This window comes from Microbacterium sp. 5K110 (genome assembly GCF_005774735.1).
Lineage (GTDB): Bacteria > Actinomycetota > Actinomycetes > Actinomycetales > Microbacteriaceae > Microbacterium.
Genome location: NZ_VBUM01000015.1, coordinates 1 through 48,642, shown reverse-complemented (window position 1 = coordinate 48,642; position 48,642 = coordinate 1). Strand labels below are relative to the sequence as shown.

General features: G+C 70.5%; 48 protein-coding genes, 2 tRNA genes and 1 pseudogene. 21 read left to right on the top strand and 30 right to left on the bottom strand.

What is annotated here, in order from left to right; translation table 11 throughout:
- The coding region (locus tag FE256_RS18110) for a hypothetical protein (protein ID WP_171024228.1) at positions 1-565 on the top strand (565 nt) is incomplete at its 5' end.
- A 15-nt stretch (positions 566-580) separates the two neighbouring features.
- Here the strand turns inward: FE256_RS18110 and coaBC are convergent.
- Positions 581-1,783 carry a bifunctional phosphopantothenoylcysteine decarboxylase/phosphopantothenate--cysteine ligase CoaBC gene (gene coaBC, locus FE256_RS05915; protein ID WP_138173715.1) on the bottom strand — a complete coding sequence of 401 codons (1,203 nt, stop codon included), beginning with the start codon at positions 1,781-1,783 and terminating at the stop codon, positions 581-583.
- A 160-nt stretch (positions 1,784-1,943) separates the two neighbouring features.
- On the opposite strand from coaBC, the gene FE256_RS05910 reads away from it, so the two are divergent.
- The 3 genes from FE256_RS05910 to FE256_RS05900 all read left to right on the top strand — a co-directional run bounded on the left by FE256_RS05910 (position 1,944) and on the right by FE256_RS05900 (position 3,672).
- Positions 1,944-2,678, top strand: coding sequence for an NRDE family protein (locus tag FE256_RS05910; RefSeq protein WP_138173713.1), 735 nt, complete (start codon positions 1,944-1,946; stop codon positions 2,676-2,678).
- Positions 2,679-2,694: 16 nt separating this feature from the next.
- Positions 2,695-2,770, top strand: a tRNA-Arg gene (locus FE256_RS05905).
- Positions 2,771-2,805: 35 nt separating this feature from the next.
- The gene (locus FE256_RS05900; RefSeq protein ID WP_171024227.1) at positions 2,806-3,672 is read left to right on the top strand and encodes a DUF8686 domain-containing protein; all 867 of its coding nucleotides are present in this window, start codon (positions 2,806-2,808) and stop codon (positions 3,670-3,672) included.
- 65 nt (positions 3,673-3,737) lie between these two features.
- On the opposite strand, the gene FE256_RS05895 is transcribed toward FE256_RS05900, so the two are convergent.
- Positions 3,738-4,022 (bottom strand): Fe-S cluster assembly protein HesB, encoded by a 285-nt coding sequence (locus FE256_RS05895; protein WP_138173711.1) that lies wholly within the window; start codon positions 4,020-4,022, stop codon positions 3,738-3,740.
- Between the two features lie 123 nt (positions 4,023-4,145).
- Positions 4,146-4,997: a helix-turn-helix transcriptional regulator gene (locus tag FE256_RS05890; RefSeq protein WP_138173709.1), complete on the bottom strand. Its 852-nt coding sequence runs from the start codon at positions 4,995-4,997 to the stop codon at positions 4,146-4,148.
- A 138-nt stretch (positions 4,998-5,135) separates the two neighbouring features.
- On the opposite strand from FE256_RS05890, the gene FE256_RS05885 reads away from it, so the two are divergent.
- Both FE256_RS05885 and FE256_RS05880 read left to right on the top strand, forming a co-directional pair.
- Entirely contained in the window at positions 5,136-5,486 is a 351-nt protein-coding gene (locus FE256_RS05885) for a DUF485 domain-containing protein (protein ID WP_171024226.1), read from the top strand.
- The gene (locus tag FE256_RS05880; protein WP_171024225.1) at positions 5,483-7,099 is read left to right on the top strand and encodes a monocarboxylic acid transporter; all 1,617 of its coding nucleotides are present in this window, start codon (positions 5,483-5,485) and stop codon (positions 7,097-7,099) included. The genes FE256_RS05885 and FE256_RS05880 overlap by 4 nt, the downstream gene beginning before the upstream one ends.
- A gap of 90 nt (positions 7,100-7,189) precedes the next feature.
- On the opposite strand, the gene FE256_RS05875 is transcribed toward FE256_RS05880, so the two are convergent.
- Complete coding sequence (locus FE256_RS05875) at positions 7,190-7,723, bottom strand: methylated-DNA--[protein]-cysteine S-methyltransferase (protein ID WP_138173707.1); 534 nt, start codon at positions 7,721-7,723, stop codon at positions 7,190-7,192.
- Positions 7,724-7,863: 140 nt separating this feature from the next.
- On the opposite strand from FE256_RS05875, the gene FE256_RS05870 reads away from it, so the two are divergent.
- Together FE256_RS05870 and FE256_RS05865 are read left to right on the top strand one after the other, a co-directional pair.
- Positions 7,864-11,631 carry an AAA family ATPase gene (locus FE256_RS05870; RefSeq protein WP_502704856.1) on the top strand — a complete coding sequence of 1,256 codons (3,768 nt, stop codon included), beginning with the start codon at positions 7,864-7,866 and terminating at the stop codon, positions 11,629-11,631.
- Positions 11,628-11,852, top strand: coding sequence for a hypothetical protein (locus FE256_RS05865; protein WP_138173705.1), 225 nt, complete (start codon positions 11,628-11,630; stop codon positions 11,850-11,852). The genes FE256_RS05870 and FE256_RS05865 overlap by 4 nt, the downstream gene beginning before the upstream one ends.
- Before the next feature lie 141 nt (positions 11,853-11,993).
- Here the strand turns inward: FE256_RS05865 and mscL are convergent, their stop codons facing one another.
- Genes mscL through FE256_RS05850 form a run of 3 tightly spaced genes read right to left on the bottom strand, consistent with a single transcriptional unit; the run spans position 11,994 to position 13,338 of the window.
- The gene (gene mscL / locus FE256_RS05860) at positions 11,994-12,410 is read right to left on the bottom strand and encodes a large conductance mechanosensitive channel protein MscL (protein ID WP_138173703.1); all 417 of its coding nucleotides are present in this window, start codon (positions 12,408-12,410) and stop codon (positions 11,994-11,996) included.
- A 34-nt stretch (positions 12,411-12,444) separates the two neighbouring features.
- The gene (locus FE256_RS05855; RefSeq protein WP_138173701.1) at positions 12,445-12,723 is read right to left on the bottom strand and encodes an FmdB family zinc ribbon protein; all 279 of its coding nucleotides are present in this window, start codon (positions 12,721-12,723) and stop codon (positions 12,445-12,447) included.
- An 18-nt stretch (positions 12,724-12,741) separates the two neighbouring features.
- Positions 12,742-13,338: a 5-formyltetrahydrofolate cyclo-ligase gene (locus tag FE256_RS05850; protein ID WP_138173699.1), complete on the bottom strand. Its 597-nt coding sequence runs from the start codon at positions 13,336-13,338 to the stop codon at positions 12,742-12,744.
- Positions 13,339-13,419: 81 nt separating this feature from the next.
- Here FE256_RS05850 and galU point away from each other — a divergent pair, with 81 nt between their 5' ends.
- The 4 genes from galU to FE256_RS05830 all read left to right on the top strand — a co-directional run bounded on the left by galU (position 13,420) and on the right by FE256_RS05830 (position 16,353).
- Positions 13,420-14,310, top strand: coding sequence for a UTP--glucose-1-phosphate uridylyltransferase GalU (galU, locus tag FE256_RS05845; RefSeq protein ID WP_138173697.1), 891 nt, complete (start codon positions 13,420-13,422; stop codon positions 14,308-14,310).
- Between the two features lie 14 nt (positions 14,311-14,324).
- Positions 14,325-14,948, top strand: a complete 624-nt coding sequence (locus tag FE256_RS05840; protein WP_138173694.1) for a GNAT family N-acetyltransferase — start codon at positions 14,325-14,327, stop codon at positions 14,946-14,948.
- Between the two features lie 190 nt (positions 14,949-15,138).
- Positions 15,139-16,197 carry a large exoprotein gene (locus tag FE256_RS05835; RefSeq protein ID WP_138173692.1) on the top strand — a complete coding sequence of 353 codons (1,059 nt, stop codon included), beginning with the start codon at positions 15,139-15,141 and terminating at the stop codon, positions 16,195-16,197.
- 80 nt (positions 16,198-16,277) lie between these two features.
- Positions 16,278-16,353: transfer RNA gene (locus tag FE256_RS05830), tRNA-Ala, on the top strand.
- 67 nt (positions 16,354-16,420) lie between these two features.
- On the opposite strand, the gene FE256_RS05825 is transcribed toward FE256_RS05830, so the two are convergent.
- The 3 genes from FE256_RS05825 to FE256_RS05815 all read right to left on the bottom strand — a co-directional run bounded on the left by FE256_RS05825 (position 16,421) and on the right by FE256_RS05815 (position 19,322).
- Positions 16,421-18,007, bottom strand: coding sequence for a hypothetical protein (locus FE256_RS05825; RefSeq protein ID WP_138173690.1), 1,587 nt, complete (start codon positions 18,005-18,007; stop codon positions 16,421-16,423).
- Positions 17,989-18,732, bottom strand: coding sequence for an ABC transporter ATP-binding protein (locus FE256_RS05820; RefSeq protein WP_138173721.1), 744 nt, complete (start codon positions 18,730-18,732; stop codon positions 17,989-17,991). The genes FE256_RS05825 and FE256_RS05820 overlap by 19 nt, the downstream gene beginning before the upstream one ends.
- Positions 18,733-18,968: 236 nt before the next feature.
- Positions 18,969-19,322 carry a winged helix-turn-helix transcriptional regulator gene (locus tag FE256_RS05815; protein WP_138173688.1) on the bottom strand — a complete coding sequence of 118 codons (354 nt, stop codon included), beginning with the start codon at positions 19,320-19,322 and terminating at the stop codon, positions 18,969-18,971.
- Between the two features lie 78 nt (positions 19,323-19,400).
- Between FE256_RS05815 and FE256_RS05810 the strand changes: the two genes are divergently transcribed.
- Positions 19,401-20,057 (top strand): FMN-dependent NADH-azoreductase, encoded by a 657-nt coding sequence (locus tag FE256_RS05810; protein ID WP_138173686.1) that lies wholly within the window; start codon positions 19,401-19,403, stop codon positions 20,055-20,057.
- A 78-nt stretch (positions 20,058-20,135) separates the two neighbouring features.
- On the opposite strand, the gene FE256_RS05805 is transcribed toward FE256_RS05810, so the two are convergent.
- Genes FE256_RS05805 through FE256_RS05790 form a run of 5 tightly spaced genes read right to left on the bottom strand, consistent with a single transcriptional unit; the run spans position 20,136 to position 25,350 of the window.
- Complete coding sequence (locus tag FE256_RS05805; RefSeq protein ID WP_138173684.1) at positions 20,136-21,356, bottom strand: FAD-dependent oxidoreductase; 1,221 nt, start codon at positions 21,354-21,356, stop codon at positions 20,136-20,138.
- A gap of 44 nt (positions 21,357-21,400) precedes the next feature.
- Positions 21,401-22,504 (bottom strand): Gfo/Idh/MocA family protein, encoded by a 1,104-nt coding sequence (locus FE256_RS05800; RefSeq protein ID WP_252370914.1) that lies wholly within the window; start codon positions 22,502-22,504, stop codon positions 21,401-21,403.
- Complete coding sequence (locus FE256_RS05795; RefSeq protein ID WP_252370913.1) at positions 22,497-23,384, bottom strand: sugar phosphate isomerase/epimerase family protein; 888 nt, start codon at positions 23,382-23,384, stop codon at positions 22,497-22,499. The genes FE256_RS05800 and FE256_RS05795 overlap by 8 nt, the downstream gene beginning before the upstream one ends.
- The gene (locus FE256_RS18425) at positions 23,381-23,782 is read right to left on the bottom strand and encodes a C-glycoside deglycosidase beta subunit domain-containing protein (protein ID WP_252370912.1); all 402 of its coding nucleotides are present in this window, start codon (positions 23,780-23,782) and stop codon (positions 23,381-23,383) included. The genes FE256_RS05795 and FE256_RS18425 overlap by 4 nt, the downstream gene beginning before the upstream one ends.
- 11 nt (positions 23,783-23,793) lie before the next feature.
- Positions 23,794-25,350, bottom strand: a complete 1,557-nt coding sequence (locus FE256_RS05790; RefSeq protein ID WP_138173682.1) for a GMC oxidoreductase — start codon at positions 25,348-25,350, stop codon at positions 23,794-23,796.
- 253 nt (positions 25,351-25,603) lie between these two features.
- Here FE256_RS05790 and FE256_RS05785 point away from each other — a divergent pair, with 253 nt between their 5' ends.
- Together FE256_RS05785 and FE256_RS05780 are read left to right on the top strand one after the other, a co-directional pair.
- A complete protein-coding gene (locus FE256_RS05785; protein WP_171024223.1) occupies positions 25,604-26,983 on the top strand; it encodes an MFS transporter in 1,380 nt (459 codons plus the stop codon).
- 46 nt (positions 26,984-27,029) lie between these two features.
- A complete protein-coding gene (locus tag FE256_RS05780; RefSeq protein WP_138173677.1) occupies positions 27,030-28,355 on the top strand; it encodes an ROK family protein in 1,326 nt (441 codons plus the stop codon).
- A gap of 109 nt (positions 28,356-28,464) precedes the next feature.
- Here the strand turns inward: FE256_RS05780 and FE256_RS05775 are convergent, their stop codons facing one another.
- The 4 genes and pseudogenes from FE256_RS05775 to FE256_RS05760 all read right to left on the bottom strand — a co-directional run.
- Entirely contained in the window at positions 28,465-29,751 is a 1,287-nt protein-coding gene (locus tag FE256_RS05775; protein WP_138173676.1) for an ABC transporter permease, read from the bottom strand.
- On the bottom strand, positions 29,751-30,548 hold the full coding sequence (locus FE256_RS05770) for an ABC transporter ATP-binding protein (RefSeq protein WP_138173674.1): 798 nt from the start codon (positions 30,546-30,548) through the stop codon (positions 29,751-29,753). Before FE256_RS05770 ends, FE256_RS05775 begins: the two co-directional genes overlap by 1 nt.
- Positions 30,545-31,591, bottom strand: a complete 1,047-nt coding sequence (locus FE256_RS05765) for an efflux RND transporter periplasmic adaptor subunit (RefSeq protein WP_138173672.1) — start codon at positions 31,589-31,591, stop codon at positions 30,545-30,547. Before FE256_RS05765 ends, FE256_RS05770 begins: the two co-directional genes overlap by 4 nt.
- Before the next feature lie 125 nt (positions 31,592-31,716).
- Positions 31,717-32,025, bottom strand: a pseudogene (locus tag FE256_RS05760) (amino acid permease C-terminal domain-containing protein); the annotation flags it as partial.
- A 121-nt stretch (positions 32,026-32,146) separates the two neighbouring features.
- On the opposite strand from FE256_RS05760, the gene FE256_RS05755 reads away from it, so the two are divergent.
- Genes FE256_RS05755 through FE256_RS05745 form a run of 3 tightly spaced genes read left to right on the top strand, consistent with a single transcriptional unit; the run spans position 32,147 to position 33,792 of the window.
- Positions 32,147-32,599 (top strand): histone-like nucleoid-structuring protein Lsr2, encoded by a 453-nt coding sequence (locus tag FE256_RS05755; RefSeq protein ID WP_354645977.1) that lies wholly within the window; start codon positions 32,147-32,149, stop codon positions 32,597-32,599.
- A 4-nt stretch (positions 32,600-32,603) separates the two neighbouring features.
- Positions 32,604-33,368: an acetolactate decarboxylase gene (locus FE256_RS05750; protein WP_138173668.1), complete on the top strand. Its 765-nt coding sequence runs from the start codon at positions 32,604-32,606 to the stop codon at positions 33,366-33,368.
- 37 nt (positions 33,369-33,405) lie between these two features.
- Positions 33,406-33,792, top strand: coding sequence for a histone-like nucleoid-structuring protein Lsr2 (locus FE256_RS05745; protein ID WP_252370911.1), 387 nt, complete (start codon positions 33,406-33,408; stop codon positions 33,790-33,792).
- Positions 33,793-33,846: 54 nt separating this feature from the next.
- Here the strand turns inward: FE256_RS05745 and FE256_RS05740 are convergent, their stop codons facing one another.
- Positions 33,847-34,920 (bottom strand): Glu/Leu/Phe/Val dehydrogenase family protein, encoded by a 1,074-nt coding sequence (locus tag FE256_RS05740; RefSeq protein ID WP_138173666.1) that lies wholly within the window; start codon positions 34,918-34,920, stop codon positions 33,847-33,849.
- Positions 34,921-35,039: 119 nt separating this feature from the next.
- Here FE256_RS05740 and FE256_RS05735 point away from each other — a divergent pair, with 119 nt between their 5' ends.
- Positions 35,040-35,516 carry a YbaK/EbsC family protein gene (locus FE256_RS05735; protein WP_138173664.1) on the top strand — a complete coding sequence of 159 codons (477 nt, stop codon included), beginning with the start codon at positions 35,040-35,042 and terminating at the stop codon, positions 35,514-35,516.
- 39 nt (positions 35,517-35,555) lie between these two features.
- On the opposite strand, the gene FE256_RS05730 is transcribed toward FE256_RS05735, so the two are convergent.
- The 4 genes from FE256_RS05730 to FE256_RS05715 form a co-directional block, all read right to left on the bottom strand.
- Positions 35,556-37,505: a glycogen debranching N-terminal domain-containing protein gene (locus FE256_RS05730; RefSeq protein ID WP_138173662.1), complete on the bottom strand. Its 1,950-nt coding sequence runs from the start codon at positions 37,503-37,505 to the stop codon at positions 35,556-35,558.
- Positions 37,502-38,335 carry a carbohydrate ABC transporter permease gene (locus FE256_RS05725; RefSeq protein ID WP_240663765.1) on the bottom strand — a complete coding sequence of 278 codons (834 nt, stop codon included), beginning with the start codon at positions 38,333-38,335 and terminating at the stop codon, positions 37,502-37,504. Before FE256_RS05725 ends, FE256_RS05730 begins: the two co-directional genes overlap by 4 nt.
- A gap of 80 nt (positions 38,336-38,415) precedes the next feature.
- Complete coding sequence (locus FE256_RS05720; protein ID WP_138173659.1) at positions 38,416-39,525, bottom strand: carbohydrate ABC transporter permease; 1,110 nt, start codon at positions 39,523-39,525, stop codon at positions 38,416-38,418.
- A gap of 10 nt (positions 39,526-39,535) precedes the next feature.
- On the bottom strand, positions 39,536-40,771 hold the full coding sequence (locus FE256_RS05715) for a sugar ABC transporter substrate-binding protein (RefSeq protein ID WP_138173657.1): 1,236 nt from the start codon (positions 40,769-40,771) through the stop codon (positions 39,536-39,538).
- Positions 40,772-40,935: 164 nt separating this feature from the next.
- On the opposite strand from FE256_RS05715, the gene FE256_RS05710 reads away from it, so the two are divergent.
- Positions 40,936-41,940, top strand: coding sequence for a LacI family DNA-binding transcriptional regulator (locus FE256_RS05710; RefSeq protein ID WP_138173655.1), 1,005 nt, complete (start codon positions 40,936-40,938; stop codon positions 41,938-41,940).
- A gap of 16 nt (positions 41,941-41,956) precedes the next feature.
- Here FE256_RS05710 and FE256_RS05705 read toward each other — a convergent pair whose 3' ends face one another.
- The gene (locus FE256_RS05705; protein ID WP_394529726.1) at positions 41,957-42,736 is read right to left on the bottom strand and encodes an IclR family transcriptional regulator; all 780 of its coding nucleotides are present in this window, start codon (positions 42,734-42,736) and stop codon (positions 41,957-41,959) included.
- A gap of 52 nt (positions 42,737-42,788) precedes the next feature.
- Here FE256_RS05705 and hutH point away from each other — a divergent pair, with 52 nt between their 5' ends.
- On the top strand, positions 42,789-44,330 hold the full coding sequence (hutH, locus tag FE256_RS05700; RefSeq protein WP_138173651.1) for a histidine ammonia-lyase: 1,542 nt from the start codon (positions 42,789-42,791) through the stop codon (positions 44,328-44,330).
- Between the two features lie 31 nt (positions 44,331-44,361).
- On the opposite strand, the gene FE256_RS05695 is transcribed toward hutH, so the two are convergent.
- From FE256_RS05695 to FE256_RS05675, 5 genes are all read right to left on the bottom strand, one after another.
- Positions 44,362-44,826 carry a SixA phosphatase family protein gene (locus FE256_RS05695; protein WP_138173649.1) on the bottom strand — a complete coding sequence of 155 codons (465 nt, stop codon included), beginning with the start codon at positions 44,824-44,826 and terminating at the stop codon, positions 44,362-44,364.
- 129 nt (positions 44,827-44,955) lie between these two features.
- Positions 44,956-45,306, bottom strand: coding sequence for a gamma-glutamylcyclotransferase family protein (locus FE256_RS05690; protein WP_138173647.1), 351 nt, complete (start codon positions 45,304-45,306; stop codon positions 44,956-44,958).
- Positions 45,307-45,366: 60 nt separating this feature from the next.
- On the bottom strand, positions 45,367-46,641 hold the full coding sequence (locus FE256_RS05685; protein WP_138173644.1) for a DUF445 domain-containing protein: 1,275 nt from the start codon (positions 46,639-46,641) through the stop codon (positions 45,367-45,369).
- The gene (locus FE256_RS05680; RefSeq protein ID WP_138173642.1) at positions 46,641-47,804 is read right to left on the bottom strand and encodes an acyl-CoA dehydrogenase family protein; all 1,164 of its coding nucleotides are present in this window, start codon (positions 47,802-47,804) and stop codon (positions 46,641-46,643) included. Before FE256_RS05680 ends, FE256_RS05685 begins: the two co-directional genes overlap by 1 nt.
- Before the next feature lie 56 nt (positions 47,805-47,860).
- On the bottom strand, positions 47,861-48,613 hold the full coding sequence (locus FE256_RS05675; protein WP_138173640.1) for an alpha/beta fold hydrolase: 753 nt from the start codon (positions 48,611-48,613) through the stop codon (positions 47,861-47,863).
- Between the last annotated feature and the right edge of the window lie 29 nt (positions 48,614-48,642).

Here is a 48,642-nt window from a genome sequence, read left to right as displayed (position 1 = left end):
CGCGTACTCCGGTGCCCCCGCCTACCCGGGCGCCCCGCAGGCTGCGCCCGCCGCCGCGGCCCCCGCGCGTCGGGACATCCCGACGAACACCGTGTGGATCTGGCTCGTCGTCGCGTTGCCGCTCGTGTCGCTGCTGACGCTGTTCCTGTTCGACTGGTCGACGTTCATCCAGGAGTCGATCTACGCCTCGGCCTTCCCGGAGCAGGCTCCCTACGCTGCGTCGTCGTCGTTGCTGGTGACGGCCGGAACCTCGGTGTTCGGCTTCGTCCTGGCCGGCCTCACGGTGCTGTTCTCGTTCCTCGACTGGCGCCAGCTGCGCGCCCGCGGCATCCAGAAGCCGTTCCACTGGGCGTGGAGCCTCTTCGTCCTGGCGATCTCCAGCGGCGGCGTCTACATCATCGGACGTGCGGTGATCCTGCGTCGCCAGACCGGCAAGGGTCTCGCGCCGGTGTGGGGCTGGATCGCGGTGACGGTGATCTCGATCGTCGCCGTCTCGATCTGGTTCTTCGTGATCTTCAGCCAGGTGTTCGCGATCATCGAGCAGCTGCAGTACTACGGCTACTGAGCTGACGGCGACACGTCAGCTCGAGCGGGCCACCAGGACCGCGTCGAGCAGGGCGTGCGCGGTCTCGTCCTTCGAACCGGATGCCGTGGCCACGACGTCCCCGTCGCGCCCGACGATCGTGAGGGCGTTGTCGGCCGTCTCGAATCCGCGGGTCCACCCCACGGCGTTCGCGGCGAGGAGGTCGACGCCCTTACGCGCGACTTTGGCCCGTGCCCGCTCGACGAGCTCCTCCTTACCGTCGACGGTCTCGGCGGCGAACGCCACGATCGTCTGGTGCGGGCGACGTGCGGCGACGAGCCCCGCGACGACATCGCGGTTCTCCACCAGCTCCAGCGTCAGCGCGCCGGGGGCGTCCTGCTTGCGCAGCTTGTGCTCCGACACCGCGGCGACGGAGTAGTCGGCGACCGCAGCGGCCATGACGATGACGTCGGCGTCGGGGGCGGTGGCATCCATCGCCCGCCCCAGCTCATCGGCCGTGCCCACCGCGATCACCTCGACGCGCGGGTCGGGCCGCACGTCGGCGTCGAGGTGCGCGGCGACGAGCGTGACCTGCGCACCGCGGTCGGCGGCGGCGCGGGCGATCGCGACGCCCTGGCGGCCGCTCGAGCGATTGCCCAGGAAGCGGACCGGATCGATCGGCTCGCGGGTGCCGCCGGCGCTGACGAGCACCCGCAGACCCACGAGGTCTTTCGGGCGTGCGACGAGGGCGAGCGCGGCGGAGACGATCTCCTCGGGCTCCGACATGCGACCGGGGCCGCTGTCGCCGCCGGTGAGCGCCCCGTCGTCCGGCCCGACGACGTGCACGCCGCGCGCGCGGAGCACCTCGATGTTGTGGACGGTGGCGGGATGCCGCCACATCTCGGTGTGCATCGCGGGCGCCACGACCACGGGCGCGGTCGTGGCCAACAGCGTGGTGCCGAGCAGATCGGAGGCCAGACCCGCCGTCATCGATGCCAGCGTGTTGGCCGTGGCCGGTGCGACGATCACGAGATCGGCGGACTGGCCGAGCGACACGTGCCGCACTCGCGCGACGTCGTCGTGCACCGAGGTGGTGACGGGATTACGGCTGATGGCCTCCCACGTGGGCAGGCCCACGAAGCGCAGCGCGTCCTCGGTGGGGACGACGTGGACGTCGTGGCCCTCCTTCACGAGGAGCCGCACCAGGCCGACGGTCTTGTAGGCGGCAATGCCCCCGGTCACTCCCACGACGACGAACATGGCCCCAGTCTCCCAGGTAGATGCCGCCGGGGGCCGAAGCGATGACGAAAGACGGGGATGCCGCGGGCCCCGAGCCGCGATGAGAACAGGGGATGACGCCGGTCGCGCGTGCGATGCGGCTCGCCCCGCCATACCCGCGCGCGCGAGTACCGTGGGAGCAATGTGCACCGTCGTCGTCGAGGTCCCGCGCGAGAGCGGTCAGCCGGTCCGCGTGCTCGCCGTCCGCGACGAAGACCGGAATCGTCCGTGGCGGGGACTCGGGCGATGGTGGCCCGATCAGCCCGGGGTCGACGGCGTGCGCGATGACCGCGCCGGCGGTGCCTGGCTCGCCGTCGACACCGGCGCACGACGTCTTGCGGTGCTGCTCAACCGCGAGGACCTGTCGCAGCGTTCGGACGACGACGTCGTCAGCCGGGGCGGCATCCCTCTGCAGTCCGTCGCGGGGGTGCTTCCGCCGGAGCCGGCGACCCGCGGGTTCAACCTCGTCGAGGTGGATGCCGACGGCGCCACCGTCGTGCAATGGGATGGACTCGCGGCGGAGCGCACCCGCCTCGCGCCCGGAACGCACATGATCGCCCACCACAGCCCGGACGACCCGGCCACGCCGCGGATCGGACGGTGGCTCGAGGATTTCCGTCGTGCGGGGGTCGCAGAGGGCGAGGCCTGGTGGGAGCCGTGGCTTGCCGTCGTTGCGGCATCGACGGCCGACCCCGCCACGTCGGTGCTGCGTCGTGACGCGCACGACGGTCTCGTGCTCGAATCGCTGCTCGTGTGCGCGGCGTCGGTGGGCGCGGACGGTGTCGATATCCGCGAGGCCGCCCTGGCCGAGCCGGGGGAGTGGGACGACTCTCTCGTCGAGCGCCTGCGCACCGGCATCCCGGTTCGGCCGCAGTAGGCTGGAATGCAGCCCCGCCTCCGTAGCTCAGGGGATAGAGCGCCGCACTCCTAACGCGGGCGTCGCAGGTTCGAATCCTGTCGGGGGCACCACGATCCCGTCGTTCCCGCTCTGCCACACTGGCATCGTGAGCAGCAGACCCGCGCCGTCCCGTCGCCGCAGCGTCCTGTGGTCCGTCGTCTCCGTCGTGATCCTCGCCGCGCTCTACGCCACCGTCGTCGGCCTCTATGCCGGCAGCGGCGACGTCGTCGCCAGCGGCGAAGGCGAGACCACCGGAGATACCGTCGCGCTGGCGCTCACTCCCGAGAAGATGGATGCCACGACCAACCGCTTCTCGATGTCGGTCGTGCCCACGCAGGGAGACGACGGCACCGTGACGAACGGTCTGGTCGCGCTCCGCTCGTTCGGGGTGCTCATCTCGGCGGTCGCGGGCTCGAAAGCCACCCCCTTCGAGGACGGCGGCGTCATCGCGCCGATCGAGACCTCCCTGGTCATGGACGGCGAGATCGAGAACTGGCCGTTCGACCGCTACACGGTGCGGACGGTGATGACGGCGATCGAGGAGGAAGCGGACGGCGAGTCCGTGCCCCTCCCGACCACGGTTCAGCCAGCCAAACGCGGCATCCCGGGCTGGGACATCGCCGTCGCCGAGACTCCTCTCGGGGGCGGCATCCTCGCCGTCGACATCACGGTCACCCGATCGGGCTCGACGATCGCCTTCGGCATCGTCCTGCTCACGCTCATGGTGATCATCCCGATCCTCGTGGTGACGGTGGCGGTGATCGTGCTGCGCGGCAAGCGCAAGGTCGAGGTGACGGCGCTGGGCTGGATGGGCGCGATGCTGTTCGCGACGATTCCGCTACGCAACTTTTTGCCGGGCTCGCCCCCGATCGGGTCCTGGATCGACTACCTCATCGTGCTGTGGGTGCTCGCCGCACTCGTCGCCGGTCTCGTGCTGTTCGTCGTCGCGTGGGTGCGACGCGGCCCCGCCTGAGGTGCGGGACCTGGGCCCGGACACGACGATGCCCCGGCACGCGGCCGGGGCATCGTCGCATGGCGTCACGCCTGGGTGGTGACGGCGAACTGCACCGATCCCTGCCCGTCGACCTGCGCGTCCAGTACGCGGTCGTCGAGCACCTGGGCGGCGTCGGCGTCGAGGAAGACGCGGGCGCCGGAGTCCTCCACGACGGCGTCTTCGGGCTCGGGGCCGTCGACGACCGACAGGCGGAACTGCGACTCGGGGGAACCGGCGCCTTCGATGCGCACACCCCCCTGGGCGGCTTCCGGCAGCTGGGCGGTGATGGTCTTGACGGCGGTGGTGGCCTCGTGAGTGAGCGTCAGCATGTGGCTCTCCTTCTGTGTCGACGTCAGGGGCCAGCCACGATTCCGAGAATCGACGGCGGTCTCAACCTCACGGCGCCATTGCCAGGGGATTCTCACGGAGCGCTCAGCGCGTCCGGGACGTGTTCAGGGCAGCAGTCCCACCCGCCGCGCCCGAGCGACGGCGGCGTGCCGGGTCGAGGCATCCAGCTTGGACATCGCCGACGCCAGGTAGGACTTCACCGTCGTCTCGCGCAGGTTCAGGGATTCCGCGATCTCGCCGTTCGTGGAGCCGACGGCCGCGCACGCGAGCACGTCCAGTTCGCGACGGGACAGATGGATGCCGGCTCCCTCGGGTTCGGTCGGAGCGTCGCCCGAGAGTGCGGCCAGACGTGACTCGAGATCTTCCAAGCGACGACGGACCCCGTCGTCGCCGACGGTTGCGGCGATGCTGCGCAGCTGGGCATAGCTCTGCCGGATCTCTTCGCGCGCTCCGGTGCTGAGGCCGTCGTCGCCCGACGTCGCCGCGGCCAGACGCCGGTCGACCTCGTCGCGCACGCGCAGCTCGGTGCCGAGCTCTCCGGCGATGTCGAACGCGGGGCGCGCCTCACGCTCTCCGAGCGTGGCCTGCCCCCACGAGCCGCAGTAGAGCACGCCCCGGGCGCTGCCGCGGACCAGGACCGGCACGGCGAACAGCGTGGCGATGCCTTCCCCCAGGATCGCGCGATCGTAGTCGTGCGTGATCGAGCGGGCCGTGCGGTAGTCCAGCGCGAGGCGGGGGCGCCGTTCCACGAGAGCGCGCCCGCCGAGGCCGCGCTCGGCGTGCACGACGAGTCCCTCGATACTGCGGGTGCGCGCGCCCACGATCGTGGAGACGTGTACGGCGCCGTCGCGTTCGAGGCCGCCGAAGGCGACGGGGAAGTGCGTGCGGCGGGCGAGTTCGGTCACCGCGTGCGACACGAGCGTCGCGTCGTCACGGAGTGCGGCCGGTGCTCCCACGAACTACCTACTTCCGGGGGTGACGGCCTCGTCGCCGCCTTTCGTAGCGTCGACCCTACCATCGGGATCGCTCGCCGATCCGGTGTTTTTCCCCTTCCGATGCTGCGTGGCATCGGTCTCATGAGGCAAGGAGGCCACATGACGGATAGCAGGATCGACGGCGCCTCGAGCGGCGTCGACTACATCGCGGTCGAGGAGTCCGCCCCGTTCCGGGAACTGAAGAGGCGCCAGCGCAGCTTCGTGTTCCCCATGGCCGTGGCGTTCCTCGTCTGGTACTTCGTCTACGTGTTGCTGTCCTCGTTCGCTCCGGCCTTCATGGCGCAGCCGGTGTTCGGGGCCATCACGGTCGGGCTCGTCTTCGGGCTCGGGCAGTTCGTCACGACGTTCGCCCTCACGATGGGCTACGTCGCGTACGCCAATCGTCGTCTCGACCCGGGTGCGGAACATCTTCGTGTCGAACTCGAACGGGCTGAGCGGGGTGAGGCGTGAACGAGCTCTTCGGTACCGTGCACGCGGCCGTGCAGACGGTGGAGAACAACCCCGTCCTGAACATCTCGATCTTCGGGGCGTTCGTCGCGGTGACGCTGTTCATCGTCATCCGCGCCAGCCGCAACAGCAAGACCGCCGCTGACTACTACGCCGCGGGACGGTCGTTCACCGGGCCGCAGAACGGCTTCGCGATCGCCGGTGACTACCTCTCGGCGGCGTCGTTCCTCGGCATCGTCGGTGCGATCGCCATCAACGGGTACGACGGATTCCTGTATTCCATCGGATTCCTCGTGGCCTGGCTCGTGGCGCTGCTCCTCGTCGCGGAGCTCATGCGCAACACGGGCAAGTTCACGATGGCGGACGTCCTTTCGTTCCGCCTGAAGGAGCGGCCGGTCCGCATGGCCGCGGCGATCACGACGCTCGCGGTGTGCTTCTTCTATCTCTTGGCGCAGATGGCGGGAGCCGGCGGTCTGGTGTCGCTGCTCCTGGGCATCACCGAGCGCGTCGGGCAGTCGATCGTGGTGGCCGTGGTCGGCGTGCTCATGATCGTGTACGTGCTCATCGGTGGCATGAAGGGCACCACGTGGGTGCAGATCGTGAAGGCGTTCCTGCTCATCGGCGGTGCCGTGGTCATGACGATCTGGGTGCTCGCGATCAACGGATTCAGCCTCAACACGCTCCTGGAGAGCGCCGTGGCCGCCTCTCCGAAGGGGGAAGCGATCCTCGGACCGGGACTGCAGTACGGCGCCAACCCGTGGGACTTCATCTCGCTGGCTCTGGCCCTGGTCCTGGGAACCGCGGGGCTGCCGCACGTCCTGATGCGCTTCTACACGGTGCCCACGGCCAAGGAGGCGCGACGGTCGGTGGTGTGGGCGATCTGGCTCATCGGCCTGTTCTACATCCTGACGCTCGTCCTCGGGTACGGGGCCACGGCACTCGTCGGCTCGGAAGCGATCCTGGCCGCCCCGGGTGGCGTCAACGCCGCTGCACCCCTGCTTGCCCTCGCCCTGGGCGGACCGATCCTGCTCGGGTTCATCTCGGCCGTGGCCTTCGCGACGATCCTCGCGGTCGTGGCGGGGCTCACGATCACCGCGGCCGCATCGTTCGCTCACGACATCTACGCCAACGTCGTCAAGAAGGGCAATGTGCCGCCCGACGGCGAGGTCAAGGTCGCGCGGCGCACGGTCGTCGTCATCGGCGTGCTCGCGATCGCGGGCGGCATCGGCGTGCAGGGCCAGAACGTCGCGTTCCTGGTGGCGCTGGCGTTCGCGGTCGCCGCGTCGGCGAACCTGCCGACGATTCTGTACTCGCTCTTCTGGCGTCGCTTCAGCACGCGCGGTGCGGTGTGGAGCATGTACGGCGGACTCGGGTCGGCCCTCGTCCTGATCCTGCTCTCCCCGGTGTTCTGGGGCGGACCCACGAGCGTGTTCGCGAACACGGGCGTGGCGATCTGGCCGTTGAACAACCCCGGCATCGTGTCGATCCCGCTGGGCTTCCTGCTCGGATGGTTGGGGTCGATCACGTCGAGTCGCAAGGAGGACCCGCGCAAGGCCGCCGAGATGGACGTGCGATCCCTCACCGGGTTCGGCGCCGAGAAGGCCTCGAGTCACTGATCCGCGCAGCGTCGCCCGGTCCGGCTTCCGCCCGGGCCGGGCGACGGGCGCGTTGCCGACCCGGAGCCCACGCGCGCGCCGGGTCGTGGCTCACGCGGGGGCGCGCAGCCGATCCGCCCCGGCGACGCTGTTCTCGAGGTCGAGCAGGAAGTGCTTGACCTCGGGATGGCCGCCGTACTCCCCGATCGAGCCGTCGGCGCGCACGACCCGATGCACCGGCACGACGATCGAGAACGGCGTCCGGGCGCACGCCGTCCCCACCGCGCGGGCGGCACCGGGGGAGCCGGCCATGATCGCCACCTCTCCGTACGAGGCGACTTCGCCGTAGGGGATGCGTCTCGTGGCCTCGAGGGCCGCCCGCGGGAAACCGTCCACGAATCGCCAGTCCAACGGGATCTCGAAGGTCCGCCGGTGCCCGGCGAAGTACTCGTCCAATTGTGCGAGCGCTCCGTGGGGCGCGCCGGTGTCGGGCTCGGGCATCACCCCCAGGCGTTGCGCGATCGTCGCGCGTGCGATGTCGAGCCCGTCGTGGGCCACGTCGACGTGCACGAGGGCGTCGTCGACGAAGGTCAGCAGGATCGGGGCGAAGGGGCCGTCGTACACGGTGCTGGTCGCTGTGCTCATCCCGTCATCCTCTTCACGCGCGTTGTGCCCCGCTCGGCTCCAGAGCCGATCTGTGGACGCCCGACGAGATTCGCCCGCTCGGGAGGAAGAGCCGATCGGCGCGGCGTGTCGTGCAATACCGCGAAACTCGGGCTCACTGCATGCCTTCCCAGGGTGCCCCGCTTAGTCTGGCAGGTGTGTGGCGAGCTGAGGACGGCGTCGTGACGGGCGCCGAAGGCGACGTTCCGACGTCGATCGATCCGGGCGAGCTGCGACTGTCGGAGCCCGGCATCGTGGTTCGTCACGTCGCCGACCCCGAACGCGATCGCATCCGTTCCGAGGCGGCGGCGCTCGGCGGGCGCTCGACGCTCCTACGTTTCGACGATGCGCTCGACGCCGGCATCGACATCACCAAGGCCCACCCGGGCTCGCTCCCGCAGTTCATCACCGGCCGGGCGACTCTCCTCTCCAACCTCTTCCGCGACGAGGTGGCGCTGCGCACCGCACGGATCGCGGCCGAGCGCATCACCGCCAAGAACGTCGAACTGCGCACCGCGCGGGGGCTCGAGCCGGTGCACCTGGCGGTCGGGCTGGCGGCGTGGAAGATCGGGGGAGTCGAGTGGTCGGCTCCGGTGCTGCTGCGCCCGCTCGCCATCCGACGCCACAACGGCGACTTCGAACTCAAGCTCCACGGCGCGTTCATCATGAACCCCGAACTGGCCCGCGCGTTTCGAACGCACCTCGGCATCCCGATCGACAGCACCGCTCTCGCGGGCCTGGCGTACGACCAGGGCGTGTTCAAGCCGCAGCCGGTGATCGACCACCTGCGCCGACTCACCACGCACGTGCCCACCTTCGTGGTGCACCCGCGCCTGATCATCTCGTCGTTCGCCGACGTCGGATCGGGCATGGCGCGCGACACGCAGCACCTCGACGATCCGCTGCTGAACGCGCTCGCCGGGCACCCCGACGACCGCGCCCGCATCACCGTCCGCCGCGCCGACCCGGTCGTCTCGAGCCCGGACGAGCGCGCGCCCGCCGCCGACACCCTGCTTCTGGACGCCGACGCCGAGCAGGAGCGCGTCCTGGCCCGCATCTCCGCCGGGCACTCCCTCGCCGTGCACACCCTCCCCGGCACGGGCGGCACGCAGACGGTGATCAACGCGATTGGGCAGAGCGTCCACGCGGGCAAGCGCGTCCTCGTCGTCAGTGCGCGGCGGTCCACCCTCGACGGCATCCGTCATCGCCTGGCCGGCGTCGGTCTGACCGGGCTCGCCGTCTCACCGACTCACGTCCGTCGCGACCTCATCCGCGCGATCGGCCGGAACGAGAAGACCGAACAGCCCAAGGTCTCCGAGATCGACGATGCGCTCGTGCGGCTGCGGACCGTCTTGCGCGATTACCGTTCGGCCGTCACCGAGCCGCATCTCGCGCTGGGGGTCTCGGCTCTCGACGTCCTGCGGGCACTGACGGCGCTGGCATCCGTCTCCCCGGCGCCCTCGACGTCGGCGCGATTCGATCTCGCGACGCTGGAGCGCCTCGCCGGGCGTCGCGACGCGGCGGCCAAGGCACTGGCGACAGCCGCGCGTCTGGGCGAATTCCGTTTCGGTCCCGACGACTCGCCCTGGTACGGCGTGAGCTTCACCCGCACCGAGGACGCCCGTGCGGCGCACGACCTGGCGGGGAAGCTCCACGCCCAGGACGTTCCGCGACTGCTCGAGCGCGGCTACGAGCTCATCGCCCAGACGCGCATGCGCCCGTTCCAGACGGTGTCCGAGCTGGGCGCGTACCTGAAGCTCCTGCAGGGCATCCGCGAGTCGCTCGACCGCTTCAGCCCCACGGTGTTCGAGCGTCCGCTCGGCGAACTCATCGACGCGCATTCACCGCGCCGGGACTCGTCGGCGATGAGCGGTCCGAACCGTCGGCGTCTGCGTCGGCTGTCGAAGGAATACGTACGGCCCGGCGTGCACGTCCCCGACATGTACGAAGCGCTCGTCCGCATCCAGCAGCAGCGCACCGAATGGCAGCGTGTGGTGGAGGCGGGCGTCACCCCCGAGGTTCCGCTCGGGCTCGCCGACGTCCACGTCGCCTGGCAGCGGACCGATGCTCTGCTGGGGGAGCTCGACCACATCCTCGGCCGTCAGGGCTCGGAGCGGTTGGCGACCTTGCCGGTCCAGGTGCTCGTGCGCACTCTCGCGGGGCTGGCCGCCGAGTCGACGTTCTTCGACAACCTCGTCGAGCGCGCGCAGTTGCGCGGCGAGCTCGCGCGCCTCGGGCTCGAACAGCTCCTGGTCGAGCTGTCGGTGCGGCACGTCCCCGAGGACCGCGTGGGCGACGAGCTGGAGTTCGCCTGGTGGCAGTCCGCCCTCGAGCATCTGCTGCGCACCGACCGGGCGCTCCTCGGAGCCAACACCAGCGTCGTGGACCGTCTCGAACGGGACTTCCGCCTCGTCGACGAGGCGCACGCCGCCGCGGCGGGTCCGCTGCTCGCGGCCCAGCTCGCCACGCAGTGGCGCATCGGCATCGTGGACCACCCCGACGAAGCTGCGGCGCTGAAGACCGCGCTGAAGGACGGCCTGCACACCGCGCAAGAGATCTCGGATGCCGCGCCCACGCTGTTGCGCACCCTCGCGCCGGTGTGGCTGGCCTCGCCGTACGAAGTGCCCGACGTCCCGAGCGATCTCGCGTTCGATGTCGTCGTCATCGCCGACGCCGCAGCGCTGTGCCTGGCCGAAGCGGCGCCCGCTCTCCGCCGGGCGCGCCAGGTCGTGCTGTTCGGCGACCCGGTGGTTCAGAAGCCGACGCCGTTCCGGGTGAGCGCGACCCTGACGCCACTCGCCGACGACGAAGCCGATGACGTCCCCTTCGACGAGGTGTCGGTGTTCGAGCGCATCGCCGAACTCCTCCCGGTCGAGACGCTCACCCGCAGCTACCGCGCCGGCGGCGAGGACCTCGCGCAGCTCGTGAACGACGCGTTCTACGGCGGCGAGATCGTGTCGCTGCCCTGGGCCGGGTCGTACCTCGGCCGCGGCAGCCTGAGTGTCGATTACGTCGAGAATGGCGTCGGCGCCCCCGATCCGGTCAGCGGTGCCGTCGAGAGTCCGGATGCCGAGGTGGCGCGCGTGGTCACCCTCGTCGTCGAGCACGCCGTGAACCGCGCCGCCGAGTCGCTCATGGTCGTCACGGCCAGCCGCAAGCACGCCGAGCGCGTGCGGGCCGCCGTCGAGGCCGCACTCGCGGGCCGCTCCGACGTGGCGGCGTTCGTCGCGCGGGATGCCGCGGAGCCCTTCGCCGTCCTCACCCTCGAGGAGTCCGTGGCCGAGAGCCGCGACCGCGTGGTCTTCTCGCTCGGGTTCGGGCTCACGCGCCACGGGCGCGTGCTCAGCGACTTCGGCGATCTCTCGACCCCCGACGGCGAGCGTCTGCTCACGGTCGGCATGACCCGCGCGCGACGCTCCATGGTGATCGTGTCGTCGATCCGCCCGTCGGCCTTCGACGACGGCCGTCTCGAACACGGCGCGGCGACCCTCATGGGCATCCTCGGCAACCTCGCCGGACGGGGGCGCGACTCGCGGCTCGAAGAACTCGCCGACCCGCTGACCCGCGCTCTGGCGCGGGAGCTGCGCCGGTTGGGAGTCGAGGTCGACCTCGACTACCGCGGACTCCTCCCGCTCGTGGCCCGGTCGGGCGGCAAGGCGGTCGTGGCCGAGAGCGACCCCGAGACGATCGGCGAATCGTTGCGCGAGACGCTCCGCCTTCGGCCGCAGATCCTGCGCCGCCTGGGCTGGCACTACGTGCGCGTGCACGCCTTCGATCTCTACAGCGACCCCGCGGGCGTGGCATCCCGGATCGCGGAGCTGCTCGGCGTCGCGCCCGACGACGCGGCGACCCCCGGCACCACCACCGAGCCCCTCGACCTCCCCGGGTGAGCGGCGTGGCGGAGGATGCCGAGGCGTCAGCCCACGCCGACGAGGTCCGGCAACCCATCGTCCGGATGCCGGGAGCCCGGCGTGCACGCTTGCTCGCGGCGCCCGGGACCAGCGCGGAGCCCGCGCCGGCGGACGACCCCTCGCGGGGGGAAACGGCCGGGCCCGTGGCATCCGGGCCGAATGACGCGCAACTGCTGCGCGACGTCCCGCCGCACTACTGAGCCGGGGTCTGGCTTTCGAGCCCGCGGCTCCGTCGCTCCGGGCGCCACGAGAAACGCGATCCGTGTCGAGAAACGCGAAGAGAGAGCGTTTCTGGACACGGATCGCGTTGATGGATGCCGTGCGGCCCGTGCAGGCCGTGGTCAGGCGCGGGGCTGACGCTCCAGCAGATCGCGGATCTGCACGAGCAGCTCCTGCTCGGTGGGGAGCTTCGGCTCCTCGGTCTGCTCGACGACGCCGGCGCGGGCCGCGGCGCGGGCCTTCCACCGGTTCATCGGGAAGACGAAGACGAAGTAGACCACCAGGGCGACCGCGAGGAAGCTGATGACCGCGCTCAGGAGCGTCCCGAGCGGGAACGTGACCGTCTGGCCGTAGATCCCCGTGATGCTCGGACCGAACTCGCCGTTCTCGTTGGCCACATAGAACACTTCGATCAGCGGATTGATGACCGCGCTGACGATGGCGTTGACCACCGCGGTGAACGCCGCTCCGATGACCACCGCGACCGCGAGATCGATGACATTGCCGCGGAGGATGAACTCCTTGAAACCTTGGATCATGACGTGGCTCCCGTTCTGCCGCGTCGCGCGAGAGTCAGGATGCGGGGGCGGACGCGGTCTTCGTCGATTCCGAAGTCGATGATGTCGAAGATCCGCCGGTCGACTCGGATGCCGCGCCGGAGGACGCCCCATTCGATCCGCGAGAGTCGGTGCGGTAGAACCCCGAGCCGTTGAAGGTCACACCGATGGAGCCGTACTGCTTGCGGAGCTCGCCGCCGCACTCGGGGCACTCGGTGAGGGCGGCGTCCGAGAAGGACTGCACCGCGTCGAAACGGTGACCGCACTGCTTGCAGGCGTAGGCGTAGGTGGGCATTCGGGTTCCTTCGGGTGTTCAGGCGGCTGAGCCGTCGATGGCGACGGTGCGCGTGGGGGTCACGATGCCCGAGACGGGCTGGTCGTGCACGTCGCGCGGGACCTCGTCGACGAACTCGGAGTCGAAGATGACGGCGTAGACGGGCGGGCACTTCTCCATCGATCCGATGGTCTTGTCGAAGTAGCCGCGGCCCCAGCCCAGTCGCATCCCGCGGCGGTCGACGGCGGCCGCGGGGATGACGAGCAGGTCCACGTCGTTGACGGCGATCGGGCCGAGCACGTCGCCCACGGGCTCGGGGAGTCCGAAGAGGCCTTCAGCGATCTCGGCATCCGGTGTCGCGACCGTCCAGTCCAGCAGGCCGTCGTCGCGCGTGATGGGAAGGAGGACCCGGATGCCGCGAGCCACCGCGTCTTCGACGAAGGTGTGCGTGCCGGGCTCGGTGGTCGTGGAGAGGAAGCAGGAGATGCTTCGGGCACCGAGGCGATCGACGAGCGCGTCGAGCTGTGCCTTCACACCGGCCTCGGCGACCTCGCGCCCGGGCGCCGAGACGTTCTGGCGTCGTTCGCGCAGGTCGGCGCGTAGCGCGCGTTTGGCCTGCTCGATGCTGTCGGGCATGCAGTCAGTGTACGTGGGCGAACGATCGCGACGTGCGCAATCGGTAACAGCGGGGTTGCATGACACCAGTAGGGTATGCGCATGCCTCATAAGCCCTTCAAGGCCGTCATTCCGGCCGCAGGACTCGGTACTCGCTTCCTTCCGGCCACCAAGGCCATGCCCAAAGAGATGCTGCCGGTCGTCGACAAGCCCGCGATCCAGTACGTCGTCGAGGAGGCGACCGCGGCCGGGATCCAGGACGTCCTGATCATCATCGGCCGCAACAAGAACAACATCGCGAACCATTTCGACTCGATGCCCGAGCTCGAGACGAAGCTGCGTGAGAAGGGCGACCACGACAAGCTCGCCAAGGTCGAGCACTCGTCCGACCTCGCCGACGTGCACATGGTCCGCCAGGGCGAGCCGAAGGGTCTCGGTCACGCAGTGCTCCGCGCGCGCAGCCACGTCGGCGACCACCCCTTCGCCGTGCTCCTCGGCGACGACCTCATCGACGAGCGCGACCCGCTCCTCACCCGGATGATGGACGAGTACGACAAGCGCAGCGCCACGATCATCGCCCTCATGGAGGTCGACCCCGAGCACATCCACCTCTACGGTGTCGCTGCGGTCGAGCCGACCGAAGACGAGGGCGTGGTCAAGGTCACGAAGCTCGTCGAGAAGCCCAAGGCCGAGGACGCGCCCTCGAACCTCGCCATCATCGGCCGCTACGTGCTGGGTCCCGACGTGTTCGGCATCCTGGAGCACACCGAACCCGGCAAGGGCGGCGAGATCCAGCTGACCGACGCGCTCGAGGAGCTCGCGAACGGCGGCGGCGACGGTGGCGGTGTGTACGGCGTCGTGTTCCGCGGACGTCGCTACGACACCGGTGACCGGGTGGACTACATCAAGGCCATCGTGCAGCTCGCGTCCGACCGCGAAGATCTCGGCCCCGCGCTCCGCCCCTGGTTCAAGGAGTTCGCGGCGGGTCTGTGACCCGACGGGATGCCATGGATCTCTCCGTCCCACGACGGCACGGTGAGGTGTCGATCCGACTCATCCGCAATCGTGACGCGCGCGTTCTCCAGCAGCAGCTGATCGACAACCGGTCATGGTTGCGGCCGTGGGAGGCGACGAGCCCCGACGGTCCCGTGTCGTTCGACATGCGCCTGGGGATCCGGCGTCTGCTCCAGCAGTACCGCGACGGCGTCGGCGTCCCCTTCGTCATGGAGTGGGCCGACGAGGTCGCCGGGCAGTTGAACGTCTGGGGTGTCTCGCGCGGGTCGCTGGCGTCCGCGACGATCGGGTACTGGGTCGCCGAGGGCTTCGCCGGTCGGAACATCACGACGATCAGCGTCGCGATGGCCACCGACGTCTGCTTCACCGCGCTGAACCTGCACCGCGTCGAGATCTGCATCAGGCCCGAGAACCATGCCAGCCTGCGAGTGGTCGAGAAGCTGGGCTTCCGCTACGAGGGTCTGCGTCGCCGCTACATCCACATCGACGGCGACTGGCGTGACCACTACGCGTTCGCGCTCGTGCGCGAAGATGTGCCGTACGGCGTCCTCGACCGCTGGGAGCGGGGTCAGGTCCCTCCGGATGCCGCGCGCGTGCCGCCGGCCGACCGGTTGTAGCGCGGGGGTGCCTCGGCGTTGCGGGGTGTTCTGCGGGCGAGGGTTACGCCGAGACTGCATCCCGCTGACGTGTCGGCTGCAGGCTGCGGGCGAATCGTCGGCTGAATGACGTCTCGCGACCTCCATATCAGAGGGCGCGACACGCGGGGGGATGCCGAGGTGTGACCTCGGCGTGACCTACCGTGGTGCCATGGGTGGACAGGTTCTCGGCGGCGGGGTGATCGTCTTCGTCGCGGTCGCGCTGTGGTTGGTGTACTTGCTGCCCTCGTGGCAGAGCCGTCACCGCTTCACCTCCGCCGAGCGCAACGCCGTGCGGCTCAACCAGGCGCTGCGCGTCCTGGCCGAGACCGCCGAGACCCCCCGCGAAGTGCGTCTGGAACTCACGGCGCGTACGGCGCACCAGCAGCAGAAGATCGCGCGTCAGGTGCAGGCGCACCAGGCCCAGACCGAATTGGCCGAAGCCAAGGCCCGTCTCGACGTGGCTCGCCTGGAAGCCGCCCGCGACCGCGACCTTGTCAAGGAGCAGCGCGCCGCCGCCCTCGAGCTCGCTCGCGCAGAGCGAGCTGCCGCCGTCGAGGTGGCCAAGGCCGAGAGGGCCGCGGCGCTGGAGAAGGCGCGCGCCGAACGGGCCGCCGCTGTCGAACGCGCGCACGCCGAACGTGCGGTCGCCGTGGCTCGGCCCGAACTGCGCCGTGCGCGTGCGCGGCGTCGGTTCCGTCTGGCGACGACGTCGTTCGCGGCCCTCGGTCTGGTGGCGGCCGTAGCGGGTGGCATCCAGGTGTTCTTCGGTGCCGCGCCCGTGCTGCTTGCGATCGGGGGCGTGGCCGTCCTTCTCTCTCTCACCGTGCTGCAGCGCCTGTCCCGCGTCGCGGCTCGCGCCGTCGCGCGTCCGATCGAGGCGGATGCCGTCCGCCCGGCCGCCGAGGTGCAGGACTTCGTGGCTGCGGCCCCCGCGCCTCGACCGACCTGGACTCCGCGCGAGCTCCCGCGCCCGCTGGTCGCCTCGGCCGGTTCCCGCGCCGCCGCAGTCGTCGACGAGCAGCTGGCCCGCGAGGCGTTGCGCGCCGCGGCACGCGAACAGGTCGCCCGCGACATCGCCGCCACCGAGGCTCCCACGCCGATCGAGACCGCGCGCCCGGCGGCATCCCGTCCCGCACCGTCGCCCTACGCCGCGATGGGCTACGTCGACGACACCGAGATCGAAGACCACGTGCGCCGTCTGCTCGAGCGCCGCGCGTCGGGGCAGTAACGCTCGTCCGCACGGCACGCCCGGGTGTCCGCCCAGGTCAGGAGCGGCGAACGTTGCGTGATAGTGTTGTCGAGGTTTCCGGGCCTGTGGCGCAGTTGGTAGCGCGCCTCGTTCGCATCGAGGAGGTCAGGGGTTCGAATCCCCTCAGGTCCACCATTACAACGAAGCGGCGCACCCACACGGGGTGCGCCGCTTCGTCGTTCCCGGCCGCCGATCGCCCGGGTCACGCTCCCTTGAACGAGCGCAGCTGTGCCAGTAGCGCGGGCGCGCCGGCGTCGAAGCGCCGGCCACCCACGAGCACCCCGGCCGTGAAGACGAGAACGCCCCACAGCGGGCCGATCGCCAGCGCAAGCCATCCGGCCACGCTCGATCCGCCGAACGCGGCCATGGCTGCCGGGATGACGGCAGGCACGGCGATGATCGCGGCGAGGATCCAGCACAGGAAGAACAACAGTGTCATCACGAAGGACGTCCCCGGAACCCGCTTGAACGGTGAGTCGCCCGGCGCGGGCGTCGGGATGACGAGGATGGCCGAGCTGACCGCGCTCACGCCGTAGCCCACCAGCACGACGCCCAGCGAGGCCCCGAGGACGGCGGGGAACAGATCCCAGCGTCCGGCGATCGCGATCGTCACGGCGTCGGCGAGCACGACCAGCGGGATGCCGATGCTCGCGGCGCCGACCATCCTGCCCAGGCGATCGGCGCGCCCCCGGATGCCGGTCTGCATCACGGTCGCGAAGGCGGTGCCGTCGTACGAGACGTCGGTGTAGGGGAGCGTCCCGGCGAAGAAGGCCGCCAGCAGACCCGAGAGCGCGAAGAACGGCCCGGTGGTGTCGCCGCCCGAGTAGATGAGCACGATCACCGGGGCGAACGGGAGCAGGATCAACTGCCGCAGATAGCGCATGTCACGCGTCCACGAAGTCAGCGAGCGCGCCCACGTTGCGCCGGCGGGGGTGGACGGCATCCGACCGAACCAGCCGAGCGAGCCGGCGCTGCGGCGAGCGCGGGAGCGGGCCGGGGGAGCGACGACCGAGGCCGCGAGGCTCCGCTGCCACAGCCCCCACAGCGCCGCGAACGTGGCGACGGCGATGGCGAACTTCGCGAGCGCGGGGAGCCACGATCCGGTGGCGAGGTCGCCCGGCACCGCCCACACCGCGCCGATCGGGGTCCACGAGATGGCGGTGGTGATGGTCTGCAGCTGCGCGCCCTGGCCACTCATGGCGATCACGCCGTTCGTGATCCCGATGAACAACGGGCTGGCGAAGATCAGCAGCGTGAAGCCGACGAGTCCGATGACCTCGCGTGTGCGTCGCCCGCCGCCGAATCCGCCGGCGAGGGCCGCGACGGCGCGCGAGGCGACGACGCAGATGAGCACGCCGAGGGGCACGCACACCACCGCGGCGATCGCGGCGACGGGTTCGCGAGCCCACACGAGGAACGTCGCGAGCGCTCCGAGCGCCGTGGCGATACCGGGGACACCCGTGAGTCCACCGGCGGTGATGGCGATCATCATCTGGCGCGTCGTCATCGGGAACGGCGCGAGCTTGGCCGGATCGAGGGTCGTGTCGATGCCGGCGGCGAACACCGGCCCCACGACCCATCCGAGGGTCAAGACGGCGCCCGCCGCGGTCACGGCGGCGCGCGCGATGTCGAAGTCGAGCGCGCCGACGAAGAACAGCGCCACCCCGGCCAGCACCAGCATCCACACCGCACCGAGGAGACCGAAGATGAAGCCGACGAGCTGCATCGGGCTCCGCGCGAGGGTGTTGCCCAGGACGCGGAACCGGATCTTCAGGACTGTCGCAACCACTGCGGCCCCTCCGAGTGGTGCCGGCCGCCGACGAGATCCACGAACCGGTCCTGCAGCGTCTGGGTGCCGCGCACCTCGTCGACGGTCCCGGATGCCAGAAGGCGGCCCTGCGCGATGATCGCGACGTGGTCGCACATACGCTGGACCAGGTCCATCGAATGGCTCGAGACGATGACCGTGCCGCCCGAGGCGGTGTAGCCGCGGAGGATGTCCTCGATGTTGGCGGCGGAGACCGGGTCGACCGACTCGAACGGCTCGTCGAGGACGAGGAGGCGCGGCGCGTGGACGAGAGCGCACGCGAGGGCGACCTTCTTCGTCATCCCCGCGGAGTAGTCGACGACGGGTGTTCCGGCGGCCTCGCCGAGATCCATGATGCGCAGGAGGTCTCCGGTTCGTGCGGCGACCTCGTCGCGCGGGAGCCCGAACATCATGCCGGTGTACGTGACGAGCTGCTCGCCCGTGAGCCGATCGAACAGGCGTACCCCGTCGGCGAGGTTTCCGATGAGCTTCTTCGCCTCGACCGGGTGGGCCCACACGTCGACCCCGTGGATCTGCGCCGTGCCGGCATCCGGACGCAGGAGCCCGGTCGCCATCGACAGGGTCGTCGTCTTGCCCGCGCCGTTCGGCCCGACGAGACCGTAGAACGATCCCGCAGGGACGGTCAGATCGAGGCCGGCCACGGCCGTCTTCTCGCCGAAGCGTTTGACGAGACCGTCCAGCTGCATCGCGGGCAGCGAATCGGCCGCTGTCGGTGGGGCGACGGCTTCGGGCAACACGGACGTCGGTGGTACCTCACGCGAATTGTCGGTCACTTTTCGAACCTATCCAGCGATCGACGGTGATCCCAGCCCCGGATCGGATATTGCGTTCTCGGGACAGGACCCGGCCGATTCGTCAGCGCACCGACAGCGCACCCCGAAAGACGGAGGGGAACCGCGGCATTCGGTCCGGTAGGGCGGACTCAGGGGCGCGATGGTACCGGTGGCACGAGGTTCTCGCTCGCCCACGCTCCGAGCTGATCCAGGAGGGGCAAGAGTCGGTGCCCGGCATCCGTGAGTTCGTAGGACACCGATACGGGCGGCCCGGCGTCCACCGTGCGGACCGCGAGCCCCGCCCCGGCCAGTTCGGCCAGGCGGTCCGAGAGGACGGCGTCGCTGATGCCGGTCACCGCCCTCCGGAGTCCGACGAAGGTCGTGGCGCCGGCGCCGAGCGAAGACAGGATCATGCCGTTCCACCGCTTGCCGAGCACCGAGAAGGCGAGCGTCACCGCGGCGTCGCAGGCGCCATGCTCGGCATCCGGATTCGTCTCGGGCATCACTCCATGGTACGCGTGCTACAGTCGCGCTAGTCGCTCTTATTTACAGAGCGACTCTCGTTTCCTGATTGGAGCCGCATGTCCCTGTTCCGCCTGGATGCCAGCATCCTCCCCGCCTCGAGCGCCAGCCGGTCGCTCGCCGACCTCGTCGAGCAGGAGTGGGTCGCCGCCCACCCCGACTCCACCGTCACTCGGCGCGACCTCGCGGTCGAGCCGGTGCCCGCCACCGCGTGGGCGGATGCCGTCACGGCGAACTTCGTGGGGGAGGGTGAGCGCACCGACCGTCAGCGCGAGGCCCAGGCGCTCGCGACGACGTTCGCCGACGAACTCACCGTCGCCGACGCGCTGCTGTTCGCGGTTCCGCTGTACAACTACGGCGTCTCTCAGCACTTCAAGACGTGGTTCGATCTGGCGTACACCGACCCTCGCATCGACCCGCAGGGCACGGCGCTGCGCGGAAAGCCCGCGACGCTGGTCACGGTGCTCGGTGGCAACTACGCGCCCGGGACGCCGAAGGAGGGCTGGGATCACTCCACCGGGTGGCTCCGTCGGGTGCTCGAAGACGTCTGGGGGCTGGACCTGCGCGTCGTCGAGCGTCCGTTCACGCTCGTCGGTGTGAACCCGGCGCTGGATGCGTTCTCGGACGCCGCTGCGGCGCTCAAGCTCAAGGCCGAAGGCGAGGCCGTGATCTACGGCCGCGAGGTCGCGGCCATGCGGGGGAGCTCGGCGGTCTGAAACCGATCGTGGACCCGGCGCGCGTGAAGACACCACCGCGCCGGGTCCCGAGCGAAGACGCCGCGCCGCGGGCGGGTCTCACGCCCGGCCGCGCAGGCCGTCGCCCATCTCGGCCAGCTGCGCGACGATCTCGCCGGGAGTGCGCTCGCCCACCTGCTTCTGCAGCAGCGGCGTGTGGTCGAGCACGAAGTCCCGAAGCGGGCGGAGCGGTGCCGGGGCGTGGTGGAACACCTGTCCGAGAACGTACGCCTGCTGCACCTGGGCGGTGGTGTGCGCGACACGGCGGTCGTCGTAGCGAGAAAGCGCCGCGTGCACGCCGGCGGTGTCGGTGAGGTCGAGGCCGGCGAGTTCTTGACCGATCGTGTAGCCGTCGCCGATCGACATCCCGGCGCCGTATGCCGCGTAGGGCGACGTCGCGTGGGCGGCATCACCCGCGAGAGTGATGCGGCCGCGCGACCAGCGGGGGATCGGCTTGCGATCGCGGATCATCCACCGCTGGCACGCGTCGTCGGCGGTCGCCTCGACGAGGCCGGCGAGCGGTCCGGGGAAGCGCCGCGCGAGTCCGAGCGCGTGCGCGCGGAGGTCGGCCGGCGCAGGAGCCTCCGGGTCCCACGCTTGCAGCACCCACCACTGGAACCCGTCGCGTCCGCCGTCTCGGATCGACGAATAGGTTCCCTGGACCGTCCGGTCGTGGCGGAGCACGACCTCGTTGCGCTCGGCGCCGGGCACGTCGGCGAACGTGTAGCCGCCGACGATCTGCAGCCGGTGCTCGCGCTTGTCGCTCGCGCCCCACAGGTGCGTGCGCACCATGGAGTCGATGCCGTCGGCACCCACGACGACGCCGGCATCGATCACCTCGCCGTCCCCGAGAGTCACGCGCACGTCGTCCCCGCGGTCTTCGAGCGAGACGACCGTCGTGCCGAACCGGATCACGTCGGCGGGCATGGCCGCGAGCATGCGGCGGTAGAGCTCGGGCCGCAGCAGGCCGATGAAGCCGCCGCCGTAGTCGCGCACGACATCGTCGGGGATCCGGACGTCCGCCCGGACGTTGCCGTGGACACCCCGGAACGTGGTGTGGCAGGGAGCCCCGAGGTCGGTGATGTCGACGCCCATCTCACGCAGCGCCTTGATGGGCGGCGGCCACAGGTTCAAGATGTTGCCCGCGGGGCGCGCCTCGCGATACCGCTCCAGCACGATGGGCGTGTGCCCGACCTTGTGCAGGGCGAGGGCCGTCGCCATTCCGGCCGGCCCCGATCCGATGACGACGACCGGCGAACGGCCTTCGGAGGTGGATGACATTGCGGTGTTCTCCTGTCTTCGTTGACGGCGAGAGAGAAAGGGGATCAGGCGGGCACGGCGGACGGGACGTCGACCCATTCGCCCGCGACGGCGGAATCGAGCACGAGGTCGGTCAGGAGCGCGGCGCGAGCTCCGTCCGCGAAGGTCGGCACCTCGGGGCGCAGGGAGCCGGTGATCACTCCGTCGTACGTGTCGCGGACGAATGCCGTGAAGGCATCTTGATAGCCCATGGGGTGCCCGGCCGGCACGATCGAGAGGCGGGCCGCATCCGCGCTCAGCGCAGCCGGGTCGCGCGAGACGACGGCCGTGTGCGCGCGTCGGCCGAGCAAGAGCCGGTCGGGGTGCTCCTGATCGAAGCCGATGCTCGCGTCGCTGCCGTACAGTTCCAGGCGCAGGGCGTTCTTCCGTCCCGCCGCGACCTGCGATACGGTCAGCGACCCGTGGCATCCGGATGCCAGACGCACGAGCACGTGCACCATGTCCTCGGTCGCCACGGGGCGCCCACCCCGGGCGGCGTGGGCCACCGAGGTGATCGCGGTCAGCGCTACGATGCGGTCGCCCGTGACGAACTCGAGCAGATCGACCACGTGTGATCCGATGTCGGCGAAGGCCCGCGAGCGTCCACCCGCACCCGCGTCGACGCGCCAGTCGACGTCGTCGGCTCCCAGGAGCCAGTCCTGGAGGTAGCGACCGTCGACGTGCAGCACGCGTCCGATCGATCCGGATGCCGTGAGCGCGCGCGCTTCGCGGACCATCGGGTGGAAGCGGTACACGAAGGGCACGGTGGCCACACGGCCCGCAGATGCGGCGCGGGCCGCCAGGCCGGCGGCGGCGGGGCGGGAGAGCGCGAGGGGCTTCTCGCACACGACGTGCTTCCCGGCATCCAGAGCACGGAGGGCGAGCCTCTCGTGCGAGTCGTTCGGTGTGCAGATGTGGACGACCTCGATTTCGGGATCGGCGATGAGCGCATCCGCGTCGTCGACCGGCCGACGGGCACCCAACGCTGTCGCGGCGGCGCGTCCGCGTTCGGGGGAGGAGGACGCCACGGCTACGAGATCGGCCCCGGCGGCCCGTGCCGCACGGCTGTGCACCGCGGCCATGAAGCCGCCGCCGATGATCCCGACGCGCACCGCTCTGTCCTCAGCCACGGATCCGAGCTTCGGCGCGGCGCAGGAGCGCGTGCTGGCGTCTCACCTGCTCGATCGACCGGTAGGGGCTGCGTTCGCCCTCGTACTCGCTGGAAAGGTATCCGCTCCAGCCGTTCTCGATGAGGGTTCGGAGGATCTCCTCCCACGGGATCTGCTGGTCTACGAGCGCATCGTCGATGTCGAAGAACTTCGTCTGGATGAAGTGCGTGTAGGGCAGAACCTCCACGAGGTCGCTCATCGGCAGGGCGAGGGGTTTGCGCCATCCCTCTTCTTGCGCCTCGTCGCTCAGTCCGTCCTGATGGGCGGTCGAGACGGCGCGTTGGAAGATCCCCGTGTCGATCAGCAGGCGGAAGTGCGCGCTCCCGGTGCGCTGGATGAACCGCACGTACTCGTCCACGACGGGGTGGCGGATCGGGGTCGGCGCATGGATCTCGGGGCAGATGACGATGTCGAGCTCTGCGGCGAGGTCGAGATTGCGCTCGATGACCCCGGTCCAGATCGGGTGCGGGGTCAGATCCATCGCCACGACGCCGATCTTGGGGCGCACCGAGGTGAACCCGAGCGTGGATGCCAGGCGCAGATCGCGCGCGAGCATGTCGGTCCCCTCGTCGACGGTGAGGTCGCGGTGGCGCCACATCCGGGAGTCGATCCACGAGCCGTAGTTCGTCGGCTCGAGGCCGTACTGCGCGCACAGAGCGTGCCAGCGGTCTATCCACGCGGGCTCGGGCGTCGGGTAGTGCGAGATGTTCCCCTCACCGAGGATCTCGATGCCTGTCGCACCGAGATCGGCGATCTCGGCGAACGCGTCCTCGAGGGTCAGCACCGTGTTCATGTCGCCGGTGTAGCTGTAGAGGGAGACACCGTACTCGAGCGTGCTCATGAGACGACCGTGACCTTTCGTTCTGCGTGGAAGAGCGAGGGCTGGAACTCTGCCGGGATGTAGGGGGCGTGGAGCGCGATGTCCACGGCGAGGGTGTGCACGCCGACGGCGAGACCTCCGGAATGAGGGACGGTGATGATCGCCGCCTCGTCGAGCTGCCAGCGGACATCGGTCGACATCCGCAGCTCGGCGATGGTGAAGTCTCGGCCCTGCAGGGTCCATCGCGGCACCTCGCGGTCCCACGAGAGGCTGTCGACGCTCACGTCGACTCCGTCGATGAGGCTGCCCCAGACGCCGCGGTAGTTCGGCATCCGGAGCCGGAACTGGAAGCCGGTCGTGACGCCGTTCTCGGTGACGTTGCGCACGCCGATGGATTGGATGAGATCTCTTTCGAGCATGGTCGGGTCCTTTACTTCGAGGTGAGCGCGTCGAGGGTGCGCGCGACGCGCCGTGCGCCGGCGACGGCCAGCGCGACCCCGGTGAGCGTGGGGTTGCAGGCGGTCGCGGTGGGGATGACGCCGTTGCCGGCGACGAAGAGCCCCCGGGTTCCCCACACTTCGCCGTGGGGGTCGCACACGCTCGTCCCGTCGTCGACCGCGCCCATCCGGACCGTGCCCTGGTAGTGCAGTGACGCGCCCGGGGGGAACGTGATCGGGTCGCCTCCGACGGGGTCGCCCAAGAGCTCGCCCGCGGCGATGATCGCCTCGGCGGCGTCGGCGAGAGTGCGGTGATCACGCTCGGTGAGCGTGTAGTGGATGCGCATCGCGGGCATGCCGTACTCGTCGACATCGTCGGGGGAGAACTCGACGCGATCGCTCTCTTGCAGGTCCTTGGCGCAGAACCACCCCAATCCGACGATCGAGCCGGGAATGACATCGCCCTCCAGCGGAACGGGTGAGGCGTCCAGCTGCATCACCTGACCGTGGTAGGGGTAGTCGTCGGTGAACGGTACCCACGACACTCCGCTCTGGGCGGTGATGGCGCTGTTCGCGGCCGATCCGGTGGGGGCGTCCTCGACATCCCGCAGGCGCACGGCGTGCACGATCTGCGGCTGGTCGTTGAGATACCGCCCCAGCGCGGGAGGAGTGACTCCCGAGGCGAAGAGGAGCTGAGGCGTCCGCAGGCTGTCGGCCGCGACCACCACCACGGGGGAGGAGAGGCGGTGGATCTCGCCGGAGCGGCGGTCCTCGACGTCGATACCGCGGACGACGCCGTCCTCGACGATCACCCGTCGGCCGAGAGCCTCTGGAACGAGGGTGAAGAGGGGGTTCGCCCGGGTCTCTTCGCCGAAGACGACATCCGCGCCCGACCACACCAGGTTTCCCTCGGCGGTGCGGTGGACCGCCAGCGGCATCGGCTGCACGTGACGGTCGGAGGGACGATCGGCGTCGAAACCGCGGGCGAGGCGCGCCTGCACCTCGTCGGCGAGCGGAGCGCCGGCGAGCGCGGTCGCGCTGACACCGAGCAGCCGCTCGCCCTCATCCAGCAGCTCGTCGAGATCGGCGAGGAAGTCGATGCGCTCGCTCTGCCCGGGGCGCGGGCACGCGCCGGTCCAGTGCGCCGCCATGCCACCGACGTTGCTCGAGAAGGCCGCGGCGGGCAGACCGTCCTCGCCCGGCTGTCGGTATCCGGATGCCAGGAGGTACGTGCCCGGTCGCCAGAGCCGCGCGGCGTCGCTGGCGTAGCCGTCCATCGTGTTCGTGGACGCCGCGTCGTCCTGGGGTCGCGGGCCCTCCGAGGCCCGCTGTGCGCGGGCCCGTTCGGCGTTGTCGGCGATGTTCTTCACATGGGATCCGGGAGGGTCGCTGACGATCGGACCGACCTCGATCATGACGATCCGGGCGGCCGGGGAGGTCTCGCTGAGGATCCGCGCGTACGCGGCACCCGCGGGGCCGCTGCCGACGATGACGACATCCGCGGAATCGGGGAGACGGCGCTCGGGCGCGGCATCCGAGAGGGACGACATGAAACCTCCATGGGTTCGAGACGTGACGGCCACTTAAGCGCGGCAAGTACAAAAGTAACGTTCGGGGTGGAAATTCCCGCATAGGCGTCGCTAATGCGCACCATCAGCTCAGAGAGCGTTGACTTATGTTCCTAGGGATCACAAGATGCTCACGTCTACGATGACCATTTGACCGAAGGACTCGACGATGAGTGATAGGCAAGGCCCCACGCTGGCTTCGACCGCCGCTGTGCGCACGAGCATTCCCCGATCCGTGACGGACCGGAGCGATCCCGACAACCCGCGGGCCGTGCGCACGCGTGAGAAGGCCGCGTTCGCGTTGGGCGACATCGCGTCCAACCTCACCTGGACCACGATCTCCAGCTACCTGCTCTTCTTCTATACGGACGTCGCCCTGATCAGCGCCGGCATCGCCGGTGTCATCCTCTTGGTCGCCCGAGTGCTGGACGCGTTCTTCGATCCGATGGTCGGCATCCTGCTCGACCGCACCACGACCCGCTGGGGTCGGGCGCGTCCCTACCTGATCTTCGGCGCCCCGGCACTGGCGGCGCTGACATTCCTCACGTTCCTCACCCCGGGCGGGGGCGACGATGTGCCCACCATCGCGTGGGCTGCCGTGACCTTCCTGCTGGTCGGACTCGCCTACTCGGTGGTGAATGTGCCCTACGGGGCGCTGATGGCCATGACCACACGCGACTCCGGCGCGCGCATGAAGCTCGCCGGATGGCGTTCGTTCGGCGTGGGCATCGGGATCATCATCGTGTCCAGCTTCACGCAGCCCCTGATCATCGCGTTCGGCGGCTCGCCCACATCGCCCGTGGGCTTCGGGATCACGGTGGGTCTCTACGCGATCGTCGGAATGCTGCTGTTCTGGGTCGTCGTGGCCTCGGTGAAAGAGCGGGTACCGCTCACGCCCGTTCTTCGGGCCCGAGGCAACCTCGGCCGCTCCCTCAAGGCGCTCGCGGGCAACGGCCCGTGGATCTCGGTCTTCGTGTTCTCGGTCCTGGCGTTCACCCGTCTGGGTGTCATCACCGGCGGCACGATCTACTACGCCATCTACGTGTTGGGGAACCCCGGGGCGATCCCCATCATCCTCCTCGCCTTCTCGCTGTCGGCCGTCGTGGGCTCGTTGCTGACGGCACCCTTCCTCCGTCTGCTCGGTCAGCGGCGTGGCATCCTCGTGGGTCTGCTCATCGCGATCGCCATGACGACCGTGCTGTTCTTCGTGCAGGACAACGTCTGGGTGTTCTCGATCGTGTTCTTCGTTCTGAACGTCTTCGGCGGCTTCGGTTTCGTCGCCGCGCCCGCGTTGACGGCCGACACGGTGGAACAGCAGGAGTGGCGCAGTGGCCGTCGCGACGAAGGCCTGCTCTTCGCCGGGTACAGCATGAGCACCAAGATCGGCGCCGCGCTCGGCGGTGCGGCCCTCGCGTGGGGTCTCGCCGCTATCGCGTACGACCCGGCGAACCCCACCCCCGAGGTCGTCAACGGCATCATGTGGATCTACTTGCTGCTGCCCGCCGTCATCGCGGCCCTGCAGGTCATCGCCATCGCGACGTACGGCCTCGAGAAGCGACTGCCCCAGATCAAGGAGGACATCCGCCTCCGCCGGGAAGAGACCTCCGCACGCTGAGTCGTGAGATCATGGCCACCCGTCACCGAGTCGAGGGAGCGCCCGAGTGAGCATCACGGTGCCGTTCTCCGCGACCGGGGCGGGTGGCCCGGGTCTGCCGCGCCAGCGCCCGCCAGGGGGCCCCGAGATCGCCGTCGCGCCCCTGGTGAGCGTGGTCAGTGCGATCCGTGAGGGCACAGCGCGGACGCGACCCGAACTCCTGGATGCCACGGGTCTCAGCCGCAAGATCGTCACCCAGCGCGTCGACCAGGCGATCGACCTCGGTCTTCTCGAAGAGGGGGAGCTCGCTCCCTCTGGAGGGGGACGGCAGGCGCGGATCGTGCGTTTCCGCGCCCGGTCCGGTGTCGTGGCCGCGGCGCTGCTGGGTGCGTCCGAGTTCACCGTCGGTCTCGCTGATCTGAACGGACGGTTGCTGGACAGCTCCCACGAGGACTGGGCGATCGACGCCGGTCCCCACGCCACGTTGGATCGCGTTCGCGCGCACATCGACGCCCTCCTCCGTCGCCACCGCGTGACGCGTCCGTGGGGTATTGCGCTGGGGCTCCCCGGGCCGGTCGAGTTCGCCACGGGAACCGTGACGTTGCCGCCGATCATGCCGGGGTGGGACGGATTCGCGCCGCGCCACTGGCTCCGCGAACACTTCGACGCCCCCGTCTGGGTCGACAACGACGTCAACCTCATGGCATTGGGCGAGTGGACCCGCGGCGACGACGTTCGCGGGCGTGACCTGCTGTTCATCAAGGTCGGTACCGGCATCGGCGCGGGGCAGATCGCGCACGGCCGCCTGATACACGGTCAGACGGGCGCGGCGGGCGACATCGGCCACATCCACGTGAGCGATCGCTCCCGCGCCTGCCGATGCGGCAGGACGGGATGCCTCGAGGCCGTCGCGGGAGGGTGGGCGCTCCTTCTGGATGCCGCTGAGCGTCGGGCCGAGAGCCCCTTCCTCGCGGAGCGCTATGCGCGGCGGGGACACCTCGTGCTCGGTGACATCGGCGAGGCCGTCACGGCCGGGGATCCGGTGGCCACCGCGCTGACCACACGCAGCGCAGACCACGTGGCGGACGTGGTGGCCAACCTCGTCAACTTCACGAACCCGGGCATCGTCGTGCTCGGCGGCGGGGTCTTGCGGGCCGGTGATGTGCTCGTGGATCGCGTGCGTGCGATCGTGGCCGAACGGTGCACCGAGCCGGTCCTGCGGAGCCTCGAGATCCGCTCCGCCTCACTGGATCATCAGGAGGGCGTGATCGGTGCCGCGCTGATGGCGGCCGAGAACCTCTTCTCATCCTCTGCACTGTTGCGCTGGGTCGAGGGCGGGACGCCCTTCGGGCGGGCGACGGAGATCCAGCGCGCCGCCGACGCCTTCGTCTGAGCACCGCCTTCGTCTGAGCGGTGGCGCGATCCGCGCGTCGGCCGACGCCGCTGTGCCGACTGCGGTCGCCCACGTCGCCGGCCTCCGGTTCCGGCCGGACGGTCCGCCCTCAGTACCGGATCGCGTCGATCACCTTCACCCGCACCGCGACCAGCGCCGGCAGGAGTCCCGCGAGCGCGCCGACGGCCGTGGCCGCGGCAAGGCCGGTGAGGGCGGCATCGACGGGGAACGGGGGGAAGTCGCTCACCATGCCCTGGCCGATGAGCTCGCGCAGCCACGGCGACTGGACGATGAGGATGGATGCCATCACCCCGGCGGCGCCCGCGACGACCGTCGCGACGACGCTCTCCATCATCACGGCGAAGAACACCCGGCTCGCCGTCGCTCCGAAGCTGCGTCGGATGCCGATCTCGCGGACCCGCTGCTTCACCGTGACCAGGGCGATGTTGACCAGGCCCAGGGCACCGAGCATCAGCACGAGCACGGCGATCCCGATCACCACCATCTTCGTCACCAGGAACGGATCGTCGCCCCACGCCGCCCAGTCCTGCCGGTTGACGTTCACTTGCGCTCCGTCGCCGAGCGCGGCGGTGAGGTCGCGCGTGACGAGGGTCGTCAGCTGCTCGGCCAGCTCGGGCGGAACCCACATCTCGTACTGGGACTGCGGCGCACCGCCGTAGGAGGAGTCGGCCGCGGCGGCGGTGCCGCTCCGGCCGATCGCGGCATCCTGAACGGCCTGAGCCTGCGCGGCGAGCATGAACATCGACGGCTCGGTCTCCCACGTCGAGGACGGGGTGACGCCCACGACGACCGCCCGGGTGCCGCCGGGGGCGATCCCCGAGGCGGCACCGGGCACGGCCTGCCCGCCCAGTGCCACGACCGGATGGGTCGACAGCGCCGGCCGCCCCATGCGGTCCCAGAACACCTCGTTGACGATGAGCCGCGGCGCGAGCTGCTCGGCATCCGCCGCGGTGAACCACTCGCCCTCGAGCATCCGCACGCGGTGCATCTCGCCGTACGGCTGGTCCACCGCCCGCGTGCCGACCTGGACCGTCCCACTGGCGAAGGGCACCAGCTGCGTCGTCTGCTGGGCACGCGTGGCGTACGAGATGCCGTAGCGCTTCACGACCTCGGCCCACGCGGTATCCATCCGTGCCGGGTCGATCTCGCCGTCGGTGCCGAACGCCGAGACGCTGAGGCTCGCGGGACGACCGCTGGAGCGCTCGCTCATCTCTTGATTCGCCTGCTGCACGATCGCACCCAGGGCGACGACGGTCGTGAGCGAACAGACGGCGACCGCCACGCCGATGAGGGACAGCAGTACCCGCGTGCGGTGGACCCGCACTTCTTGCCACGCTTCGACCAGCGAGCCCACGAGGCTCGACAGCGCGCGCATCAGCGCGTCTCCTCGACGGCGGTGGCCGGATCGAGAGCAGCCCACGCGCCGTCCGCATCGGAGCCCGGTGCCATCTCGCGCACCTCGCGACGAGTGCGCGGTTCGAACGTCGGATCGTCGACCGGGGTCAGGATGCCGCGATCCAGACGGAAATGCCGGCGGGCGCGGCGGGCGATCATCGGGTCGTGCGTGATGATCACCTGCGCGGCACCGGTGCGCTCGGCGACCTCGTCGATGAGCTCCATCACGCTCTGTCCGGTGTCGAGGTCGAGGGCCCCGGTCGGCTCGTCCGCGAGGATCAGTCGCGGTCCGCGCACGAGTGAGCGGGCGATCGCGACCCGCTGCTGTTCGCCGCCGGAGAGCCGGTCGGGCATGCTGTGCAGCCGGTGCCCGAGCCCGACGAGATCGAGCATTTCGGCCGCGATCCTCGTGCGGCGCCAGAAGGTCGTCCCGCTGGAGTACAGCAGCGGCATGGTGACGTTCTCGAGAGCCGTGCGGCCCTGCAGCAGGTTGAACTGCTGGAACACGAAGCCGATCGCCGCCCCGCGCAGGCGATCGCGTCGTGCCGCTGACAGTCCGCGCACGGGATCGCCGTCGAAGGTGATCTCGCCGCTCGTGGGCAGATCGAGCAGTCCCAGGAGATTCAGGAGGGTGGACTTGCCCGAGCCGGAACGCCCGACGATCGAGACGTGATCGCGCGGTTCGATCACGATGTCGACACCCGACAGGATCGTCAGCGCGGGCTGATCGGGAGGGATGACCGTGCGAGTGACATCGCGCAGCTCGAGCAGACTCACGACTGCGCGGCCGGTTCGCAGAACATCGAGCCGTCGGGATACGTCGTGCATCCATCGGGCGACCCGGCCATCGCCCCGGGAGCGAATTCGAGGATCTCCTCGCCCTCGGTGAGACCCTCGGTGATCTGCACCTGCGTGCCGTCGGTGAGGCCGAGGGCGACCGGCCGCTCCTCGGTGGCGCCGTCCGCCGTCGACACCCACACGGTGCCGCTCTGCGCCGCACCGCGCACCGCCGTCGTGGGGACCACGATCACGTTCTCGGCACGCCCTCCGGCGATCGTCATCTCGGCGGCGAGTCCGGCGAAGACGGTGACGTCGCCCGGCACCGCGCACGTGGCCGTCGTCCCCGATCCCGACGTGCCGGCGGAGCCCGCGGACCCGGCGGGACCGGTGGTCGCGTCGTCGGGCGAGCTCCCGGACAGGGGAGTGGTGATCCGGAGGTTCGTGCACGTGAATCCGGCCGGCCCGCCCGTAATGGTCACGGTGGCGTCTCCGGGGCGGTTGAGCAGGCGGTACTGCTGCGCGGGCTCCAGCGTTCCCGACACCGAGAACGTCGGGGGCGCGACGTTGCCCGCGGTCGCTCCGACCGCCAGCTCCTGACCCGCGATGACCGACAGTGCGCTGAGCGTGCCGGCGGCGGGCGCCGTGACGTCTTCGTACCGGAAGATCGCGGGCTTGGGCTTACCCTCGGCATCCACGCTGTCGGCGGGGTCGCGCTCGATCGGCACCTTGACGTTGAAGACGACATCGCCCTCGGCGACGGGCGAGCCCTGGGTGACGAAGATCTTGTTGACCGTGCCGGCGGCCGTCGACCGCAACGGCACCGCCGGGTCCGCCGACACGGTCGCCTTGATCACGACGTCGTTCGTGATGGTCCCCGCGGTCGCGATCACGCGCGGCTCGGACACCGTCCCCGTCGGCTGCGCCGGATCGGCATCGAGTGGTCTGTCCGGAAAGAACGCCAGTTTGATCAGGGCGGCGGCGATGATCGCCACCAGTAACGTGCGCAGAATCGGAAAGACCCACGTGCGTGCGATCCCCATGAAACCCCCCGGAGAGGTGATCGTCGTCGTCGAAACGCGACCAGCCTAGGGGATGCCTCGGACACGGCCCCCGGGCGGAGGGCGGTGGATGCCGACATCCCCGGGGTGAAGTGCCGGCGCGTCGCTCATTCCCCCGGCGGGCCGACCACGCGCGGCTTCGACGGGTCGAGCATCGCTCCCGTGCTCACCCGGGCGTGCCGCCGGGAGTAGGCGATGTAGACGGCGAAGCCCAGGGCCAGCCAGATGAGAAGCCGCAGCCACGTCTCGACCGAGAGGTTCAGCATCAGGGAGGTGCAGATGAGCGCCGACAGGATCGGCAGCACCGGATTCAGCGGGACGCGGAAGCCGCGCGCGAGGTCGGGGCGCGTGCGGCGCAGAACGATCACGGCGGGGGTCAGACCTGCCACGGCACCGGCGGAGATGACCGTGGCCACCCAGCCCTGACCGTGATCGGTATCGTCGATGGATTGCTCCACCGACTTCGTGCGGAAAAGACTCACACGCTACTTCCTCGGTCCGGGGCGTTCCGGGGGTGAACGCCACCTCGGGAGGATAGTGCCTTCCTCGGCGCATTCCTATCGCGGGCTCTCATACAGGCCCCGCGTCAGCACCTCCGAAGAGGCGGAAGCAAAAGGGCATCGGGTGTATTCTTATTCCACCATGGCAATCAAACACATCACGCATCTGGTCGACGATCTTGACGGGACCGTCCTCGAAGAGGGCGACGGAAAGCAGATCACTTTCTCGATCGAGGGGCGTTCCTACGAGATCGATCTCTCCGACCGGAATGCCGACAAGTTCTATGCCGCCGTCGCGCCGTTCGTGGATGCCGCGCGTCCGGTCGGTCGTTCCACCTCGGCGTCGCGTCGCACGCGTTCGTCGCGCCGATCGAGCGATATCGATCTCGCCGCGGTGCGTGAATGGGCGCGTGCCAACGGGCACACCGTGAGCGACCGGGGCCGTGTTCCGGCTTCCGTGCTCGAGGCATACGGCGCCGCAAACTCCTGAGCCGATGATTCCGCTGTCGAGCGACGGCAGAAAGACCGTGAATTCCGGCGCGGTGACGCAGTTCGCCGTCCTCGACGCCCTCATGGGCGGAATGTACACCGCCGGAATCCCGGTTTCCGAGGTTCACGGCTGGGGCGACACCGGAATCGGGTGCTGCGATCGTCTCGGTGGGGAGGTCCTCTTCGTCGACGGTGAGGCATTCGAATGCTCCGTGGATGCCGCGCCGCGGCTTCTGCGGGAGGACGAGACTTTGCCGTTCGTCGACGTCTGCTCCTTCGGGCAGAGCGAGGGCGAGCATCTCGAAGGGCTGGATCTCGGCGGCTTCACCGCTGCTGTCGAGGACCGGCTCGTCAGCCGCAACCTGTTCCATGCGGTTCGGGTCGACGGTGTCGTGCGTCGCGTGCGCACACGCGTCACCGCGCGCCAAGAGGCCCCTTTCCGTCCCTTGGCCGACGTCGCCGCCGAGCAGGTGGAGACCGTGACTCGTGATCGGTCCGGGGTCATCGTCGGCTTTTGGATGCCCCGGATCTATCAGGGCATATCGGTGGCGGGATTGCACGTGCACTTCCTCAGCGAGGATCGTCTGATCGGCGGGCACGTTCTCGATGTGGACATCGACCGGGCCGTCCTGCGCGTCTCGGCCTTCGCGCAGTTCTCATTACGGCTTCCGCTCGATGAAGAGTTTTTGGCGACGGAACTCACCCACGGTGAGGATCATCGCATCACGGCGATCGAAGGCGGCGCGCCTGGTTCCCCCCAGAATGATTGATGACGGCTCGGTGGGGTTATATCCCGGGTGAACTCGCGTGCTTCTCACTGAATTCATCCAAGGTGGGGTCATAGGATCAGCCACATGGCGAAAAAGCAGATTACGCAGCTCATCGACGATCTCGACGGCGCTGTCATCGACGGGGGGGACGACGATTCACTTCTCGCTCGAGGGACGCGCATACGAGATCGACCTTTCCGACGAGAACGCGAAGAAGCTCCGCAACGCGTTCGAACCCTTCATCTCTTCGGCACGGCCGCTCGGTTCCGTTCCGGCCAATGCGCGTCGCGCGACCAAGTCGCGCACCGGTTCGTCGCGCGATCTCGGCGACGTGCGCGCATGGGCGGAAGAGAACGGTTACTCCATCAATTCCCGCGGGCGAATCTCGGCGAACGTGCTCGAAGCGTACGACGCCGCTCACTGACGCACGAAAAGAACCCCGGATGCCATTCACCTGGCATCCGGGGTTCTTCGTCGTTCAGACGAGGGCGGTCGATTCCGCGCCCACCCGCAGACGGTCCGCGGCGAGTCCCTCGGCGGCGGCGAGGGGAGTGACGCCGCGCGTCTCCGCCTCGTCGAACACGCGGCGAACGGTGTCGCCGATTCCGGCGACGCGACTCATGATCGTCTCGCGCGAACCGATCTGCTTGGCCTCGAGGTCGAGGTAGATCACACCACCGGCATTCACCACGAAGTCGGGCGCGTAGAGCACGCCGCGTGCGGCGAGACGGTCGGCGCCGGAGCGGTCGGCGAGCGGGTTGTTCGCCGGCCCGCACACGGCGCGGGCGTCGAGGGCGTCGATGACCTCGTCGGTGAGCACGCCGCCGATACCGGCCGGAACGAAAAGGTCGGCCGGGATCAGGTGCGCTTCGCCCGGCTCGACCCACGCGGCGCCCAGAGTGGCGGCGAGACCGCGCTTGGCGGGGTTGACGTCGGTGACGGTGAGAATGGCGCCTTCGGAGGCGAGACGTTCGGCCAGGCGACCGCCCACTTGTCCCAGGCCGGCGACGGTGATGCGGCGTCCGCGGACGTCGCCCGAACCGACGGCCCGCTCAAGCGTGGCCACGAGCGACGCGTAGACGCCCAGGCTCGTGGGGCCGGCCGGCTCGCCCGAGCCGCCCACGGCGTCGGGGAGGCCGACGACGTGGGCCGTCCGCTCGCTCACCACGAGCATGTCGTCGGTGGTGGAACCCACATCCTCGGCCGTCCGGTAGAGGCCGCCGAGGCTCTCGACCGCGTCACCGAGGTCGAGGAACGCGGCGCGGCGACGATCGGGTTCGAGGACCGTGCCCTCGGGGAGGCCGATGACCGACTTGCCGCCGCCGGCGTCGAGCCCCGCGGCGGCGTTCTTGAGGGTCATCGCCGCAGAGAGCCGCAGGGCATCGCCGAGGGCGTCGCTCCAGTGCGGGTAGGTCCACAGGCGCGCGCCGCCGAGGGCGGAGCCCAGCACCGAGGAGTGCAGGGCGACGGCGATGAACAGGCCGCTCCGCCGTCCCGTCACCACCTCCACGCGTTCGTGGGCGAAATCGGGCAGGGGGAGGGCGTGGGTCATCGCGGTCCTTTTCGTCGGCCGCCTTGTGGGCGGCACTGTCGCGGATGCCGCGGCTGTGCGGCATCCATCTTCCATTCTGACGCGTCGAGCGACGCGGGGCGAACGCTTAGGCTGGCGCGATGAGCGAGTCCCTTCCCGCCCGCAGCCGTCTCGTCGCCGCCGCGCTGGAGCGCGCGGGGATCGCGGGCGAGATCGTCGTGCTCCCCGACGCGGCGCACACGGCGGCCCTCGCCGCCGCGGCGCTGGGGATCGAGGTCGGGGCGATCGCGAACAGTCTGGTCTTCTGGAGCGACGACGAACCGCTCCTGGTGATGACCAGCGGCGCGCACCGGGTCGACACGGCGGCGCTGGCCGCCCGGCTGGGGCGGGGCGGCATCCGGCGGGCCACGCCCGATCAGGTGCTCGCGGCGACGGGGCAGCCCATCGGCGGTGTCGCGCCGACGGGGCACCCGGCGCCGCTGGCGACCATCGTCGACGAGGACCTCGCGGGGTTCGACGAGATCTGGGCCGCCGGTGGGACGCCGCACACGGTCTTCCCCCTGACCTTCGACGAACTGGTGCGCCTCACCGGCGGCACGGTGGCGAAGGTCGACTGAGCGTCCCGGCACGCGACCGGGCGGTGCGGGCCCGCCGCCTCAGGACTGGGCCGTGAGGCACACGACCGCCGCAGCGGCGGACCACGCCTGGGGGCGGCACGCCGCGGGATACGGCGTGGGTACCGAGGATGCCGCGCGCGGGTCGCCGGAGTGCAGTTCGGGCACGCGATATGCGAAGCCCTCGGCGGCGTCGAGGAGCTCGGCCACGACGGCGCGGGCGTCCTCGGTCAGGCCCGCCCGCAGCATCCCGTGCACGGCGATCGCGGTGTCGTGCACCCAGACGCTGCCCCCGTGGTACGACAGCGGCCAATAGCCGGCGGCGCCGGTGGACATCGTGCGGATGCCGTAGCCGCTCGACATCGACTCCCCGCGCAGCAGGGCCGCGACGTGCGCTTCGTCCGCGGCATCCAGGATGCCCGTGCCCAGAAGATGCCCGATGTTGCTCGTGAGGGTGTCGACCGGTCGCTTCTCGCGGTCGAGGGCCACGGCGGGGTACCGCCCCTCGGGCGTCTCGATCCAGTAGGCGTCTGCGAAGCGCGCCTTGAGGTCGGCCGCCCATTCGCGCCAGAACGTCGCGTCCGCGGCATCCCGGTCGTCGCCGAACGCGTCCAGCAGGTCGGCCCCGGCGAGGGCGGCCTCGTACGCGTACCCCTGCACCTCGCACAGCGCGATCGGTCCGTCGGCGAGGGTGCCGTCGCGCCACTGGATGGAGTCGCCGGAGTCCTTCCAGCCCTGGTTCGCCAGGCCGGTACCGAGCCGGTCGATGTAGTCGAGGAAGCCGTCGCCGTCGCTGTCGCCGCTCTCGCGGATCCAGCCGAGCGCCGCGCGCAGCGCCGGCAGCAGCGCGCGCACCTCGTCGGCGGGGAGGCCTGCGCGGTGGGCGTCGGCGAGCAGGCAGATCCACAGGGGAGTGGAGTCGACGCTGCCGTAGTACCGCGGCGGGAGCGAGATCCCTTCACCGGGGATCTCCAGCGCCGACGAGCGGAGCTCGTGCAGGATCTTGCCCGGCTCCTGCGCGGTCTCGGGGTCGTCGACCGTGCCCTGCAGGCGCGCCAGGACCCGGAGGGTGGATGCCGCGATGTCGCCGTCCAGGGGGAGGGCGAGCCGTGCGGCCCAGAGCGAGTCGCGACCGAAGAGCGTGAAGAACCACGGGGCGCCGGCGGCGAAGAACTCGTCCTCGGGGTCGTCGGGCAGGACGAGTCGCAGCGCGTCGAGGTCGCCGAGCGCCGTGGCCAGCCACCGGGCCAGCCGCGGATCGGTCGCCCGAGCCGCCACCGCGGCAGCGTCCCAGCGCGCGGGTGCGTCGGCGCCACCGACGACGAGGGTGTCGTCCCGCAGCGTGAGCGACCACGACACGACCGTCTCGCCGAGAGGGGGCACCTCGATGTCCCACGACGCCTCGACCCCCTCGGGCCCGGATGCCGCCTGCGCCCCGGGGCTCTGCAGCTCGAGGCCCTGCGGGCCCGCCGAGATCCGCACGAAGCCGTCGCCGGTCTCGACCTCGACGTCGCGTGCGTGCGCGTGCCCCGACTTCACCTCGTGCAGAAGCGCGAATTCGGGCTGCAGGCGGAGACGGAGCGTCGTGCGGATCGGTGCGTCGACGCGGGAACGCACCGTCCACGTCTCGGACACGTGTCCATCGGCGACCGTGCGCTCGCGCAGCAGGCGCACCTTCGGGTCGGGGGTGGTGTCGTCCAGGCCCCGCAGGATCGCGCCGAACACGATCCGCGACGGGCCGTCGGGGGCCGTCGAGATCGCCTCGATCTTCGACTGGTCGCACGAGACGGTCAGCGTGCGCACGTGCCGGACGTCGCCGTGGTAGATCCCGTGCACGGCCGCCGTGCCCACGGTGCCGTCGCGGTCCGACCACGCCTGCGTCGGGGCCCGCAGCACGATCAGGGCGTCGCTGAGCAGGGGCTGCAGGGGCGCGGTGTCGTGCGGGGCGGCGGCGAGAGGTGCCGCGGGCGAGGCGGCGGGGGCGGTGGTCATTCTTTGACGGCTCCTTCACTGGCGTTCATGATGCGGCGCTGGAACACGAAGAACACCACGGCGACCGGAATCGTCATGATGGCCGCGGCCGCGAGTTTGAGCGGGAATTGGCTTCCCTGACTGAGCTGCCCGCTCGCGAGCGAGGCGACGCCCTTGGTCAGGGTGGTGAGCTCGGGGGACTGGGTGGAGATGACGAAGTGGCTGAGCTCGTTCCACGATCCCTGGAACGACAGGATCACGATCGTGATGAGCGCCGGCCTCGCCATGGGGAGCACGACGGACCAGAAGATGCGGAACGTGCTCGCTCCGTCGATGCGGGCCTGCTCCTCGACGGACGGCGGGATCGACTCGAAGAAGTTCTTCATGATGAACACGCCCGCGGCATCCACCAGCAGCGGGAGGATCATGCCCGCGTACGAGTCGTACATGCCGAGCTGGTTGATCACGAGGAACTTCGGGATGAGCAGCACCACGGCCGGGACCGCCATCACCGCGACGAGCGCGGCGAACACGATTCCGCGGCCACGGAACTGCAGCCGCGCGAGCGCGTAGCCGGCGAGGGAGTTGAAGAACACCCGGCCGAGGGTCACGAACACCGTGACGACCGCGGAGTTGGCGAACCAGACGGGGAAGTCGGAGCGGAGGAAGAGCCTCTCGTACGCGGCCCACGTGAAGGGCTGCGGCACGAGCGAGATCGGATCGGCAGCCGCGACGGCATCCGTCTTGAACGACGTCGCCACCTGGACGAGGAACGGATAGATGTAGATCAGGGCCAGCACGCACAGCAGCGCGTACAGGGCGATCTGCCACCGCAGCGTCTTACCCGACATGCGGTGCTTCGCCGGCTTCCGGCGAGGGCCGCCGACGACCTGCTCGGCCAGGACGTTGGTCTCGGGGGATGCCGTGGCGGTCACCGCGTGCCTCCCTTCGGTGCGCGCACCTCGTACTGCCGTGCGCGGCGGCGCGAGACGGGACGCTCGCGCAGGACCCATCGCTGCAGGATCGTGAGGACGACGATGATGACGAAGAGGACGAACGCGATCGCGGCACCCTGACCCCACTGCTGCGACAAAAAGGCCGAGGAGTAGCTCAGGTAGGCGGGGGTCAGCGTGGTCTTTCCGGGGCCGCCCTGGGTGCCGGTGTAGATCTGGTCGAACACCTGCCAGGTGCCGATGAGCCCGAGGGTCAGCACGGTGAACAGCACCGGCCGCAGCTGGGGGAGCGTGACGCGCCAGAATCGCTGCCAGCCGTTCGCGCCGTCCATCATGGCGGCCTCCTGCACGTCGCCGCCGATGTTCTGCAGGCCCGCGATGAACAGGAGCATGAAGGTGCCCGAGGTCGTGAAGACGGCCATGAGGATGAACGCCGACATCGCCACCGACGGGCCGGCCAGCCAGTCCCACCATGAGACGCCGAGGAAGGTGCTGCCGGTGAGGGCTGCGGGACCGCTCGTCACGCCGATTGCGGCCAGGGCGTTGTGCACGATGCCGGACGGGTCGCTGAACCAGTTGGGGCCGTTGATCCCCAGCCACGACAGCACCTCGTTGATCGCGCCCGAGGTCGAGAACAGGAACAGCCACAGCACCGTGATCGCGACGGAACTCGTGACGGAGGGGAAGTAGAACGCCGTGCGGAAGAACCCGCGGCCGCGCAGCACCGCGCGGTTGACGAGGACGGCGAGGAAGAGCGAGAGCGCGGTCTGCAGCGGCACGACGAGCAGCACGTACCAGGCGTTGTTGCGGAGGGCCGTTCCGAAGTCGCGCTCGGCGAGACCGCCGCCGGTGGTGACCGCGGCGTAGTTGTCGAGCCCGACGAAGTTCACGTTCGACGAGAAGGGGCTGCCGCGCCCGCTCCAGTCCGAGAAGCTCACCCACAGCGCCATGAGCACCGGGACGAGGAGGAACACGCCGAGGATGATCAGCACCGGGGCGGTGAAGAGCCAGCCGGCGGGGGCCTCGCCGCGCCGGATCCCCGAGGAGGAGGACCCGGCGCGACGAGGCGCGGTGGTGAGAGCGGTCATGGACTGGCGCCTACTTGGCGATCGCCTCGAGGTTGCCCTGGACCGTCCCGAGGATCGCCTGCGGGTCGCCGGTCTTCAGCGACTCCAGCTGCGCGTTGAAGTCGGTGATCACGTCGGCGGCTCCGGCGATGTTCGGCGGGAACTGGGCGTACTCGGCTCCGGCGAGGAACGCCGTCAGGTCCGGGTTCGCGCTCGACCACGCGTCGGCGGCGGACTGGATGGACGGCATCGGGCCGAACGCCTTCGAGAACGCCAGCTGCTGGTCGGTTCCTGTGAGGTACTCGGCGAGGGCGCGCGCGTTGTCCTGGTTCTTGCTGTCGGCGGCCATGCCCCAGCAGTTGGTGAACTGCAGCGTGCCCTTGCCTCCGGGGCCCGCGGGGAGCTCGGCGACGGTGTACTTCACGGTGGGGTAGTCGGCGGTGAGGGCACCGGTGATCCAGTTGCCCTCGATGGTCATCGCGGCCTTCTGCGTGCCGAAGGCCTCGCCGCCCCAGCCGGCGCCCACGTCGGATGCGAACGCGAAGGAGCCGTCGTTGAGGTGGGTCTTGACGTACTGCAGTGCTTCGACGTTCGCGCTGCTGTCGGCGTCGGCCTTGCCGTCGGTCAGCAGGCCGCCGCCGGCTTGCGCCATGAAGGCGCCGACGCGCTGGTACTCGGCTCCGAAGGCGAGACCGACCCGGCCGTCGACCGTGAGCTTCTGGGCGACGGATGCCAACTGGTCCCAGGTCTGGGGGATGTCCGTGTCGGTGAGGCCCGCTGCCGTCCACAGGTCGGTGTTGATGACGAGAGCGAGGGTCGAGAAGTCCTTCGGGGCGCAGGAGAACTTGCCGTCGACGGTGAAGTTCTCCACGAGCGAGGGGTAGAAGTCGGCCTTGTTCGCCAGGTCGTCGCCGTACGCGGCGATCGATCCGTTCGCGGCGTAACCGGCGAGGGCGTCGGGTGCGAGGTAGAAGAGGTCCGGCGGCGATCCTGCCGCGAAACCCTGGGACAGCTGCTGGGGGAGGTCGTTGGCGACCTGCACCTGCGCGTCGACGCCGGACTCCTTCGACCAGGCGGCGACGGCGGACTCGACGGCCTGGGTCTCGGCGTCGCCCGAGGAGCCGATGAGGATCGACAGCGAGCCGCCGGAGGACTGCTCGGCGCTGCCGGAATCGTTGAAGCCCGAACCGCAGGCGGTGAGCGTCAGGGCCCCGGTGGCCAGGAGCGCTCCTGCTCCGAGCCAGGTGCGGGCGATGTGCCGTGTCATGTGTCTCTCTCCTTCGATGAGGCATGCGACCCCTCCGTGTGGGACCGGAGGGCCCGAAAGTTTGAACGTTCAAACTCTGGTGCGACTAACGTACGGAGCGGCGGGCCGTGCTGTCAAGCGCTCCGGCTCGCCCTACGATGACCGTCTACCCGGGGAGGGAAGGGATGACGAAAGCCCCTACCGTCGAAGACGTGGCTCGTGTGGCCGGGGTGTCGCGACAGACGGTCTCGAACGTCGTCAACACCCCCGGGATCGTGCGCGATTCCACGCGCCTGCGCGTCGAGGCGGCCATCGCCGAGCTGGGTTACCGTCCGCACGCGGCCGCGCGGCGCCTGCGCACCCGACGCAGCTCGACGATCGGCATCCATCTGGATCCCTACGCCGGTGGCATCGCGGGCGTCGTGCTCGACCGGTTCGTCCACGCCCTGACCGAACGCGCGAGCGAGCGCGACATGCGCGTGCTGCTGTACGCCGCGCGCACGGCCGAGGAGGAGATCGAGCGGCTCAGCGATCTGCTCGAGGGGGGAGAGGTGGATGCCGTCGTGGTCACCGGGACCTTCTACGGCGACCCCCGCACCGGATGGCTCAGTGAGCGCGGGCTGCCCTTCGTCTCGTTCGGGCGCCCGTGGGGGAAGGACGACGTCGAGGCTCCCGCCCACCTGTGGGTCGACGTCGACGGGGCCGCCGGGACCCGTGCCGCGACCGAACACCTGCTCGACGGCGGTGGGGGTCGCATCGCGTTTCTCGGCTGGCCAGCCGGCTCGGGCACCGGGGACGAACGCGAGCGCGGCTGGCGAGAGAGCGTCGGATCCGCCGCCGGACCGCGGTGGGTGGTGGAGGACAGCGTGGCCCTCGCGCGCGACGTCGTTGCCGAGGGGCTCGCCGCCGATCCGGGTGTGACCGGCATCGTGTGCGCGAGCGACTCGCTCGCCATCGGCGCCCACCTGGCCACGACCCTGGCCGGTCACCCCGAGATCACCGTGATCGGCTTCGACAACACCCCCGCCGCCGAGGCGCTCGGACTCTCCAGCGTCGAGCAGCTCCCCGAGCGGGTGGCATCCGGTGCCCTGGACCTGCTGATGGGGGAGGAGGGCACCGTGGTGGCGCCCCGCCCCGCGACCGCCGGTGCAGCGCACGTGCTGGTGAAGCCACGGCTCGTCGTTCGCTGAGCGCCGCCCGCGCGATTCAAGCCCCGGGGCGGATGCGCCGCGCGAGCTCACGGGCGCAGGCGCGTGCCGCGTCCGCGAGCTCAGCGGCCTCCCGCTCCGTCTCAGCGGGCCACGTGACGGCCACCGCGGCGATCGGCCAGTCCGCGTGGTCGAGGACCGCGGATGCCACCGAGCGGAAGCCGGGAGTGACCTCGCCGTCTTCGCGGGCGAAGCCGTCGGTTCGCACACGCCGCAGCGCATCGCGCAGGTCGGCGCGCGTGCGCGGGCCGCGCGCCGTGCGCTGCGTCAGCGCCGCGGCATCCGGGTACAGCGCGCGCACCTGCGCGGGCGGGAGCGCGGCGAGCATCGCCTGACCGCTCGCCGCCAGGTGCGCCGGGAGGCGCACGCCGACGTCGGTCACGAGCGTCGGTCGACGCGGCGCGCGCTCCTCGACGATGTACAGCACGTCGCGCCCGACGAGGACGGCGAGGTGCGTGCTCTCGCCGAGCCGGTCGGTGAGTGCGGCCAGAAGAGGGCGTCCGAGCCGGGCGAGCGGCTGCTGACGGGCGTATCCGCCGCCGAGTTCGAAGGCCGCGGTGCCGAGCCCCCAGCGGTGGTCGTCCGCCAGGTGGACGACGTAGCCGTGCTGCGCGAGCGTCGTCAGCAGGTGATAGGTCGTGGAACGGGGGAGGCCGAGTGCGGTCGCGATCGACTGCGCCGCCATCGGCGCGGGCTGGCGGGCCAACAGCGACAGGATCCGCAGCGTCTGATCGGCCGCGGGGACCTGCGGACGCGAAGTGTCTGGAATCACAGACACAGGATGCCAGAACGGTGGCGTGGGCGGGAGGCGGAAGCGGTGGGATCGAGGCATGAGCATCACCGTCACCGTCGGATCCATCCCCCTCGCCCCGCGCGACGTCGTCGCCGTCGCGCGCCACGGCGCGCCGGTCGCGCTCGATCCCGCGGCGCTGTCCCGCGTCGCCGAGACGCGCGCGCTGATCGAGGGGCTGGCCGACGACCCGCAGCCGCACTACGGGATCTCCACGGGATTCGGCGCGCTGGCCACGACCTTCATCGCCCCCGATCGTCGCGCGCAGCTGCAGGAGAGCCTCATCCGGTCCCACGCCGCCGGGACGGGTGCCGAGGTCGAACGCGAGGTCACGCGCGCCCTGATGCTGCTGCGGCTGCAGACGCTCGCCACGGCGCGCACGGGCGTCCGGCCCGTGGTCGTCGAGACGTACGCCGCCCTGCTGAACGCCGGGATCACCCCGATCGTGCGCGAGTACGGGTCCCTCGGCTGCTCCGGCGACCTCGCGCCGCTCTCGCACGTCGCGCTGGCGGTCATGGGTGAGGGCGACGTCCGCGATGCGGAGGACCGCGCGATGCCCGCCGCCGAAGCGCTCGCGGCCGCCGGGATCTCGCCCGTCGTGCTGCGCGAGAAGGAGGGGCTGGCGCTCATCAACGGCACCGACGGCATGCTCGGGATGCTGCTGCTGGCCCTGCACGACCTGGAGATGCTGTGGACCACGGCCGACGTCGCCGCCGCCCTGTCGGTGGAGTCGCAGCTCGGCAGCGACGCCGTGTTCGCGGCCGACCTGATGGCGCTGCGTCCCCAGGCCGGCCAGGCGACGTCGGCCGCTCACCTGCGGGCCTTCCTCGCGGGCTCGCCGATCGTGGCGAGCCACCGGGGGCCGGAATGCACCCGCGTGCAGGACGCGTACTCGCTGCGCTGCGCGCCACAGGTCCACGGCGCGGCGCGCGACACGGCCGCGCACGCGCGGACCGTCGCCGAGCGCGAGCTCGGATCCGCCGTCGACAATCCCGTCGTCACGCTCGACGGTCGGGTGGAGTCCAACGGGAACTTCCACGGTGCGCCGGTGGCGTACGTGCTCGACTTCCTCGCGATCGCCGTGGCGGACGTGGCATCCATGTCGGAGCGGCGAACGGATCGGGCTCTCGACGTCGCCCGCAGCCACGGGCTTCCGCCGTTCCTCGCCGCGGAGGCGGGCGTCGACTCGGGTCTCATGATCGCCCAGTACGCCGCGGCCGGGATCGTGTCCGAGCTGAAGCGGCTCGCGGTTCCTGCCTCGGTCGACTCGATCCCCTCGAGCGCGATGCAGGAGGATCACGTGTCGATGGGATGGGCCGCCGGCCGCAAGCTCCGCCGGGCGGTCGACGGTCTCGCCCGGGTGCTCGCGATCGAGGTGCTCACCGGATGCCGCGCGCTCGACCTGCGCGCCCCGCTCCCGCCCGCGGCGGCGACCGGGGCCGTGCGCGACCTCGTCCGCACGCGCGTCGACGGCCCGGGGCGCGACCGCTTCGTCTCGCCCGAGATCGAGGCGGTCACCGAACTGGTGCTCTCGGGGGCGGTGGCGCGCGCCGCCGTCGAGCACTCGGGCCTGGCGGCGTAGGTCCGCACGGCCGGCCCGTTCGGGCGGCGGCTCAGGGAGCGAGCAGCTCGAACTCGTCGGGTGGGACGACGCCGACGTCGGGCCACTCGCCCTCGTGCCACGTGAAGATCGCCACGGCGGCGGTGACCATCCGCACGTCGCTGTCGGCCAGACGCGACACGAGCGCGCTCAAGCCCGGATCGTGTGCGACGACCATGACCTCGGCCGCCCCGCTCGTGCGGGCCGCCTCCAGCAGCGTGTCGGGCGCGGCGAGGTACAGCTCGGCGCGTTCGGTCACCTCGACCTCGAACTCGTCTCCGAAGGCCTCGGCGGTCGTCCGGGCGCGCAGTGCCGTGCTCGACAGCAGCACCTCGGGGCGCACGCCACGTCGCAGAACCGAACGCGCCATGGCGGGGGCGTCGCGACGGCCTCGATCGTTGAGCGGTCGATCGTGGTCGTCGAGACTCTCGTCGACCCAGTCCGATTTGGCATGCCGGGCCAGGACAAGTTGGATCATCGTCTCTCCGCTTCACGGACCCGGCGCGCGCGCTGCGCTGGTCGATCCGGCATCCGAGTCGAGGATAGCGGCGGTGATCCAGCGCTGACGAGCCTGGCGCGACCGGAGTGTTCTGTGGCAGGGCGTGTCTCAGTGGCCGACGTACACCCACGCGCGGATGCCGCTGGCCAGCCGCACCGAGACCCGTCGGTACAGCGAGACCTCGTACTCGTCCGCGGCATCCAGTTCTTCGGGCGTGAGCTCGAGCACGCGCCCGAAGACGCGGTCTCGCGGATCATCGGTCCGACGCAGGATCGGGTGCGCGTCGAGTCCCGAGAGCTGGGCCACCCGCTCGTCGTCGATGTCCGTCCACTCGAGCCGGTATCCGGGCAGCACGTCGTCCTCGCCGGGGATGAGCCGACCGAAGGTGTCCAGCTGGACGTCCGGCAGCTGCAGCGTTCCGTAGGTGAAGAGGGGCTCTGCCCCCGAACCGAAGCTCACGCGCTCAGGCTACTCACCGTCGTGTGCCCCGGGTGAGGTGTGTCCGCGCGAGTCCTCCGGTCACGACCCCCAGGCGAGGTGGGCGACCGTGAAGATCGCGAGGCCCGCGAGGGCCCCCACGATCGTGCCGTTCAGACGGATGTACTGGAGATCGCGCCCCACCATGAGCTCGATCTTCTCGGTGGTCTCTTCGGCATCCCAGCGTTCCACCGTGTCGGTGATGATCGAGGCGATGTCGTGACGGTACCGCTCGACGAGGAAGACCGCTGCATCGGTGACCCAGCCGTCGACGCGACGCTGCAGGAACTCCTCGCTCTGCAGCCGCCGCCCCACGTCCGCCAGCGCCGCCGACGCGCGGCGGCGCAGAGCGCTGTCGGGATCGGCGAGCGAGGCCAGCAGCCCCGTCTTGGCGGTGTTCCACGCGTCGGCGGCCAGGCCGCGTACGCGGGGGCTGTCGAAGATCGAGGCCTTGGCCTCTTCGAGGCGCACCATCGTCGCCGGGTCGTGCTGCAGGTTGTCGGCCAGGCGTCCCAGGTATTGGTCGATCGCGGCCCGCGCCTGGTGGCGCGGATCGGCGCGGACGGCATCGACGAAGCCCACGGCTTCGCGGTACACCGTGTCGTCGACGAACCGGTGCGCCAGACTCGGCACCCACGACGGCAGCCGTCGCGACACCAGGCCCTGGAACATCTCGTGGTTGTTCGCCAGCCACACCGCGATGTTGTCGAGGGCGAGGTCGACCGCGCCGTGATGGGCGCCGGATCCGACGACGCGTTCGAGCCAACCGCCCACGGAGGGGCCCCAGTCGGGTGCGAGCAGATGATCGCGGGCCAGGTCTTCGAGGAGACCCTGCACGTCGTCGTCGCTGAGCGCGCGCAGCACGCTCGTCGCGATGGTCGCGCCCTCGGCGGCGAGCCGATCGGCGTGCGCGGGTTCGGCCAGCCAGGCGCCGGCGCGGGCCGCGAGCGGCGTCCCCTCGAGCTTGGTGCGCACGACGTGTCCCTCGAGGAAGTTGGTCTCGACGAACTCCCCGAGCTGCTGCCCGATCTCGTCCTTGCGGCGGGGGATGATCGCGGTGTGGGGGATGGGGAGCCCCAGCGGATGCCGGAACAGCGCCGTCACCGCGAACCAGTCGGCCAGCGCTCCAACCATGCCGCCCTCGGCGGCCGCGCGGACGTACTGCAGCCACTCGACGTCGCGTTGCAGCGCGAAGGCGACCGCGAAGACCACCGCCATCCCGATCAGGGCACCGAGGGCGACGCCCTTCATTCGACGCAGGTCGCGGCGGCGCTGCTGATCGGCGGGGCTCAGCAGGGCCGTGGGCGTGCGGGCCATCACGCGTCGACCGGTCCGAGCCAGGCCGTGGCCAGCGCCGAGTGCGCCGATTCGGGGTCGGACGGGTGGAACTGCCCCGCCAGCACGTCGCGGTAGAGGCGGCTGAGCTCGGTGTGCGCGAAGTAGGAAGAGCCGCCGCCGACGAGCATGGCATCGTCGACGACCGCTTTGGCCGCCGTCACGGCGCGGTGCTTGAGACCGGCGAGCAGCGAGAACCAGCGTCCGCCGTGGTCGACCCGGGCATCGACGTCGGCGCTGAGCGCCGCGATCTGCGGCGGCAGGGCGTCGTAGGCGAGGGCCATGTCCGCGATGCGCCACCGGATGTCGGGGTCGGCCGCGTAGCTGGCGCCCGTCTTCTTCGACCGCCGCGACCGCGCCGCCTCGACCGACAGATCGAGCGCGCGCCGGGCGATACCGGTGTAGACCGACGCCAGCAGGATCTCGAAGAACGCGAAGATGCCGAACACCAACGGGTCGGGCTGCGGTCCCGGATCGAGCCGACGCACCACGCGGTCGGCCGGCGCGTGGGCGCCGTGCAGTTCGGTCGTGCGGCTCTGCGTGCCGCGCATGCCCAGGGTGTTCCAGTCGTCACGGCTCACGACGTCCTCGTCGCGGTCGAGGAACGCGAACACCATCTTTGGTGCGTCGGGGGACGTCGTGTCGAGCCCGTGGACGCCGAGGTGGTCCCACACCGGCGAGAGGGAGGTGAAGATCTTCGTCCCGGTGAAGCGGTACCCGCCCTTCCCGTCGGGCGCGGCCCGGGTGTCGCTGCCGAAGAGCACGAGGTCGTTCCCGGCCTCGCTGATGCCGAAGGCGAAGACCTCGCCGGCTGCCGCGCCGCGCAGCACGAAGGCCAGATCGTCGAGGCCGCGGTCGTGCAGGACCTTCGCCACGCCGGTCCACACGAGATGCATGTTCACCGCGAGCGCGGTGGCCGGGGCGGCCCCGGCGAGACGCTGCTGGAGTTCGGCGGCCTCGGCGAGCGAGAGACCCGCTCCGCCGAGCGCGGTCGGTACCAGGATGCCGAGGTAACCGGCCGCTCGCAGATCGTCGAGATCGTCCTGCGGGAAGGTGTTCTCGCGGTCGTGCACCGGTGCGCGTTCGCGCAACCGCGCGAGCAGGTCTTCGGAGAGGAACCGAGCGGGATCGAACGCGGAGGCCATGGCATCCATTCTGGTCCTCGCTCCCGACATCGCGGCCGCGGAGACGCTGCCGTCGCTCAGTCGAGCGCCGCGAGCAGCGCCGCCACTGTCTCGTCAGGACGATCGCGGTGCGGCGAGTGCCCGGCGTCGGACACCACTGACATCGTGACGAGGGGGTTCTGGAGCACCTCGTCGGCCAGCGCCCCCGTGAAGATCGAGTACACGGCGGGGTCGGCGCCGATGACGTGGGTCGGGACGGAGAGGGCGGCGGCCTCGGCGCGGACATCCCACACCGTGTTCTGAGCGCTGGTCTGCTCCACCGCCCATCGGCTCGCGCGCTGCGTGGCTCGTGCCTTCAACTCCACATCGACCGGATGCCAGTCCGGGTGGGCGGCGCGCACCGCGGCGATGCTCGGGTCGGCGAACGACTGCTCCTGGCTCGCGCGGACGGTGTCGCGATCGCGGTCGGACAGGTGGATCGCGGGGTCCACGAGCACGAGGCGGCGGGTCCAGGCGGAATCCGCGGCGGCGGCGATCGTCGCGGCGGCACCCCCGAGCGAGTGACCCACGACCGCGTCCCACGCGCCCCCGCCGTCCGGTCGCGTCGCGGCGAGGTCGGCGGCGTACGCGGCGAGGGAGTAGTCGAGCGTCCGAGGGGCATCGCCGTGTCCGCGGAGATCCACGGCGACGGCATGCCATCCCGCGTCGGCCAACGCCGTACCGAGGCGCCACATCAGGGCGGCGTCGGAGCCGAGACCGTGCGCGAGCAGCACGGCCGGTCCGCGGGCGTCGCCCCACGAGAGGCGGGGGAGAGTCACGGGAGCAGACATGTCTCCATTGTGTCCCGTCCCGTCCCGGC

What these genes read in the sequence shown, in the direction of transcription:
- coaBC (WP_138173715.1), bottom strand. Translation starts at nt 1,783, where the DNA reads ATGTTCGTCGTCGTGGGAGTGACCGGGGGCATTGCCGCCTACAAGACC.
- FE256_RS05910 (WP_138173713.1), top strand. Translation starts at nt 1,944, where the DNA reads ATGTGCACCGTCGTCGTCGAGGTCCCGCGCGAGAGCGGTCAGCCGGTC.
- FE256_RS05895 (WP_138173711.1), bottom strand. Translation starts at nt 4,022, where the DNA reads ATGCTGACGCTCACTCACGAGGCCACCACCGCCGTCAAGACCATCACC.
- FE256_RS05885 (WP_171024226.1), top strand. Translation starts at nt 5,136, where the DNA reads ATGACGGATAGCAGGATCGACGGCGCCTCGAGCGGCGTCGACTACATC.
- FE256_RS05875 (WP_138173707.1), bottom strand. Translation starts at nt 7,723, where the DNA reads ATGAGCACAGCGACCAGCACCGTGTACGACGGCCCCTTCGCCCCGATC.
- FE256_RS05870 (WP_502704856.1), top strand. Translation starts at nt 7,864, where the DNA reads ATGCCTTCCCAGGGTGCCCCGCTTAGTCTGGCAGGTGTGTGGCGAGCT.
- mscL (WP_138173703.1), bottom strand. Translation starts at nt 12,410, where the DNA reads ATGATCCAAGGTTTCAAGGAGTTCATCCTCCGCGGCAATGTCATCGAT.
- FE256_RS05855 (WP_138173701.1), bottom strand. Translation starts at nt 12,723, where the DNA reads ATGCCCACCTACGCCTACGCCTGCAAGCAGTGCGGTCACCGTTTCGAC.
- FE256_RS05850 (WP_138173699.1), bottom strand. Translation starts at nt 13,338, where the DNA reads ATGCCCGACAGCATCGAGCAGGCCAAACGCGCGCTACGCGCCGACCTG.
- galU (WP_138173697.1), top strand. Translation starts at nt 13,420, where the DNA reads ATGCCTCATAAGCCCTTCAAGGCCGTCATTCCGGCCGCAGGACTCGGT.
- FE256_RS05840 (WP_138173694.1), top strand. Translation starts at nt 14,325, where the DNA reads ATGGATCTCTCCGTCCCACGACGGCACGGTGAGGTGTCGATCCGACTC.
- FE256_RS05835 (WP_138173692.1), top strand. Translation starts at nt 15,139, where the DNA reads ATGGGTGGACAGGTTCTCGGCGGCGGGGTGATCGTCTTCGTCGCGGTC.
- FE256_RS05820 (WP_138173721.1), bottom strand. Translation starts at nt 18,732, where the DNA reads ATGCAGCTGGACGGTCTCGTCAAACGCTTCGGCGAGAAGACGGCCGTG.
- FE256_RS05815 (WP_138173688.1), bottom strand. Translation starts at nt 19,322, where the DNA reads ATGCCCGAGACGAATCCGGATGCCGAGCATGGCGCCTGCGACGCCGCG.
- FE256_RS05810 (WP_138173686.1), top strand. Translation starts at nt 19,401, where the DNA reads ATGTCCCTGTTCCGCCTGGATGCCAGCATCCTCCCCGCCTCGAGCGCC.
- FE256_RS05805 (WP_138173684.1), bottom strand. Translation starts at nt 21,356, where the DNA reads ATGTCATCCACCTCCGAAGGCCGTTCGCCGGTCGTCGTCATCGGATCG.
- FE256_RS05795 (WP_252370913.1), bottom strand. Translation starts at nt 23,384, where the DNA reads ATGAGCACGCTCGAGTACGGTGTCTCCCTCTACAGCTACACCGGCGAC.
- FE256_RS18425 (WP_252370912.1), bottom strand. Translation starts at nt 23,782, where the DNA reads ATGCTCGAAAGAGATCTCATCCAATCCATCGGCGTGCGCAACGTCACC.
- FE256_RS05790 (WP_138173682.1), bottom strand. Translation starts at nt 25,350, where the DNA reads ATGTCGTCCCTCTCGGATGCCGCGCCCGAGCGCCGTCTCCCCGATTCC.
- FE256_RS05775 (WP_138173676.1), bottom strand. Translation starts at nt 29,751, where the DNA reads ATGCGCGCGCTGTCGAGCCTCGTGGGCTCGCTGGTCGAAGCGTGGCAA.
- FE256_RS05765 (WP_138173672.1), bottom strand. Translation starts at nt 31,591, where the DNA reads ATGGGGATCGCACGCACGTGGGTCTTTCCGATTCTGCGCACGTTACTG.
- FE256_RS05750 (WP_138173668.1), top strand. Translation starts at nt 32,604, where the DNA reads ATGATTCCGCTGTCGAGCGACGGCAGAAAGACCGTGAATTCCGGCGCG.
- FE256_RS05740 (WP_138173666.1), bottom strand. Translation starts at nt 34,920, where the DNA reads ATGACCCACGCCCTCCCCCTGCCCGATTTCGCCCACGAACGCGTGGAG.
- FE256_RS05735 (WP_138173664.1), top strand. Translation starts at nt 35,040, where the DNA reads ATGAGCGAGTCCCTTCCCGCCCGCAGCCGTCTCGTCGCCGCCGCGCTG.
- FE256_RS05730 (WP_138173662.1), bottom strand. Translation starts at nt 37,505, where the DNA reads ATGACCACCGCCCCCGCCGCCTCGCCCGCGGCACCTCTCGCCGCCGCC.
- FE256_RS05725 (WP_240663765.1), bottom strand. Translation starts at nt 38,335, where the DNA reads ATGTCGGGTAAGACGCTGCGGTGGCAGATCGCCCTGTACGCGCTGCTG.
- FE256_RS05720 (WP_138173659.1), bottom strand. Translation starts at nt 39,525, where the DNA reads ATGACCGCTCTCACCACCGCGCCTCGTCGCGCCGGGTCCTCCTCCTCG.
- FE256_RS05715 (WP_138173657.1), bottom strand. Translation starts at nt 40,771, where the DNA reads ATGACACGGCACATCGCCCGCACCTGGCTCGGAGCAGGAGCGCTCCTG.
- FE256_RS05710 (WP_138173655.1), top strand. Translation starts at nt 40,936, where the DNA reads ATGACGAAAGCCCCTACCGTCGAAGACGTGGCTCGTGTGGCCGGGGTG.
- hutH (WP_138173651.1), top strand. Translation starts at nt 42,789, where the DNA reads ATGAGCATCACCGTCACCGTCGGATCCATCCCCCTCGCCCCGCGCGAC.
- FE256_RS05695 (WP_138173649.1), bottom strand. Translation starts at nt 44,826, where the DNA reads ATGATCCAACTTGTCCTGGCCCGGCATGCCAAATCGGACTGGGTCGAC.
- FE256_RS05685 (WP_138173644.1), bottom strand. Translation starts at nt 46,641, where the DNA reads ATGGCCCGCACGCCCACGGCCCTGCTGAGCCCCGCCGATCAGCAGCGC.
- FE256_RS05680 (WP_138173642.1), bottom strand. Translation starts at nt 47,804, where the DNA reads ATGGCCTCCGCGTTCGATCCCGCTCGGTTCCTCTCCGAAGACCTGCTC.
- FE256_RS05675 (WP_138173640.1), bottom strand. Translation starts at nt 48,613, where the DNA reads ATGTCTGCTCCCGTGACTCTCCCCCGCCTCTCGTGGGGCGACGCCCGC.